Here is a 55,771-nt window from a genome sequence, read left to right as displayed (position 1 = left end):
TGGACCGGCCGGTTCTTCGCCGAGGTGCAGTCCCGGCCGGGCCGGGTGTACGCCGACGTGCGCAAGGCGCTCGCCCTCCAGCAGACCCGGCTGCGCCTGCTGCCGCTGGTGCGGGCGTACGCCCGGCGCAAGGAGGACTTCGAGGCGATGGACTTCGCCGACCAGCTCGCCCGGGCGGCCCGGGTGGCCCGGGACCACCCGGGGGTCGGCCAGATCGAGCGGGACCGTTTCCGGGTGGTGCTGCTCGACGAGTACCAGGACACCAGCCACGCCCAGGTGGTGCTGCTCAACGCGTTGTTCGGTGGCGGGCACCCGGTGACGGCGGTGGGTGACCCGTGCCAGTCCATCTACGGCTGGCGGGGGGCCAGCGCGGGCACACTGGACCGGTTCCCCACCGAGTTCGCCCGTGCCGACGGTCAGCCCGCCCAGGCGCTCGGGCTCACCACGAGCTGGCGCAATCGCCCCGAGATCCTCTGGGTGGCGAACGCGCTGTCCACACCACTGCGTGCGGCGGGTGCCCAGGTGCCGGAGCTGCGCTCCGCGCTGACCGTCCGGGACCCGATCCCACACCGCAGCCCCGGCGGCGCGGCCGGCGGCACTGTGCACTGCGCGATGCTGCCCACGTACGCCGACGAGGCCGACTGGATCGCCGACAGCGTGCTCGCGGCCTGGCGTGGGGCGGCCCGGATGCCGGGCGCGGCCCCCGAGCACATCCCGGTGGCGCAACGCCCGACGACGGCAGTGCTGGTGCGCGTCCGCAGCCAGATCCCGGCGATCGAGTCGGCACTGCGCGAGCGCGGTCTCCCGGTCGAGGTGGTCGGGCTGGGTGGCCTGCTGGACACCCCTGAGGTACGCGACGTGGTCTGCACGCTGCGGGTGCTGGCCGACCCGACCGACGGTGCCGCGTTGCTGCGGTTGCTCACCGGCGCCCGTTGGCGGATCGGGCCGCGTGACCTGGTGGCGTTGCACAAGCGGGCCCGGGCCATCGCCAACGCCCGGCGACAGGTTGCCGCCGACGACACCTCGGAGATCAGCCCCGACCTGCTGGACGAGGCGACCCTGGTGGAGGCGCTGGCCGATCTCGGCCCGGCGCAGGCGTACTCGGCGGAGGGCTTCGCGCGGTTGCGCGCGTACGGGCTGGAGTTGGCGCTGCTGCGCTACCGGCTGGACCAGGCACTGCCGGACCTGATCGCGGACATCGAGCGGACCATCGGCCTGGACGTTGAGGTCGCGGTCCGGGCCGGCCGGGACGGCACCGGCGACGCGGGCCTGGCCCGGGGTCACCTGGACGCCCTGGGGGACGTGGCGGCCCGCTTCAGCGGGGAGACCCCGGGGGCGACGCTGTCCGGCTTCCTGTCCTACCTGGCCGCGGCCGAGGACGAGGAGCGCGGTCTGGCGCCGGGCGAGGTCGAGGTGGTGGAGGGCGCGGTGCAGGTGGTCACTGCGCACGCCGCCAAGGGCCTGGAGTGGGACGTGGTGGCCGTGGCCGGGCTGAGCCGTGGGCTGTGGCCGGGTCCGGTCCGCAACTCCGACCACTGGTTGGGTGGGCTCGGGGTGCTGCCGTTCCCACTGCGCGGTGACGCCGACGGGTTGCCCGAGCTGGCGCTCGACGAGGCGGCCGACCAGCGGGCGGTAGCCCGGGCGGTGACCGACTTCACCGACGCCTGGCGGGCCCACGACGAGCGGGAGGAACGCCGGCTGACGTACGTGGCGGTCACCCGGCCGCGCCGGCTGCTGCTCTGCTCCGGCTACTGGTGGGGGGAGGGCACGAAGCGGCCACGAGGTCCGTCGGTCTTCCTGCGTGAGGTGTACGACGCCTGCCTCGACGGCGGGCCGGGGCACCTGATCGACGTGTGGGCGCCCGAGCCGACCCCGGATGCGACGAACCCGACAGCGGAGGTGGTGCTCCGCGCGGAGTGGCCGGCCGACCCGTTGGGTGGTCGCCGGCCGGCACTGGCCGAGGCGGCCGGGTTGGTGCGTCGCCTGATGACCGACGGGCCGGCCTCGGTGGTCGCCGGGCCGGTCGGCTCGGTGGTGGACGGGCCGCTGGTGACCGTCGAGCCGGAGGTGGACCCGGAGGTGGCGCGCTGGCAGCGCGAGGCGGATCTGCTGCTGGCCGAACGGGCCGAGCTGACCAGGCTCTCCGGTGCGGTCGAGGTGGCTCTGCCCGGGCAGTTGAGCGTCACCCAGCTGGTGGCGTTGCGGCGTGACCCGGCCGGGCTGGCCCGTACGCTGCGCCGTCCGGTGCCGACCGAGCCCAACCCGTACGCCCGTCGCGGCACCGCGTTCCATGCCTGGTTGGAGCAGCGCTTCGGCGCCGACCGCCTGCTGGACCTGGACGAGTTGCCCGGTGCGGCCGACGCGGATGCCGCGCCCGACGAGGCGCTGGTCGAGTTGCAGGAGCGGTTCCTGGCCAGCGAGTGGGCCGACCGGTCACCGGTGGAGGTGGAGGTGCCGTTCGCCACAGTGATCGCCGGAGTGGTGGTGCGGGGGCGGATGGACGCTGTCTTCGCCCGGCCGGGTGGGCGGTTCGACGTGGTCGACTGGAAGACCGGCGCGCAGCCGACCGGGCCGGCGGCTGATGTGGCCGCCGTGCAGTTGGCGGTGTACCGGTTGGCCTGGGCGGAGCTGGCTGGTGTGCCGGTCGACCGGGTGGGCGCGGCCTTCCACTACGTCCGGCACGGCGTGACGGTTCGGCCCGCCGATCTGCTGGATGTGACGGGGCTCACGGCCATGATCACCCAGTTGCCCGAAGATTCCGCCCAAGCTTGACCGCTGGCGGGAAAACCATGATACGTTGACCGGGTTGCAGTTTTGGTTACCAGAGACTCTGTGTGCGCCTGGCGGGATTGTGGCCCCAGGCGCTCTTTGTTGTGTCCGGAGTTCTCCGGGCGGGGCGACCAGAAGCGACAGGCGATTCGCGCATCCCCGCGCGGAGCGCTCCTCTTCGGGCACGCAACAAGTGCGAGTCCGACGTTCCGTCAAGGAGACGAAACACATGGCTATTGGCACCGTGAAGTGGTTCAACGCTGACAAGGGCTTCGGCTTCATCACCCCCGACGGCGGCGGCGCTGACGTCTTCGCCCACTTCTCGGCGATCCAGTCCTCCGGCTACCGGAGCCTGGACGAGAACCAGCGGGTCGAGTTCGAGGTGACCCAGGGCCAGAAGGGCCCGCAGGCGGAGAACATCCGCCCGCTCTGATCTTCGGATCGGTCAGCATTACCTGTCGCGCCCTCCGGGTGTGACGGTGACGGGACCGGCCCGCCTCGCCGTCGCCTGCCTCCGCAGGTGACGGCCCGGTGGCGGGCCGGCCCGTACTCCAATCGGTTCGTGCTTGTGAGTCCTGGCTGCCTTTTGCCGCCGGTGACAGCGCCGACTTCGGCGCCCTCCCTCGACACGTGCCGCGTCGAGGAAGGCTCCCGCATGACCACAGTTATTCCTTCTTTCGCTCATACCGGGCTGGCACCGGCGCTGCTCACCGCGTTGACCGCGCAGGGCATCAACGAGCCGTTCCCGATCCAGTCGGCGACGCTGCCCGACTCTCTCGCCGGCCGCGACGTGCTTGGCCGGGGTCGTACAGGCTCCGGCAAGACCCTCGCCTTCGGGCTTGCGCTGCTGTCCCGCACCGCCGGCCGTAAGGCCCGGCCGGGTCGCCCGCTCGCCCTGGTGCTGGTGCCGACCCGTGAGCTGGCCCAGCAGGTCACCACCGCGCTCGCCCCGTACGCCCGCGCTGTCGGGCTGCGCTGCACCACCGTCGTCGGCGGGCTGTCGTTGCAGCGGCAGGCCGACGCTCTGCGCGCCGGCGCCGAGGTGGTTGTCGCCACCCCCGGCCGGCTGCACGACCTGATCAACCGCGGCGACGCCCGGCTCGACCAGGTCGAGATCACCGTGCTGGACGAGGCCGACCAGATGGCCGACATGGGCTTCCTGCCGCAGGTCACCAAGCTGCTGGAGCAGGTCGCACCGCAGGGCCAGCGGATGCTCTTCTCCGCCACTCTGGACGGTGGTGTGGACCGGCTGGTCCGCCGCTTCCTGAGCAACCCGGTCACCCACTCGGTCGACCCGGGCACCGCCACCGTGACGGCGATGACCCACCACGTGCTGCACGTCGACGCCCTGGACAAGCCCGACGCGTTGACCCGGATCGCCGCCCGTGAGGGCCGCACCATCCTGTTCATGGGCACCAAGCACCGCGCCGACCGCCTTGCCCGTCAGTTGCTGTCCAAGGGCGTACGCGCGGCCGCACTGCACGGCGGCAAGTCCCAGCCGCAGCGCACCCGGATCCTGGAGCAGTTCCGCAACGGCCAGGTGACCGCTCTGGTCGCCACCGACGTCGCGGCTCGGGGCATTCACGTGGACGGCCTGGACATGGTCGTCAACGTGGACCCGCCGACCGAGGCGAAGGACTACCTGCACCGGGGCGGCCGTACCGCCCGGGCCGGCGAGTCCGGCTCTGTGGTCACCCTGGTCCTGCCCGAGCAGCGTCGGGACATGTCCCGACTGATGGCCACCGCCGGCATCCGGCCCGAGTCGGTCCAGGTGCGCTCCGATGGCGAGGCGTTGGCCCGGGTCACCGGTGCGCGTGAGCCGTCCGGTGTGCCGGTGACCATCGTCGCGCCTCCGGCTCCCGCCGCTCGTGGGGGACGCGGTGCCGGTGGCACTGCCACCGATGGCGGCGCCCGCCCGACGCACCGGGCGTCGGGTCGGTCCCGCCGTCCGCGCCGCCCCCGTACCGTCTGATCTTCCGCGCCTCAACCGACCCGCCCCGCTTCGGCGAGGCGGGTCGGTCTGTCTTCGGCCCTGGCCGGCCAGACTTCTGAGTCGGTAATCAGCCTCTGCTCGGTCGGCTGGCCGACTGCGTCATGGCTGACCGTGGTCAAGGCTGACCACCGGGGGAAAGCCGGGCGGGGGGCCCGGCACGGGAGGGGTGACCATGGCGGGCGAAGCCGGCTCGGGTGCACTACGCGAACTGATCCTGGTGGTCGCGGTCGCGCTCGCCGGGCTGTTGCTCGCCATGGTTGCGGCCTTCGCACCCTGGCACGCCACCCCGGCGGGTAACGCTCCCGCCGGTCTGGTGGAGCTGCACGGCCCTGGCGACCAGGGCTCCGGCCCGGCGGTCGCCCACGTGGGTTGAGCAGCGACCGGCCGACCGGTGCCGGCGGAGGGGCAGGCCCGGTCAGGATCGGTACGAGATGTGGTCGGGTCGGCGGGGCACCGACCCGACCACGTCACCGCCGTCGTTTCACGAGGTGGTGGGGGCGTGGTCGGTCGAGTTGCGGGTGAGCAGGTCGGCCAGGGTGGTGCTGTCGACCACCGTGGCGATCGCCCCGTGCACCGCCAGCCAGACGTCGGTCAGCCCGGCGGCCACACCGTGGTAGCCGGCGCGCTCGGCCGGCAGGCCGCGCACCGTGGTGAGCGAACCGCCGACAGCCCGTAACACGTCCCCGACGGTGATCCCGTCGGCTGGGCGGGTCAGCGCGTACCCGCCGTCGGCGCCCCGATGGCTGTGCAGCAGACCGGCTCGGCGCAGGTCGAGCAGGATGCCCTGCAGGAAGCTGAGCGGGATGTCCTGCACCTCGGCCAGGCTGGCCGCCTTCACCAACTCACCGCCTCCGCTCCCGCCGCCGCCGCGACTGGCGGCGGCGACGGCGAGCATCGCCCGGAGCGCGTAGTCGCTGCGCGCGGAGACGTACACGGGTCAGTTGCCCGCCTGGTCGAGCACGCCCCAGCGCCGCCGGATCGCCTTGTCCGCCGCGCCGAAGGCGGCATCCACGCCGAGGCCGAGCACCAGGATGACGATCATGGTGGAGAGCAGCCAGGGTGCGTCGGACAGTTCGCGGGAGTAGGTCAGCTGCGCGCCGAGCGACGTCTGCGAGATGCCGACCACGATCAGCTCACCGGCCATCAGGCTGCGCCAGGAGAACGCCCAGCCCTGCTTGAGCCCGGCGACGATCGCCGGAAGGGCGGCCGGCGCGATGACGTACCGGTAGAGATTGAGCCCCCGAGCGCCCAGGTTGCGACCGGCGCGCAGCAGCAGCGGTGGCACGTAGTCCACACCGGAGATCACGCCGTTGGCGATGGACGGCGCCGCGCCGAGCACCACCACGAAGAAGATCGCCTTCTCGCTCAGCTCGAACAGCAGGATGGCCAACGGGAACCAGGCGATCGACGGCATGGTCTGCAACGCCGTGATCATCGAGCCGATGGCGGCTCGGAGCACCTTGGACCGGGCCACCGCCAGGCCCAGCAGCAGGCCGACCGCGACCGAGAAGACATAGCCGACGGCGGCCCGCCGCAACGTCGTGACCAGGCCCTCCCAGAGCTGCGGGCCCTGAGCCTGGTTGACCAGCTCGCGGCCGACCTCCAGCGGCCCCGGCAGCGAATACGGCGGCTTCCAACCTGACCAGACCACCAGCTGCCAGGCCAGGATGGCGATGGCCAGCGCGGCGAGCTTGGGCCAGGTGGCGGCCCAGAACCGGGAACCCCGGGAAACCTCCGGGTCCCGGCCGGCGATCTCCAGCGCGTCCAGGCCGGAGATCTGCGCGTCGGTACGCGCCGTGTTGGTCAGGGTGTCACTGGCCATGGCGGCCCACCTCCGTACGGAGCCGCTCGGTGACCTCGGCGGCGATGGCGGCGACCTCGGGGGAGTCGATCCGTCGGGGGCGCGGGATGTCCACCTCGGTGGAGTAGATGATCCGGCCGGGACGGCTGGAGAGCAGGATGATCCGGTCGGCCAGTCGGGCGGCCTCGCGGACGTTGTGCGTCACGAAGAGCACCGAGAGGTTCCGCTCGGACCAGATGCGTTCCAGCTCGTCGTGCAGGATGTCCCGGGTCATCGCGTCCAGTGCGCCGAACGGCTCGTCCATCAGCAGCACCGGCGTGTCCAGGGCCAGCGTGCGGGCCAACGCGACCCGTTGCCGCATGCCCCCGGAGAGCTCGTGGGGGCGCTTGCGGCCGAAGTCGGCCAGGTGCACCGTACGCAGCAACTCGGCGACCCGCTCGCGCCGCTCGGCCCGGGGCAGCCGACGCAGCTTCAGCGGCACCTCGACGTTGCCGTCGACGGTCAGCCAGGGAAACAGCGCCGGTTCCTGGAACATCAGCCCCGGGTTGGCGTCGCCGGCCAGCGTGATCTGACCGCCGCTGGGCCGGTCCAGCCCCGCGACCAGGTTCAGCAGGGTGCTCTTGCCGCAGCCGGAGGCACCGACCAGGCAGACGAACTCGCCGGGTGCGACGTCCAGCGACACACCGTCGAGGGCCAGGACGGCGTTCGGCCCGCGCCCGTACACCTTGGTCACGCCGGAGAGCGCGACCGCGGTGGTCGCGCTCTGCGGCGTCGTCGTGGTCGACGTCATGGCTGGACGACCTCGGGCTTGCCCTGCGACTTGAGGGCGTTGTTGAGGTACTTGAGGTCGTACAGGCCCTTGAGGTCGACCGGTTCGGTCAGCTTGACCTCGACGGCGTGGTCGAGGCCGGCCTTGAGCGAGGTCGCGATCGGGTCGTTGGTGAATTCCAACGTCGGCCACGCCTGCTTGATGAGCTTCAGGTCCAGCGGCTTTCCGGTGATCTTGCCGATCGCCTCGGAGATGGCCTGCTGAGCTTCCTCGGGCTTGGTGTTGACGAACTCGTTCGCGGCAACCTGGCCGTCGACCAGCTTCTGCACCACGTCCGGGTGTGCCTTGAGGAACTTCGTGCTGACCAGCAGGTTGGTGATGACGAACTTCTTGTCCGGCCACAGGTCGCGCTCGTCGACGAGCACCTTGCCGCCGGCGTTGACCAGGCGGGAGACGAACGGCTCGGGCACCCAGGCACCGTCGATCGCGCCGCTGTTGAACGTCTCGACCGTCTGGGCGTTCTCCTGCGGGACGATCTTGACGTCGCCGCCGCCCTCCTTGGTGGTGGTCAGACCCTGCTGCTTGAGCCAGTAGCGGATCGCCACGTCCTGGGTGTTGCCCAGCTGCGGGGTGGCGATCTTCTTGCCCTTCAGGTCCTGCGCGCCGGCGATGCCGGGCTTGACCACCAGCGCCACGCCGCCGGAGGCCGCGCCGGAGATGACCCGGACGGCCTCACCCTTGGACTTGGAGAAGGCGTTCACTGTCGGGTTCGGACCGATGTACGTGGCGTCCAGCGCACCGGAGAAGACGGCCTCGATGGCGGCCGGGCCGGCGTTGAAGGTCTTCGGGTCCAGCTTGACGTCGGCGCCGAGCTTCTCGGCGAAGATGCCCTTCTCCACGCCGACGACGGCCGGCGCGTGCGTGATATTGGGGAAGTAGCCGAGGCGCAGCGTCACCGGGCCGGAGCTGCCGCCCGTGCCCTCGCTGTCGTCGCCGCACGCGGCGGTGCTGCCCAGGGTCGCCGCACCGAGGGCGGCGAGAGTGGCCAGGGTGACCAACCGGCGCATGGGAAGCCGTCTCATCGTCCATCCAATCCGCAGTATTCCTACTTAGTTGGTAGGAAGACTGGGCCAGGCCGCGGTCAGCGTCAAGACCCATCCACATGGCGGGATGACGCGTCTCAGTTATGTCGGTATTTCCTACCAGCTTGCTAGGTTAAACCGGACTCGGTGATCGGCAGAGGGGCGAATTCGCGATGAGCTTCCACTGGTTCCTGCCCACCTCCGGCGACGGCGACGAGGTCGGTGCCGCCACCGTCACCGCGGGCGCCGCCCGGCACGACCGGGCCGCCACCGTGGCCTACCTGGCCGAGGTCGGCCGGGCCGCCGAGACGCACGGCTTTACCGCCGTCCTCACGCCCGTTGGCGCCGGCTGCCCCGACCCGTGGATCGTCTGCGCGGCGGTGGCACAGCACACCGAGCGGCTCGGCATGCTGGTCGCCGTTCGGGCCGGCTTCGCGCTGCCCACCCTGATCGCCCAACAGGCCGAGGCGTTCCAGGCCATCTCCGGTGGCCGGCTGTCGCTCAACATCGTCACCGGCGGCGACCCGGCCGAGCAGCGGGCGTACGGCGACTTCCTCGGGCACGACGACCGCTACGCGCGCACCGGCGAGTTCATCGAGGTGCTCCGCCGCGCCTGGGCCGGCCGGCCCTTCGACTACGCCGGGAGGCACTACCGGGTCGACCAGGGCGGCCTGGCCACCCCGCTCGCCGAGCCACCGCCGGTCTACTTCGGCGGCGCGTCCCCGGCCGCCGAGACGGTGGCCGCCCGACAGGCCGACGTGTACCTGATGTGGGGCGAACCGCCGACGTCGATCGCCGCCCGGGTCGCCCGGGTCCGGGCGCTCGCCGCCGAGCAGGGCCGCACCCTGCGCACCGGTCTGCGGCTGCACGTCATCGCCCGACCCACCGGCGCCGAGGCGTGGGCGGAGGCCGACCGGCTGCTGGCAGGGATGAGCCCCGAGCGGATCGCCGCCGCACAGGCCAGGTTCCGCCGGATGGACTCGGTGGGTCAGGCCCGGATGGCCGCGCTCAACGCCGGTCGCACCGACGGGCTCACCGTCGCGCCGAACCTCTGGGCCGGCGTCGGCCTGGTCCGCGAGGGTGCCGGCACCGCGCTGGTCGGGAGCTACGCCGAGGTGGCGGCCCGCATCGACGAGTACGCGGCACTCGGCGTCGACGAGTTCGTCCTCTCCGGCTGGCCGCACCGGGAGGAGGCCGAGCGGGTCGGCGCCGAGGTGCTGCCCCGTGTCCGCCCGACACCCGAGCGGCATCACGCGGCGGGTGATGAACGGCGCGTGGGGGCGCGGTAAGCCTCCCTCGACGCGGTCCGCGCCGGCGCGGGTTATCCCTCGGCGGTGGGTCGGCTGTGCACCACCAGCTCGTCGATCTCCAACCGGCCGACGCGCAGCTCCCGCACGACCGCCCGGCGGATCGCCAGCCGCCCGATGACCAGCGCCCCGACGGCCACGGCCCCGACGGCCACCGCCCCCACGGCGAGGGCGCCGAACGACGCCGCTCCCACAGCCCGCGCGCCGGTCGCCGCCGCGCCGGTAGCCCGCGCGCCGGTCGCCGCCGCGCCCGTCGCCGCCGCGCCGCTCGCGCGCGCCCCGGTCAACCGCATCAGGCGTGTCTCTCGTTTCATCTCCTCATTGTCCCCGCACGGCCGGTCGCCCGCTTCCCACCGGTCCCGGATGTCACCCCAGCGCCCGACACACCCGCCGTCTCACCCTCGCGGTGGCGGCGGCTCCGGGAGGTCGCGGGTGGCGGGGGTGTCGACGCGCTAGGGTCGATCCCGTGGCGGCGCGGAGATCCAGAATTCCAGCGACGAAGTATCCGGTCGAGCGGTTCACCCTCGACAACGGCCTGCGGGTGGTGCTCACCCCTGATCGCAGTGCCCCGGTGATCGGGGTGGCGGTGGTCTACGACGTCGGCATCCGCTCGGAGCCGGAGGGGCGCACGGGCTTCGCCCATCTCTTCGAGCACCTCATGTTCCAGGGTTCGGAAAACCTGGAGAAGCTGGCCCACTTCCGGCACGTGCAGGGCGCTGGTGGCACCTTCAACGGCTCCACCCACCTGGACTACACCGACTACTTCGAGACGCTGCCGAGCAACGCGCTGGAACGCGCGCTGTTCCTGGAGGCGGACCGGATGCGTGGCCCCCGACTGACCGAGGAGAACCTGCGCAACCAGGTCGACGTGGTCAAGGAGGAGATCCGGGTCAACGTCCTCAACCGGCCGTACGGCGGCTTCCCCTGGCTGACCCTGCCGCCGGTCATGTTCGACACCTTCCCGAACGCGCACGACGGCTACGGCTCCTTCGACGACCTGGAGTCGGCGACCGTCGCCGACGCGGCGGACTTCTTCCGCCGCTACTACGCCAGCGGCAACGCGGTCCTCGCCGTCAGCGGCGACATCGACGTGGCCGAGGCGACCGAGCTGGTCACCCGGCACTTCGGTGACGTGCCAGCCCGACCGGCGCCGAAACGGCCCGACTTCACCGAGCCCGAGCTGACCGCCGAGCGGCGCACCTCGTACACCGATGCCCTGGCGCCGCTGCCGGCGGTGGCCGGCGCCTGGCGCGTGCCCGACCCGGTCACCGACTTCGCCGGCTACCTGCCGTACGTGGTGCTGGCCGAGGTGCTCACCGACGGCGACGCGTCGCGGCTGGTCGAGCGGCTGGTGCAGCGCGACCGCACGGTGACCAGCCTCGGCGGATACCTCGGTTTCATGGGTGACCCGTTCGACGTCCGCGACCCCACAGCGCTGCTGTTGCAGGCGCATCTGCCGCCCGGGGGCGACGTGGACAAGGTGCTGCGCACCATCGACGAGGAGTTGGACCGGCTGGCCACCGACGGGCTGACCGACGGTGAGCTGGCCCGCACCCAGGCCCGGATGGCGACCCATCTGCTGCGGGACACCGACGCGGTGCTCGGCCGGGCGCTGCGGATGGCCGTGCTGGAGCAGCAACGCGGCGAACCGGGCCTGCTCAACGAGTTGCCCCGGCTGGTCGGCGACGTCACCGAGGACCAGGTCCGGGCCGCCGCGGCCACGCTGCGGCCGGAGCGCCGGGCCGCCATCGAGGTCATTGCCGGAGGCGCCCGGTGAGCGCGAGGAGTGAGCCGGTTTTGCGAGCCCCGCAGTCGCGAACGAAGGTGGCACAGTGACTACGACCACTGCTCCCGTCGGGCCGCGTACGCTGCCGCCGCTGGGGCCGACCCGCAAGCTCAAGGTGCCCAAGCAGGCCGAACGTACGCTGCGCAATGGTCTCACCGTGATCGCCGTACGCCGGCCCGCCGTGCCGCTGGTCGAGTTGCGGCTCTGGGTTCCGTTCGGTCGGGTGCACCTGGCTCGCGGCGCCATGCTCTCGCAGACGATGCTCTCCGGCACCGAGTCGATGACGAGCGTGCAGCTCGCCGCCGAGTTGCAGAAGGTGGGTGGCGGGCTCTCCGCGGGCGTCGACCCGGACCGGCTGATGCTCTCGGGCGCCGGGCTGGTCACCGGCCTGGACCGGATGCTGGAGCTGCTGGCCGAGGTGCTGACCAGCGCCAGCTACCCGAGCGACGAGGTGGCCACCGAACGGGACCGACTGGTCGACCGGATCCAGGTGGCGCAGAGTCAGCCGGCGCACCTTGCCCGGGAGGCGCTGCTGAAGCGGATCTACGGCCGGCACCCGTACGCGACGCAGACCCCGGAGCCGGGTCAGATCCGCGCCGTCCGACCGGCGGCGTTGCGCACCCTGCACGCGGAGCGGGTCCACCCGGCCGGCGCGCAGTTGGTGCTGGTCGGTGACGTGCAGCCGGAGAAGGCGCTGGACGCCGCCGAGCGGGCGCTCGGCGGTTGGGCCGGCGCCGGGCGTGTGGCCGAGCTGCCGGCGACGCCGCCGCTGGAGCCGGGCCCACTGCTGCTGGTCGACCGGCCGGGCTCGGTGCAGTCCTCGCTGCGGATCGCGCTTCCGGCCGTGTCCCGCACCGACCCCGACCACGCCCCGCTGCAACTGGCCAATCTGATCTTCGGCGGTTACTTCTCCTCCCGTTGGGTGGAGAACATCCGCGAGGACAAGGGCTACACGTACGGCCCGCACTCGGGGATCGAGCACTCCGTGGCCGGGTCGGTCCTGGTGGCGTCCGCCGAGGTGGCCACCGAGGTCACCGGACCGGCGCTGCTGGAGACGACTTATGAGTTGGGCCGGTTGGCGTCGCTGCCGCCGAAGCCCGAGGAGTTGGAGCAGGCCCGTCAGTACGCCCTGGGCACTCTCCAACTCGGCATGTCCACCCAGGCCGGGTTGGCGGCGTTGACCAGCGCGTACGCGGGCAACGGGCTGCGCCTCGACTTCCTCGCCGAGTATGCGGCGAGGTTGGCGAAGGCGAGCATCGACGATGTCGCGCGTGCCGGCGCCCGGTACCTGGCACCGGCTCGGGCGGCGATCGTGGTGCTCGGTGACGCCGAGCGGGTCACCCCGGGCCTCGCCGCGCTGACTCCGGTCCAGACCGAGCCGAAGCAGTGAACGAGCGCAGCGAGCGAGCCATGGGGCTCAGCAGTGGGCCGTCTCACGGCGGCGTGGAGCGAAGCGGAGCGCTGGCGTGAGCGGGGAGGCGGCGCCGCCGTTGGCGCGGTCCACGCTGGATCGGGCCGCGCACCGGCGGGGCGACTCGCAGTGGCTGACCGAGGCGTGGCTGCGTGGCCGCGTGCTGCTGCTCGATTCGACCGACGAGGGTCGCACGTTGGCCCGCACCGACACGTCGCCACCGGCGTTGGTGCTGTTCGGTGCGGCCGACGTGCCGGCCGGGTCCGAGTCGACGGCGATGTTCCTCGGTGTCGAACCGGACGGGGTGCCCGTCTTCGCGGTCGACGCGCCGCTGCCGGCGTTGCCGGGGACCCGCGCGGTCAACCTGCGCGAGGTGGGCCACCTGCTGGCCGACCGGGAGGCCGGCATCTTCACCACGGCGTTGGCGCTGCTCAACTGGCACACCCGGCACGGCTACTCGACGAGCACCGGGGCGCCGACCGCGATGGACGAGGCGGGTTGGTCCCGGGTGGACCGTAACGGTGGGCGGATCTGGCCGCGTACCGACCCGGCGATGATCGTGCTGGTGCACGACGGTGTGGATGGCCCGGACGGTCGCTGCCTGCTCGGCAACAACGCCGGTTGGCCGGGCACCCCGGGCGGCCGGCGCTATTCCTGCCTGGCCGGCTACGTCGAGCCCGGCGAGTCGGCGGAGGCCGCCGTGCTGCGCGAGGTCCGCGAGGAGGTGGGCATCGGGGTCGAGCGCATCGGGTACGTGGGCAGCCAGGCGTGGCCGTTCCCCGGCTCGCTGATGCTGGGTTTCCTGGCCACCGCGAACCCGGACGATCCGGTGCGGGTCGACCCGTCCGAGATCGCGTACGCCCGGTGGTTCTCGCGCCGGGAGATCGGGGCGGCGCTGGCCGGGCGGACGGTGGACGTGGGTGACGGTGCCCAGCTGATCCTGCCGCCGCCGTCGTCGATCGCGCTGTTCCTCATCCACCGGTGGCTGGACGGCTGGGTGGACGCCGACCGGTGAAGCACGGTCCCGACCCGTGGCCGCCGTTGCCGCGGCGGTCACGGGTCGGGAACACGGGCCGTCGTGGTCGGTGGGTGCGATAAACGCGGCGGGGGAGCCGATCCGACCACGACGGACGTCTTGTCGAGTCAGGTGCCGTTGCGGCCCGGTCTGTGTCGGAAGGCCGCGCGAGGCTCGATCAGCGGTACGACCTTGACCCGTTGCTTGCCGGCGCGGACCGCGCCGACAGTGGCCAGAGCGCGGGCCAGCAGCAGTGCGGCGTCCCGGTCCTCGGCGTGCACGGTCTGCCGTCGTGGCTCGGGGGTGGTCGTCTCGTCGCGGAGTCGGTGGCCGTCTGCCCAGGCAGCGGCGATGTCCCCGTCGGCGACGGCGCGGATGTCGGTGCGAACGATCAGGAACCGCATGAGGGTCTCCGGATGAGCCGCGGTGGATAAGCCAGTGTGGAAGTTCCACGTATCCGAGGGCCATGTTACGCCCCGTGTTCGTCCCAGCAACTGAAACGCGCCTATCAGTTCGGAGCGTCGTCCGATCGGCCGATGCAGCTCAGTGGGGTGGAGGGGCGCGTACAGCGACGGGGCCGCCGGCAGTGCGCCGACGGCCCCGTACCTGTCACCGGATCAGTTCAGATCGAACTGGCCCTTCTTGGCTCCGGTGATGAAACCGAGCCACCCTGCGCGGTTGAACAGCAGCACCGGACCGCCTCGGTCCTTGCTGTCGCGCAGGGCGACCGCCGACGGGCCGGCGTTGAGTGGGGCGACCTCCACGCAGTTGGAGGTCTGGCTGCGTGTGCTGGTACGCCACGGGGCATCCGCCAGCGAGTGAGCGGAGACGGACGGCGTGTTACGGATGTCGTTCATGGTTCTGCTCCTGATGTGAAGCGATCCGATGGGACGAGTGGTGCCGCACGCCCCGACGGAGGGTCGGTCCCCCGTGGATCACCGATCGGTCAGCCGCCCCGAGGCCCGGCGGCGCTGGGTCGGCGCCGTTGCCGGCCCGAACGCCACTGTGGATGGGGGCGCCGCCTCGGTCAGCCGTCCCGTTGACTCGATCAGCCAGGAGAGGGTGTCCTCGGCGTTCAGTGCCGACGTGCATAGCCACTCGAACACCACTTTATAGCGATTTAGCGCGATTGCCTCGGTCGACATGACGTCGGTGAAGCCACCTTCGATGGCCAATGTCTCCGGATCGAGGGGATCGGCGAACCGGTAGACCGAGAACGCGGTCGGCGGGAGGTACCAATTGCCGATCTGGGTGTCGCGAAGCAGCACGTGCAGCGTCACGTTCGGCAGCAGGGCCAGCTCACAGAGCTGGAGCAGTTGTTCGTGCAGCACCTCGGGCGGCCCGGCGCGGCGGCCGAGAGCGGCCTCCTCCAGCACGGCGGTGTAGCGGGGCGCGTGCGGCTCACGGGTCAGCAACGACTGACGGGCCATCCGCGCCTGCACCTCGGTTTCCGGCTCGTCGTCGGGCTCGGGCTCGCCCGCGCCCGCGCCCACCTGCCGGGCGGAGACGATCCGGACCTGGGCGTAGCCCGGGGTCTGCAACAGGCCGGGCACCAGCACCGGGTTGTATTCGGAGATCTCGGCGCAGCCCGCCTCCAGCTCGGCCCAACTGCGCTGCTGCTGCGTCATCACCGGGAAGTTCTTCAGCCAGCCGCGCATGTCGCCGGCCTCGCCGGTGATGCCGAGCAACTCGTCGTGCACCGCCTGGTCGACGCCGTAGAGATCCAACAGGTCGCCGACGTCCTGCGGGTCCGGTCGGCTGCGGCCGTTCTCCAGGCGGGACAGTTTGGACGCGGAGGCCCAACCGATACGCTCGATCACCTGGTCGCCGGTGAGGCCCGCGGCCTCACGCAGGCGGCGCAGCTCGACGCCCAATCGGCGACGACGCAGGATCGGGCTGGGTGCGGCAGGAGGCACAGTGTCCTCTTTCCCGTCGACCGCCGCTGGCGCGACGGTAACTGTATGAAATTCGCCCCCCACGGTCAGTATGGACGGCGCGACCGGTGTCGGAGGTTCCGGCGGGGGCGTGTCCTGCAAAAATCGGACCACGGGAATGCCGGACGATGACGGACCCGCGGTCGCGGCCCACGTCGACCTCGCCCAGCCGGGCAGGCCATCCCGCCGGAGGGACCCATGCGCACGATCCTGCGCCGACCCGACTTCCGCCTGCTCTTCGGCGGTCTGCTGGCCAGCATGACCGCCGAGTCGATCCTGCTGCTCGCGCTCGCCATCTGGGTCAAGGATCTGACCGGCTCGAACGGGCTGGCTGGTGCCACGATCTTCGCCGTCATCGCGCCGATGATGCTGGCACCGCTGGTCGGCTGGTTCGTCGACCGGTACCCGCGTCGGCCGTTCTTCCTGGCCGCGAACGTGCTCACCGCCGCCCTGCTCACCCCGTTGTTCGCCGTCCGGCACGCGGGCGACGTCTGGATCGTCTACCTGGTGGCCGCCCTCTACGGGCTGTCGTCCATCACGCTCGGCGCGGCGCTCAGCGGGCTGATCCGGGAGATGGTGCCGGTCGAGCTGCTGGCCGAGGCGAACGGCCTGCTCCAGACCGTACGGCAGGGGATGCGGCTGATCGGTCCGCTGGCCGGCGCAGCGCTCTACGCGGCGCTCGGTGGGTGGGCGCTGGCCGGGATCGGGATCGTCGGATTTCTGACCGCCGCGGCGGTGGTCACCGCCCTACCCACTCCGCAGCAGGCGCCACCGCCCGTGCGGCTGCGCTGGCCAGCCGAGCTGGGCGCGGGCCTGCGGCACCTGGCCGGCGAGCCGGCCCTGCGCCGGGCACTGCTCGGCTACGGCCTGGGATCACTGGTGATGGGCTTCAGCGAGTCGCTCATCTTCGCGTACGTCGACCAGGGGTTGAACCGGGACGCCGCGTTCGTGGGCGTGCTGGTCACCGTGCAGGGCGTGGGTGGGCTGCTCGGCGGGCTCTGCTCACCGGCGCTGGTCCGCAGGCTCGGTGAGGTCGGCACACTGGCCGCCGGTGTCGCATTCTTCTCCCCGGCCGCGCTCGCGCTCGCGTACCCCGACATCCGGCTCGGGTTTGCGGCGGTGCTGCTGGCCGGCGTGTCGCTCCCGCTGACGATGGTCGGGCTGCACACGCTGATCCAGCGTCGGACCCCGCCCACGCTGGTCGGCCGGGTCGCCGCGGCCACGCAGGCGGTGGTCAGCGGCCCGCAGGCGTTCTCCATCGGTGCGGGCGCCCTGCTGGTCGGGTTCCTGGACTACCGGCTGCTCTTCGCGCTGGTCGGGGTGGCCACCCTGATCGCCGGTGGCTACCTCTGGCGGGGCCGGCACCTGAGCGCGCCACCCGGCACCCGCCCGCCCACGCCGGCCCTCCCGGTGCTCCCGGCACCCCGGCGACCGGCAGAGGACGCCGACCGGCCGCTGGCGACCGGCACCCACCTTCCGCCGCCACGATGACCGACCTCCGAACACGACGAGCGGCCGCCCCGAGTGGGGCGGCCGCTCGTCGACGGTCATCTGGCCGGTCAGGCGGTGAGGGTCTCCAGGTGCTGCTTGACCTGGGTGATCGAGGGATTCGTCAGGGCGCTGCCGTCGTCGAAGCGCAGGGTCGGCACCGTCTGGTTGCCACCGTTGACGCTCATCACGAACTCCGCGGCCTTCGGGTCCTGCTCGATGTCGACCACCTCGTAACCGATGCCCTCCCGGTCGAGCTGCGACTTCAGCCGGTGGCAGTAGCCGCACCAGGGGGTGGAATACATCGTCAACATGGTCGGATCCTCCAACTCCTCCGGCCGCGGCTTGCGGATCAAGCCGAGGCTGTTCGCTGCAACGCTGAGGGGAGCTGAGATGATTCCTGGTTGTGGCGGTTCACTCAGCGTCGGAACACGTGCTCGCCGGGCTGGACCCGGAGCAGCGCTCCGCCGTGACCGCGCCCGCCGGCCCGGTCTGCATCCTTGCCGGCGCCGGCACCGGCAAGACCAGGGCGATCACCTCCCGGATCGCCCACCGGGCACTCTCCGGTGAGATATCCCCCCGGCACGTGCTCGCGGTCACCTTCACCGCCCGTGCCGCCGCCGAGATGCGACACCGTCTCACTCTGCTCGGGGCGCACGGTGTCCAGGCGCGGACCTTCCACGCCGCTGCGTTGCGGCAGGTGCGGTACTTCGCGCCCCGCCTGCTGTCCGGCCGGGCCATGCCCGAGCTGCTGGACAGCAAGGTGCGGCTGGTCACCCTCGCCGCGGCCCGGGTCGGCCTGCGCACCGACCGGGCCGCCGCGCGCGACCTGGCCGGCGAGATCGAGTGGGCCAAGTCGTCGCTGGTCGAGCCGACGGACTACGTGGTGGCCGCCGCCCGGGCGCTGCGCGACACACCGCACGAGCCGGCGAAGGTGGCCGAGGTGTTCACCGCGTATGAGCAGCTCAAACGCTCGAACGGCGTGATCGACTTCGAGGACATGCTGCGTGCCGCGGTGTGGGGCATCGAGGAGCACCCGGACGTCGGCGAGCAGATCCGCACCCAGTACCGGCATTTCGTGGTCGACGAGTACCAGGACGTCAACCCACTCCAGCAGCGGTTGCTGGACGCCTGGCTGGCCGGCCGCAACGACCTGACCGTGGTCGGCGACGCCAGCCAGACGATCTACTCGTTCACCGGTGCCACCTCGGCGTACCTGGTCGACTTCCCCCGCCGGCACCGCAACGCCACGGTGGTCCGGCTGGTCCGCGACTACCGCTCCACCCCGCAGGTGGTCGGGCTGGCCAACGCGGTGATCTCCCAGGCCCGGGGCACCGAGGCGCGGTTGCGGCTGGAGCTGAGCGGGCAGCGCCCACCCGGCCCCGAGCCGGACCTGCGGATCTTCACCGACGAGCCGGCCGAGGCGAACGCGGTCGCCGCGCGCTGCCGCGCCCTGATCGACGCGGGCACGCCGGCGAAGGAGATCGCCGTGCTGTTCCGGGTCAACGCGCAGTCCGAGGCGTACGAGAAGGCGCTCACCGAGGCCGCGGTGCCGTACGTCGTGCAGGGCGCCGAGCGGTTCTTCGAGCGGACCGAGGTACGCCAGGCGATGGTCGCGCTTCGCGCCGCCACCCGCTCGATCCCCGGGGAGACGCCGCTGCCGGCCGCCGTCGTCGAGGCGCTCACCGCGGTCGGCTGGGCCCCGGACGCACCCCCGGCCGGTGGCGCCGCCCGCGAGCGGTGGGAGGCGCTGTCCGCTCTGGTCCAGCTCTCCGAGGAGTACGCGGCCAGCCCCGAGGTGGTGCCGATCGGCGAGGCCGCGTCGGTGGAACGTCCCGTCACGCTCACCGACTTCACCGAGGAGCTCGCCCGCCGGGCCGCCCAGCAGCACGTACCGACTGTGGACGGGGTGACCCTCGCCTCGCTGCACTCCGCCAAGGGGCTGGAGTGGGACGCGGTCTTCCTGGTCGGCCTCGCCGAGGGCACCATGCCCACCACGTACGCCAAGACCGTCGAGCAGGTCGAGGAGGAGCGTCGGCTGCTCTACGTCGGGATCACCCGAGCGCGGCAGTGGCTCTGGCTGTCGTACGCCGCAGCACGCTCGCCGGGCGGACGGGCCCGGCGGCCGTCGCGGTTCCTGCCCCAGCTGGACCGCTCCGGCGGCACCGAACGGGCGTCCGGCGGCGGCACCGGTCCGGCGGCCAAACGCACCGAGCGGCGTCGAACCCAGATCGTCTCCTGCCGGATCTGCGGCGCCACCCTGCTCGCCGGCCCGGACCGCAAGCTGGGTCGGTGCCCCACCTGCCCGTCCGACATCGACGATGAGCTGCACGAACGGCTGCGCGAGTGGCGGCAGCGGGTGGCCGGGGCGCAGAAGGTCCCCGCCTACGTGGTGTTCACCGACGCGACGCTGATCGCGCTGGCCGAGCGGCGGCCCGAGCGGTCGGAGGAACTGATCGCCATCGCCGGTATCGGCCCCCGCAAGCTGGGCCTCTACGGGGAGTCGGTGCTGGCGCTGGTGGGGGGCGCGGGGGTGGACGATGTCTGCCCTGAGAAAACTTTCGAAATCTCGTCGTAAATTCGTTTGCCCTCGCCCCGGCGCGAGGAATAGCCTCAGAACACACCACGCGAGCGGCGCCATTCCGGCTGCTCACGGGGTTGGTCCAGTCGATCCGAGGAACGTGAGGGAGGTGGGTCCCGTGAAGATTTTCACCTATGAGCGTCTGGCGGTGATGCCGTCTGTCCACGCTCCGCTGTCGGCTGTCCGGGTGGCCCTCACGGCTGCACGACCGTCGGTTCCGCAGGTGCACCAGGTTCAGACCGAGCTGAGCCTGACCCTCGCACCAGTCGGAGTCGAGGGGACCAGTGGCTTCACGGGCAATGGCATCCAGGTCGCCAAGAAGCGCATGGATGTCCGCGGCGTTCCACCTCGAGGTAAACCGGTCTGATCATCAGACACCGGCTCACCTCGAGGCCGCGGAACCCGCTTACCGGGATCCGCGGCCTCAGTTTTTTGCCCGCCGTAAGTACGTCGGAATGCGATCCACGAGATCGAATGTGAGAGAGAGGTGACCGGGAGATGAGTCTGGCGTTGGCCCCACTCGACATGAGCATCGAGATGGAGGCGAACCTGCCCTGCCGGAAGTTCGACCCTGACCTGTGGTTCTCCGACTCGCCCACCGAGCTCGAGCTGGCCAAGTCGCTCTGCGGGGACTGCCCGCTGCGTGTCGAATGCCTGGCCGGAGCCGTTGAGCGAGCGGAGCCCTGGGGCGTCTGGGGCGGCGAGATCTTCGAGCGTGGCGCGGTCGTCCCGCGTAAGCGGCCCCGTGGCCGTCCGCGTAAGGAGGACGTCGCTCGTGACGCCGAGCTTCGGGTCGAGGCCGAGGCGCGCCTGGCGGCCAGTGGGCTGTCCGAGGTGCGTGGCGCGGTCCGGCTGGCAGCCTGACGTGTTCCCGATCCGTACCAACTACGCCGGTGTCACACCGGCAGTGAGTGAGAAGACGATGTTCAACGTCCCGAGTGGAGCCTTCGAGATGCAACTACTCCACGAAGCGTTGTCCCGGGCTCGAATGCGCCGGCCTCAGGCCGGTCGTACCACCACGAGCACTGAGGCAACCCGATCCGCCCGTACCGTCGCCATGAACAGCCGCAACCAGACGGCACGCGACCTGGGCGTTCTCTAGTACCACCGCACACAGAAGGGCGGGTGCCGACCGGCACCCGCCCTTCTGGACGTCCTCAGGCGACCGGGGCGAAGCCGGGCAGCCAACGCTCCAGGATGCTGCGGTACGGAGCCTTCGCCTCCAACTGGCAGAGAATTCCGATCGAGCCGAGCGTCACCCGGTGGATCAGCAGGTACGACGGCGGCAGGTTGAGCTGCCTGCTCAGCTGGTACGTGGGGGAGCGCGGGCTGGCGAGTCGACCCGCCTCGGCCCGCAGCCAGGCCCGGGTGAACCGGAACCCGTCCGCCGCGATGGGCTCCAGCATCGGACGGATGAAGTCGAGCACCCCCTCGGCGTCGATCTGCTCGGTGGCGCCGATGAAGCCCTCCGAGCGCAGCCCCGCTACCACCTCGTCGGCGTCGCCGCGCAGCGCCATCGCGGCGATGCGACCGATCGGCTCCGGCGTTCCCTCCGGCATCCGGGCCACCGCGCCGAAGTCGATCACCCCGAGTCGGCCGTCGGGCAGCAGCCGGAAGTTTCCCGGGTGCGGGTCGGCGTGCAGCAACCCGGCCCTCTGCGGAGCGGAGAGGTGCAGGGTGGCCATCAGTCGGCCCGCCTCGTCCCGCTCCTCCTCGGTGCCCTCGCGGATGATGTCGGCCAACGGGGTGCCCGTCACCCACTCGGTGACCAGCACCCGGGGTGCCGCGTTGATCACCTGCGGGATGTAGATCTCCGGGTCGTCGGCATACGCGGCCGCGAAGGCGCGCTGCGACTCGGCCTCCAGCTCGTAGTCCAGTTCCTCGGTGATCCGCTCGCGCAGCTCGACCAGGAGCGGCTTGACATCCAGACCGGGTTGGATGGCCCGGAACATCCCACCCAGCCGGGAGAGCTGCTTGAGGTCGGAGAGCAGCGCTTCACCGGCGCCCGGATATTGGATCTTGACCGCCACGTCGCGGCTGTTCGGTGCGCCCGACTCGTCGAACCCCGGCTCCCGCCACCGAGCCCGGTGCACCTGGCCGATGCTGGCGGCGGCGGCCGGGGTGTCGTTGAACTCGACGAACAGGTCCCGCCAGTCGGGGCCGAGCTGCTCGGCCAGCACCTTGTGCACGCTGGCGACCGGCAGCGGCGGCGCCGCCTCCTGGAGCTTCGTGAGCGCCTGGCGGTAGGGCGCGGCGATCTCCTCCGGCAGTGCCGCCTCGAAGACCGACAGCGCCTGGCCGAACTTCATCGCCCCACCCTTGAGCTGGCCCAACACGCTGAACAGCTGCTCGGCGGTGCGCTGCTGGATCTCCGCGGAGATCACATCGGAGGCGAGCCCGGTGACGCGCTTTCCCATGCCGAGAACGGTCCGGCCGGCGAAGCCGAGCGGCAGGGCGGCGAGCTTGGCGGTGCGGGACACGGCGCGGCGCGGTATGTCGGTCACACGGTCATTGTTACCGACCGGAGGGCTCCGCTGCTGCTCTGCGGCCGGGCTGGTGCGGACACTCGACCTCGCGAGCACCCGCACGCCGGGTGTGGCGGCCAGCCCCGACGGCGGAAGCGGCCCGCGCCGGTGATCTCCATGGCCCCACCGAGGGTCTCCGGCTGACCGCCGTCGAGCTGCGTCAGCGCCTCGGCCAACGCGTACCCGATGGCTGCCAGCAGGGTGCTGGTCGCGCCAGCGGCGACCGGGTCGGTGGCGGCGAGCTGGGCGGCGAGCCGCGGCCAGTCCGGGTCGCGGTCGGCCCGGTGCAGCTCGACGCAGTGCAGGCAGGGCCCGGCCGGTGGGCGGACCAGCGGCCCGACGACCGGTACGCCCTCGCGCAGCGTGACCAGCAGGTGTGGCTGCCGGCGTTGGGCCAGACCGGCGGCCACCAGCGCGGGTGGCCGGTCCGTGCCGAGCTGGATCACCAGGTCCACCCGGGTCGCCCGGCCCCGCTGGGTGCCGGTGCCCGGTGCGACGCGGTTGACCGCCGCCCGCACGGCCGGTGCCAGCGGGTGACCCAGCTCGGTGGCGGGGATGCCCGTGCCGACCAGGTCGACGGGGCGGACCGGGCCGGTGAGGTGGGGGATCACCTGCCCTACGCCGGCCTGGGCCAACGCCACCGTCAGCGGCCCGCCGAGCGCCCCGGCGCCGGTGAGCACGACCCGGGTGGTCCGCCGACGGCGCAGGACCTGTGCGGGGGTGCCGGGCAGTCGAGCGGCGGCCAGGGCCAACGCGCCGGCCTCCGCCGCCAGCCGGGCGCGGACCGGGCCGGCCAGGTCACGGGGGAGCAGGCTGTGCGCGGGCACCAGCAGGCCGGCCGTACGCAGGGCGTCGAGCAGCGTACGTGCCTCGTCGGCGGTGACCCGGACGGTGGCCGCCTGCGTCAGGACGGAGCGTTCGCTGCGGGTGCCGTCGAGCAGGTCGAGCAGATGGGCGGCTCGGGGATTGGCCAGCTCCAGCAGCACGGCGGGCCCCGGGCCGACGCCGAGCTGGAGGGTGTGCCGGTCCCGCCAGAGCCGGTTGAGGCCGGGCAGCAGCGTGGGACGGGGCAGTACGGTGCGACTCATGGTCACCAATCGTGACCGTGACTTCGCGTTCGGTCGATCGTTGTCCACAGGCGCCCAGGCCGCTGTCCAGCGTTGTCCACAGGCTTTGCCGGGTTTTCCACAGGCTGCCGACGAGGCTGTCGGTCACCCGACAGGCGGTCGACGACCCGCCGACCGCCCAGGACGGCAACGGGGCGGGGTGACCACCGGCCACCCCGCCCCCGTCACCCGTACGGTCAGACCTTGGCCTTGCCCAGGATGCGGTTCACTGTTGTCCCGCAAACCGGACACTTGCCCTTGGCCATGTTCATTCCGGTCTTCGAGACCTCGACGTGCCCCTCGAAGTCCCGCTTCTCCTTGCACTTGACGCAGTAACCGTTGTAGGTCGTCTGGGCCTGGTCGGCCACGGTGCCCTCCTCGTCTCGTCCGCCGGTCAATGCCGTCCCGGCGGGGTGCCCGGCGGCGGGCCACACGGGGCGCCGGCGCTGGGTCTCACTCCGCGGCCACCTTCGTGACCGCTGGTTCGCGGACCCTACCCAGGTCTGGGCAGTTCCATGTCAGCTGTGCATCGACACTGTGAGCAAGTCGACGTCGAGAGTGTGCATGGCGAAATAGGTCGGATAAGTCAGTTTGGCGGGGACACGCCGACCAAACCCTCACAGCCACCCGTGCGAGTGCCCCCGGCGCGGCTTCCGGCCGGTGATCACCTACGGTGGAGAGGCGTCGTGCGACACCGCCATCAGCGTTCACGAAGGGTGACGAGATGGCGTGGCGGGGACGTCGTCAAGAAATTTTCCGGACGCCTGGCGACCAATCACCATTTTCTGGGCGCGTGTCGGGTGGTTGACCCTTGCGGACCCCTGGTCAGTACGCATTAGCTTTCCTTCGTGACACGTAGCCGAGGCTGCGCGGGCCAGTGATGGCGGGGACGCGCAAGCCGGTCGTCGAGGTGCGGCGCAGCCAGCGCCGACGACGCACGGTGTCTGCGTACCGTGACGGTGAGCGGGTCGTCGTCCTCATCCCGGACCAGTTCTCCCGAGCCGAGGAGAGCGAGTGGGTCGACCGCATGCTCGCCCGGCTCGCCGCCCGGGAGGGGCGTCTGGCCCGCTCCGACGCCGAGCTGCTGGCCCGGGCGCGCCGGCTCATCGAGCTCTACCTGGCCGAATACCCCACGAAGGCCGTGCCGGCCAGCGTCCGGTGGGTCACCAACCAGAACGGCCGGTGGGGCTCCTGCACCCCTGCCGACCGCAGCATCCGGATCTCGCACCGCGTTCAGGAAATGCCCGACTGGGTGATCGACTACGTGCTGCTGCACGAGTTGGCGCACCTCATCGTGCCCAGCCACAACGCCCGGTTCTGGGCGTTGGTCGGCCGCTACCCGAAGGCGGAACGCGCCCGCGGCTACCTCGAAGGCGTGGCCGCTGCCTCCTGCGCGCCGCTCCCCACCTGATCCAGAGACCCCGAGTCTCCGGGCTGCCGCGCGCCGAGCCCCTCGGAAAGCCCCGCGCCTCGTTAGGAGAGCGCGGTTGGCCTAGATCCACTCGCCTTCCTGAAAACCGCGCTATCGATGCCCTGCGGACACCGCGACTTCCATGAACCCGAGTCGATCATGCCCGCGCGCGCCGTGCGAGACGGCCGTTCGGCGTGCTGGGGCCTGCGGGGTGGTCGGGCGTGCGGGGTCGCTGTTCGGCGCGGCACGGCCGTGCGAGTGAGCGGGTGGTCGGGGCGGCCAGGGTGGGCGCTAGGGTCGGGGGGTGGCACGACGGGTGGTAGTGGCGTTGCTCGGACCGGTTCCCTGGTCGCCGCCGGGCGTCGACCGGACCGAATGGCGAGCGGCGCTCGCGGAAGACGTCATCGACCTGCTCGCCACGCTTAACGAGGTGGAGATCGCCGTCGCGGTCACCCCGGCCGACCGAGCACTCGCCGACGCGTTGGTCTGGCCCGGCACCGCGGTCTACGAGGTCGCCGAGCCGACGCCGAACGCCGTGTTCGCCGCGCTGGAGGGCTACGACCAGGCGGCGGTGCTGGTCGGGGACGTGCCTGACCTGCCCGCACTGACTGTCGGCAAGCTGCTGCGACCGCTCACCACCCGACCCGTCGCGGTGGCTCCGGTCGACGGCGGCGGTCCGGGCCTGCTCGGGGTGGCTGTGCGGCTGCCCGTGCCGGGTTGGCTACCCCCGCTGAACCTGGACACGGCAACGCCGACGGACGTTCGTTCCGGTGCCCCTCGACCGGGGGACGTGGCGGTCACCGCCGGCTGGCGGCGACTGCGCGGCCCGGCCGACCTGGCCACGCTGGACCCGGCCTTCGAGGGTTGGGAGGCGACCCGCGCCCTGCTCTCCGGCTCGGGCCGCCCCGCCTGACCCGCACGCTTCCCGACCGGGGGCCGTCACCTGCTGCCCATCCAGGGCCACCTGCACGCTGGGCGCCCGCCGTCGAGCAGGCGGGCACCCGGCTTCAAGCATCACGGCCCCAGGGCATCGCGACCCCAGGCGTCACGACCCCAGGCGTCACGACCCCAGGCGTCACGACCCAGGTTTCAGGACTTGGTGTCGTCCTCGCCGTCGGTCTTGTCGGGCTGGCCCGGGGACTTCTCCTCCACCCCACCGGGAGCGGTGAAGTCGAAGCTGTCCAGCTCGCTGAGGTCCATGTCGTTCATCGCGAAGGCGACCGGGTCGGCGAAGTCGTCGTCCGACGGGAGCAGGTCCGGGTGGCCCCACACGGCGTCGCGGCCCTCGATGCCACGGTGCTGGGTGAGCGCCGCCCAGAGTGCCGCGGCCTCGCGAAGGCGCCGTGGGCGCAGCTCCAGGCCGACGAGTGCGGCGAAGGTCTGCTCGGCGGGGCCACCGGCGGCACGGCGACGGCGGAACGCCTCACCGAGCCGGACGACGTTGGGCAGCCGGTCGCTGGCGGCGCTGTCCACGACGTGGCAGACCCAGCCCTCGACCAGGGCGAGTGCGGTCTCCAGCCGGGCCAGTGATGCCTTCTGCGCCGGAGTGTCCTCCGGTGTGAAGATGCCCTCCAGGGCGATCGCCTGCATCGACTCCGGGTCGGTCGGGTCGACCCGGCCCATCGCCTCCTCGATCGCTTCCCGGTTGACCCGGATGCCCGAGGCGTACATCTCGACTGCGCTGAGCACGTGACCGCGCAGCCACGGGACGTGCTGGAACAGCCGCTGGTGGGCGGCCTCACGCAGCGCCACGTAGAGGCGGACCTCGTCCTCGGGAAGCTCCAGGCCCTCGCCGTACGCCCGAATGTTGGCCGGGATCAGCGCGGCCGTGCCGGCCGGGCCGAGCGGCAGCCCGATGTCGCCGGCGGAGAGCACCTCCGCGGCGAGCGAACCGAGGGCCTGGCCCAGCTGACCGCCGAAGAGCGCGCCGCCGAGGGAGGCCACCATCGACTGCATCGGGCCGAGTTGGGCGCGGGCCTCCGGTGGCACCAGGTCGCCCATCGCGCCGACCATGCGGCTGGCCACCGGGTCGCAGAGCTTGCGCCACACGTCCAGCGTCTTGAAGATCCACTCATTGCGGTTCCAGGCGACCGGGGACTGGATGCCGGACGGCCACGCCGAGGCCGGCTCCAACCACAGGTCGGCCAGGCGCAGCGCCTCCTCGACGGCGTTGCGCTCATACGGTGACACCGCCGGGTCGCCGGCGGCCGCGAGCTGGCTGGCTGCTACCTGCCGGGCCAGGTCCCAGTTGACCGGCCCGCTGCCCGGCGCGGAGAGCAGGTGCTGCAACTGCGACATGAACTGCTGCATCTGCGCGGGATCGTTGGGGTCTGGTGGTTGACCACCCGGGAGCGCGAAACCGAACGGAATATCAGGCACGACGTCTACGGTACGCGGGCCGCGCCCCAGGTCGCCGCCGCTGGCGTTGCGCTGAGGGCGAAGTCGCGTGCGCATCCGGCAGGAGGCGTCCGGTCGGTCGGTACGCTCTGCGGCATGAGACGTCGTGGCCTGACGGTCCTGCTCGGTGCCCTGTTCACCGCCCTGCTGAGCATCGGGGTGCTCCGGGTTCCGATCCCGTACGTGGTGCTGGGCCCCGGCCCGACGGTCAACACCCTGGGTACGGCCGACGGCAAGGAGGTCATCCAGGTCACCGGGCGGGAGACCTCGACCTCCGCCGGTCAGTTGCGGTTGACCACGGTGGGTGTGCAGCCCACGGTGCGGTTGCGCGGGGCGATCGCGGGCTGGTTCTCCGACGACGAGGCGGTGGTGCCACGCGAGTTGGTCTACCCGCCGGGGGAGTCGACGGAGCAGGTCGAGCAGCGCAACGCCGAGGACTTCAAGGCGTCCCAGACCAGCGCGGAGACCGCCGCGCTGCGGGAGCTGGGCTTTCCGGTGCAGGTGGTGATCAAGACGGTGTCTGGTGACGGGCCGGCCGCCGGCGAGTTGAAGGCCGGCGACGTGATCACCTCCGTCGACGGTCAGCCGGTGCCGGTGGCCGCGAAGGTCACCGAACTGGTCCGGGCCAAGCCGGCCGGGACGGCGTTGACCATCGGCTACACCCGGGACGGCGTGCCCGCCACGGTGAAAGTGACCAGCCAGGAGCAGGACGGTCGGCCGCGGATCGGCGTCGAGATCGACCAGCAGCAGCCGCACCCGTTCACCCTCGGCATCGACCTGGAGGACATCGGTGGGCCGAGCGCCGGTCTGATGTTCGCCCTGGGGATCGTGGACAAGCTGACCCCGGCCGATCTCACCGGCGGTCAGATCATCGCCGGCACCGGCACCATCGACGACGAGGGCACCGTCGGCCCGATCGGCGGGATCGCCCAGAAGCTGGTCGGCGCCAAGCGCGCTGGGGCCAAGGTGTTCCTCGTGCCGGCGGACAACTGCGCCGAGGCGGTCCGCAATCCGCAGCCGGGTCTGCCCCTGCTGCGGGTGGGTTCGTTGGACGAGGCGATGACCGCTCTGGAGGCGTTGCGCGCGGGTGGTCAGCCGACGCGTTGCTGACCGGTGTGACCGTGCCCCGACACGCTCAGGAACACCCCGTACTCTGGGTGCCTGGTCGGAGCCGATCACATCGAGCGTGCGGAGCCAACAGTGGTAATGCGTAGCAGCAGCCCCCTTCCGAGGATGAGCCGGCGCGGGCGCGTCACCATCGCTGTCCTGGTTGGGGTGTTCGTGCTCTTCACCCTGCTCGGGTGGGGTGTCCAGGCGTGGACCGACTGGCTCTGGTTCGACGAGGTGCGCTACACCGAGGTCTTCACCGGTGTCCTGCTCACCCGGCTGGTGCTCTTCCTGGCCGCCGGTCTCGGCATGGCGGTGATCGTCGGTGGCAACCTGTGGCTGGCCTACCGGTTGCGTCCGCGGCTGCGTCCGCACTCGGTGGAGCAGGCGACGCTGGAGCGCTACCGGATGGTGCTCAGCCCGCGGTTGGGCACCTGGATCGCGTTGACCGCCGCTGTGGTCGGGCTCTTCGCCGGCCTCTCCGCGCAGAACCGGTGGAACCAGTGGCTGCTCTTCCGCAACGGCGGTGACTTCGGGATCAAGGACCCGGAGTTCGGGGTGGACATCGGCTTCTACGTCTTCCAGCTGCCGTTCTGGCGTTACCTGCTCGGCGTCGCCTTCACCGCTGTGGTGCTGGCGGTGATCGGCGCGCTGGCGGTGCACTACCTCTTCGGCGGGGTCCGCCTGCAGGGCGTCGGTGACCGGATGAGCAACGCCGCCCGCGCGCACCTGAGCAGCCTGGTCGCGGTCTTCGTGCTGTTGAAGGCCGTCGCGTACGTGCTGGACCGGCGGGCGATGCTGCTGGAGTACAACGAGGGCGCCAAGTTGTACGGCGCCGGCTACGCCGACGTCAACGCGCTGCTGCCGGCGAAGGAGATCCTGGCCTACATCTCGATCGTGGTGGCGATCGCGATCATCGTGTTCTCCAACGCCTGGATGCGGAACCTGGTCTGGCCGGGGATCTCGCTGGCGCTGCTCGGCGTGTCCGCGGTGGCCATCGGCGGCATCTACCCCTGGGCCGTGCAGACCTTCGAGGTCAAGCCGAGCGCCAAGGACAAGGAAGCGCCGTACATCCAGCGCAGCATCGACGCGACACGAGCGGCGTTCGGGTTGGGGGCCACCGAGACGACCCCGTACGCGGCGAACAACCTCACCCCACCGGCGAACCTGGCCACCGACACCTCGGTGGTGTCGAACGTGCGTCTGCTCGACCCGCAGCTGGTCAGCGAGACGTACACCCAGCTCCAGCAGGTGCGTGGCTTCTACGACTTCGGCCCCAAGCTGGACATCGACCGGTACGGGGTGAACGGGAACGTCTCCGACTACGTGGTCGGCGTCCGGGAGATCAACTACGGCGAGCTGACCGACCAGCAGAACACCTGGATCAACCGGCACACCGTCTACACCCACGGGTACGGGCTGGTGGCCGCCCCGGCGAACCAGGTGGTCTGCGGCGGGCAGCCGTTCTTCGTCTCCGGCTTCCTGGGCGAGAAGACCCAGGAGGCGTGCTCCTCGCAGACCGAGCAGATCACGGCCAAGCAGCCGCGGATCTACTACGGCGAGCGGATGGCGGCCGACGACTACGCGATCGTCGGGCAGTCCGACCCGAACAAGAAGGCCGAGTTCGACCGGCCGGTCGGTGAGGGTGGCGGCGAGTCCTACACCTACACCGGTGAGGGCGGCGTGGAGATCGGCTCCTTCGCCCGGCGGCTGCTGTACGCCATCAAGGAGCAGGAGTCGAACTTCCTGCTGTCCGAGGCGGTCAACAAGGACTCCAAGCTGCTCTACGTGCGTAACCCGCGCGACCGGGTGGAGAAGGTCGCGCCGTTCCTCACGCTGGACGGCGACCCGTACCCGGCGGTTGTCGACGGCCGGGTGCAGTGGATCGTCGACGGCTACACCACGGCGGCCACCTACCCGTACGCCGAGAAGGTCAACCTCCAGACCGAGACCACCGACGAGTTGACCAACCGGGGCACCTTCCAGCTGGCCCGGGAGGACGTCAACTACATGCGCAACTCGGTGAAGGCCACTGTCGACGCGTACGACGGCACCGTGAAGCTCTACGAGTACGACGACACCGACCCGGTGCTCAAGGCGTGGAACAAGGCGTTCGGTGGTGACCTGGTGCTGCCGAAGGCGGATATCCCGGTCGAGCTGACCGAGCACCTGCGCTACCCGGCGGACATGTTCAAGGTGCAGCGCAACCTGCTCACCAAGTTCCACGTGACCAACCCGGGTGACTTCTACTCGGCTCAGGACTTCTGGCAGGTGCCCAACGTGCCGGACGCCCCGGACAGCGGCCAGAAGCAGCCTCCGTACTACCTGTTCACGCAGTTCCCTGGGCAGGAGAGCCCGCGGTTCCAGCTCACCTCGGCGGTCACCCCGAACGGCCGGCAGAACCTCGCCGCGCTGATCTCCGGGTCGTACGTCGAGGGGAAGCCCCGCCTGGAGGTGCTGGAGTTGCCGGACCAGACCCGGATCTCGGGCCCGGTGCAGGTGCACCAGCAGATGACCAACAACGCGAACATCCGTCAGCAGCTCAACCTGCTCTCCAGCAACCAGGCCCAGGTGCAGTACGGCAACCTGCTGTCGTTGCCCTTCGCCGACGGCATGCTCTACGTCGAGCCGGTCTACGTGAAGAGCAACCAGCAGGACGCGTACCCGCTGTTGCAGAAGGTGCTGCTCTCCTACGGTGACGGTGGCTCCTTCGTGGCGCTGGCCGACAACATCAACGACGGCATCAAGCAACTGGTCGAGCAGGGTAAGAAGGCCGGGCAGGGCACGTCGCCGCCTCCGACCACCGGGGGTAACCCCACGACCCCGACGCCGACGCCGACGCCCAGCGGGACCGCCACGCCGGCGCCGACGCCGAGCGCCAGCATCCCGCCGCCGACCGGTGATCTGGCCGTCGCCGCGGACCGGGTGCAGACCGCGATCACCGAGGTCCGGTCGGCGCAGACGTCCGGTGACTTCGAGCGGTACGGGCGTGCGCTGAAGGCCTTGGACGAGGCGCTCACCGCGTTCCAGCAGGCGCAGCAGGCCGCCGGCACTGCCAGTGGTGGCCCGTCGCCGAGCCCCGGCGGCTGATCCACCACAGCCGGGAGCACGTCTCGGAGCCCTCGTCGTCGGACCCACCGGTCCGGACGGCGGGGGCTCCGTCGTGTCCGGTGGTGTCACCGTCTGTCACCTCACCGACAGGTGCGGTCGGGCCGCAACCTGCGGCACCGGTTCGCCGTCCTCATTTGCAACGGGGTGGGATGAGGGGGAGCAGTCGTGAGGGACGCGCAGAGCTTCGATGACTTCTACCGCGGCACGGCGCGGCGGATGGTGCGGTACGGCTACGCGGTCACCGGCGACCACAACGAGGCACAGGACCTGGTGCAGGAGGCGTACGCCCGGGCCTGGCGGCAGTGGGGGAGGTTGTCGGCTCATCCGGCGCCGGAGGCGTGGCTGCGGCTGGTGGTGTCCCGCCTGGCGACCGACCGCTGGCGGCGGCTGGGCGGCCTGCGTGGCGCGCTGCGGCTGGCCGGGCCTCCACCGCCGGTCCCTCCGCCCAACGAGGACAGCGTGCTGCTGGTCCAGGCCCTGCGTCAGGTGCCGGCAACCCACCGGCGGGTGTTGGCGCTGCACTACCTGTTCGACATGCCCGTCGAGGAGATCGCCCGAGAGGTCGACGTGCCGGTTGGCACTGTGAAGTCGTGGCTTTCCCGCGGCCGGGCCCGACTCGCCGCGTTGCTGCCCGATCTGGCCATCGTGGAACTGGAGGCCACCGATGTCGCGTGAACTGTCTGAGCTGTACCGGTCCCTCGCCGCCGACGCCGACGCTCGCGATCTGGGCGTCCCCGAGGTGCTACGGCACCAGACGGACCGTCGGGCCAGGCTGCGTGTCGCCGGGAGCACCCTTGCCGTGGCCCTGGTGGTGGTGGGCGTGGCTGTCGGGACCCAGGTGGTCGCTCCGCAGGCGGCGACCGTACCCTCGCCGGCCGGCACGCCCACGGCGCCGGCGCCGCCATCCGCGTCGCCGTCGCCGAGCGTGACCGGCGGTTCGGTATCACCGCCCGTCTCGCCGACCCCGCCCGGACGCTCCCCGGGTACGACGGCGACGTCTCCCGGTGTCACAGGTGCGGCGCAGCCCAGGACGCCGACCGGCATCCCGGATCGGGCGTTCTTCCGGCTCGCGGCGGCCAACCAGATCGGCATCGCGCCCGAATTCCGGGACCTTGAGGTGCTGCCGGACCTGTGCGGCGCCCGCTACTCGAGTGAGGGGGCGATCGTGCAGCGTCGGACCCGGAACGTGGTCTACAAGCTGCCGCAGAATCCCGGTGCGGGGCACGTCCCGGACGGCACGTACACGCACTCCATCACCATCTACCGGGCCGGGCGCGCCGACGACCTGCTGGACGAGTTGCGGCGGGCGGTGCGCGACTGCCCGCAGCAGGAACGGCCAGGTGACAGCGCGCCGGTGCTGAGCAGGCAGCGGCTGCTCACCGACACCCGCTATGGCGACGAGTCGGTGCTGTTCGAGATGCGCCGCCCGGAACTGGACGTCAACGGCGACCCGACCGGCGTGGAGGACGTACGGCTGATCCGGGCGATCCGGGTCGGCGACGTGGTGACGACCCTCTGGGAGCAGGGCTGGGAGAACACCTCAAGCCAACGGGCGCAGGTCGACGCGGACAGCGCCCGGGCGGTCGCCGCCGTGAAGGTCTGGCTCGGCTGACCGTGGTGGCCGGGTCGCTATTCGGCGGATTCGGATGTCGTTTTGCGGGGCCCGGGGGTGGTGCGCTACGGTTAGCGAGCCGACGCGGGGTGGAGCAGCTCGGTAGCTCGCTGGGCTCATAACCCAGAGGTCGCAGGTTCAAATCCTGTCCCCGCTACGACAGAAAGCCCGTCTCCGGTTCGCCGGAGGCGGGCTTTCGACATTCTGCGGTGTCGGCCGCAGCGGTTGGTGACCCCCGCTGATCATCGCCGGGACGCATGGGTTAGTCTTAACCAGTCGACGCGGGGTGGAGCAGCTCGGTAGCTCGCTGGGCTCATAACCCAGAGGTCGCAGGTTCAAATCCTGTCCCCGCTACAAATGAAATGACATGAGTCCGGCCCCCACATTGTGGGGGCCGGACTTGTTTGATGCCTGGGCGACCGTTGCCGGAACATGTCGCACTCCAGGGCGCTCCGGAAAGATCTCAGTTCCGTGATTCGGCGTGGACCGACGTGCCGGTGTTGCGTCCTTCGGCGAGGATGGGCGCATGTCTTCATTCGGTAAGTGGTGGGGCCGACTCAGCGCGGTCCTCGGTGGGGCCGTTCTGGCGGTCTTCGTGCCCGTCGCGGCCTGGGCGTCCACGGGCACCGGCGAGCTGGTGGTGGAAGCCGCCCGGCGTCGGGGTCGCAGCGGCTTCGGGATCCTTCCGCTGCTCTGCTGCCTGGTGGTGGTCGCGATCGTCGTGTTCCTCGTGCTGCGTCTGATGCGCAACCGTCGCGGCGGCCCGCCGCGCTGACCCGGCAGCCGGTCAGGTCGGTCCACGGCTGCGGGCTGTGGACCGACCTCCGGTGGTCACGCCGCCAGGGCGGCGTTGGCCTGCGCGATGAAACGTGAGGCGGCCGCCCGGGTGCCGGTCCGCTTGACGCGGATGCTCTCTGCGGTGGCGACCAGCAGGGTCCGCACCTTCGCGTGCCCCTTCGGGGGTGGCGCCGGGGCCGGCCCGAGCTGGTCGGCGATGGCCGCGCCGAACGCGGCGGCCCGCTGCTGGGCCGGATCGGTGATGCTGCCCTCGGCGTAGCGGCGGACGGCGAGACTGGCGTTCAGGCCGCGTTCGTGGCCGAGGACGGTGCCGGCCTCGCCATTCGTGGTCAGGAAATTGATCACGTCGGTGACGGTGTCCGGGTGGCGGGTGCCCCGGAACGCGGCCCAGAACATCGAGGCGCGCGCCCACTGCGCACCGGTCGGCCCCGGCAAGCCGACAATGCCCAGCTCGGCCCCGGTGAGCCGCTGCAACTCCGGCAGTTGGTGGGACCACGCGAACGACGCGGCGGTCAACCCGGTCACCACCAGTTGCCGGGACGGCTCGCCGCTGTCGGCCTGATCGACCAGCGCCGCACCCGGCGTGGCCCGCGCCCTGCGGGCCCGCTGCCACAGCTCGAACCAGGCGATCAGCTGTTCCACGCCGAAACCGAGCTGCTTACCCCGGTAGAGCTCGCCGCCCTGTGACCGCAACCAGAGCCAGAGCGCCCGGTAGTCACCGGAGCCGTCCATGGTGCCGGCCACCTGGCCGTCACTGGCCTCGGTGACCTCTTCCGCCCAGGAGATGTAGTCGGCCCAGCTCATCCCGGCGCGTGGTTCCGGCACCTGCAGCTCCCGCAACAACTCCCGGTTGAAGACCACACCCGCGTGGGTCTGCCCGCCGGGCACCGCCATCGTCCGCCCCTCCACCGTGCCGTAGCGGATCAGCCCCTCCGGCAGGCCCCGCAGATCCAGACTGTGGTCGGCGACCCGGTCGGTGAGGTCGAGGATGATCTGGCGTTGGGCGTACTCGGTCAGCATGGCGTCGTCGATCTGGACCAGGTCCGGTACGTTGCCGCCGGCCGCCTGGGTGGCCAGGCGCTCGTAGTAGCCGTCGGCGCCCTGCCAGGTGACCCGGAAGGTGACCTGGGGGTTGCGCTCCGAGTAGAGCCGCAGGACCTTCTCGGTGAGCGCCGCCCGCCTTGGACCGCCCCACCAGAAGACCGACAGCTCGACCGGCCCGTCCTGGGTCGAGGTGGCGGCGTCGTCGCTGCACCCGGCCAGCCCGCCGGAGGCGAGCAGAGGTGCGCCGAGCACCGCGGTCAGCAGTCGGCGCCGGCCCGGGTCAGCGCCGAGGCGGTCGAACGGGGGTCGAACAACGGGCACGGGGGTCTCCTGGACCTGCGAGGGCGGCGGTCGGACCATTCACGCAGGCAGCGCACGAAGGTGTCAACGTCCGTCCGGTCACCCCCGGCGTGGGTGGTCGAATCAGGCCTTCCGATGTCGCATGGTGTACTAGGGCGCGTGGAACTTCTGCACTCGGGCAAGGTTCGGGACGTCTACGCCGACGGCGATGACCTGATCCTGGTCGCCTCGGACCGCATCTCGATCTACGACGTGGCGCTGCCGACGCCGATCCCGGACAAGGGTCGCCTGCTCACCGCGCTCTCGCTCTGGTGGTTCGAGCAGCTCGCCGACCTGGTGCCGAACCACGTCATCTCGGCAACCGACGTGCCCGCCGAGTTCGCCGGGCGGGCGATCCGCTGCCAGCGGCTGGACATGGTCCCGGTCGAGTGCGTGGCCCGGGGTTACCTCACCGGCGGCGGCCTGCGGGAGTACGAGCAGACCGGCGCGGTGTCCGGCATAACCCTGCCCCGAGGGCTCGGCGAGGCGTCGATCCTGCCCGAGCCGATCTTCACACCGTCGAGCAAGGCGCCGATGGGTGAGCACGACGAGCCGATCACGTACGACGACGTGGTGGACAAGGTGGGTGAGGCCACCGCCGAGCGGCTGCGGCAGATCACCATCGAGGTCTACCGGCGCGGCGCCGAGCTGGCCGCCGACCGGGGCATCCTGATCGCCGACACCAAGCTCGAGCTGGGTTGGGCACCGGACGGCACCCTGGTCCTCGCCGACGAACTGCTCACCTCCGACTCGTCGCGGTTCTGGCCCGCCGAGTCGTACCAGCCGGGCCGTGTGCAGTTCTCCTACGACAAGCAGTACGTGCGGGACTGGGCCACCGGCAGCGGCTGGAACAAGCAGGCCCCCGCGCCGGACGTGCCCGACGAGGTCGTCGAGGCGACCCGCGCCCGCTACATCGAGGTGTACGAGAAGCTCACCGGCAACCGCTGGGAGTGACAGCCGCGTCGGCGGTCACTCCACCCAGTCGAGGGTGCGCTGCACGGCCTTGCGCCAGTTGTGCAGCTCCCGGTCGCGCAGCTCCGGGGCCATGGTGGACTCCCACTGGGCATCGGAGCGCCACTTCGCCCGCAGGGTGGCCAGATCCGGCCAGAAGCCGACCGCCAGGCCGGCCGCGTACGCGGCACCCAGACAGGTGGTCTCGGTGATCCGGGACCGGACCACCGGCACGTCGAGCACATCGGCGAGGAACTGCATGAGCAGACCGTTGGCGGTCATCCCGCCGTCCACCCGGAGCCGGCGCAGTGCCACGTCGGAGTCGGCATCCATCGCGTCGACCACCTCGCGGGTCTGCCAGGCCGACGCCTCCAGCGCGGCCCGCGCCAGGTGCCCCTTGGTGATGTAACCGGTCAGACCGGCGATCACCCCACGGGCGTCGGTGCGCCAGTGCGGGGCGAACAGTCCGGAGAACGCGGGCACCACGTAGCAGCCGCCGTTGTCGTCCACGGTGCGGGCCAAATCCTCCACCTCCGCGGCCGTGGAGATCAGCCCGAGGTTGTCGCGCAGCCACTGCACCAACGAGCCGGTGACCGCGATCGCGCCCTCCAGGGCGTACGCCGGCGGTTGCCCCTTGATCTGGTAGGCGACCGTGGTGAGCAGGCCGTGCGTCGACGGGACTGGGGTGGCGCCGGTGTTGAGCAGCAGGAAGCTCCCGGTGCCGTAGGTGCACTTCGCCTCGCCCGGCTGAAAGCAGGTCTGCCCGAACAGGGCGGCCTGCTGGTCTCCGAGAGCGCTGGCCACCGGCACCCCGGCGAGCACGCCGGTGGCGGTGCCGTACACCTCGGCGGAGCAGCGGATCTCCGGCAGCATCGCCGCCGGGACGCCCATCGCGTCCAGCAGGTCCGGAGCCCAGTCGAGGGTGGTGAGGTCCATGAGCATGGTCCGGCTGGCGTTGGTCACGTCGGTGACGTGCTCGCCGGTCAGCTTCCAGATCAGCCAGCTGTCCATGGTGCCGAAGAGCACCTCGCCGCGCTCCGCGCGCTCGCGCAGGCCGTCGACCTCGTCCAGCAGCCAGCGCAGCTTCGGGCCGGCGAAGTAGGTGGCCAGCGGCAGGCCGGTGCGGGCCCGGAACCGCTCCTCGCCGTACGCCGAGGCCAGCTCGCGCAGCAGCGGCCCGGTCCGGGTGTCCTGCCAGACGATGGCATTGGCCACCGGGCGGCCGGTGGCCCGGTCCCAGACGAGGGTGGTCTCCCGCTGGTTGGTGATGCCCACGGCGGCCAGGCCGGCCGGGTCGGTGCCGGCGGACCGCAGCGCCTCGGAGACCACCTGCTGGACGTTGTCCCAGATCTCCTCGGCGTCGTGTTCCACCCAGCCTGGTTGAGGGAAGATCTGCCGGTGTTCGCGCTGGGCAACGGCGACGATGTCCCCGGCGGAGTCGAAGACGAGGCACCGCGAGGAGGTGGTGCCCTGGTCGATGGCGGCGACGTACTGGGGGGTCACCGCAGCACCGTACCCGGACCGGCGTTCGGTGCGACAGGCGTCACGGCCGGTTGCGGCCCGCCGCCGAAGGCCGCCGCCCGGGTCGCCTACGATGTGCGAACGTGCGCGACATCGCCGTTTTCAGTGGAACTGCCCATCCCGACCTGGCCGCCGAGATCTGTGCCCACCTCGGGGTGCCGCTGCATCCGGTGCGGGTCTCCCGATTCGCGAACGACTGTCTGGAAGTGCAGTTGCAGGCCAACTGCCGGGAGCGGGACGTCTTCCTGATCCAGCCGCTGGTGCCGCCCGTGCAGGAGAATCTGGTGGAGCTGCTGCTGATGATCGACGCGGCGCGGGGCGCCTCGGCCGGCCGGATCACTGTGGTGCTGCCGCACTACGCGTACGCCCGCTCCGACAAGAAGGACGCCCCGCGGATCTCGATCGGCGCCCGGCTCGTCGCCGATCTGCTCGTGTCGGCCGGCGCGGACCGGGTGCTCGCGATGACCCTGCACTCGCCGCAGGTGCACGGCTTCTTCAGCGTCCCGGTGGATCACCTGCACGCGCTGCGGGAGCTGGCCACCCACTTCCAGCGCTACGACCTGAGCAACACCGTGGTGGTCTCACCCGACCTCGGCAACGCCAAGGAGGCGGCGGCCTTCGCCCGGTTGCTCGGCACACCGGTCGCGGCCGGCGCGAAGCAGCGGTTCAGTGACGACCTGGTCAAGATCAGCGCGGTGATCGGCGAGGTAGCCGACCGGGACGTCATCGTGCTGGACGACGAGATCGCCAAGGGCAGCACTGTTGTCGAGTTGATGGAGCATCTGCGGGGCCTGAAGGTCCGGTCGATCCGGCTGGCCTGCACGCACGGGCTGTTCTCCGGCGACGCCCTCCAGCGGCTCAGCGACCAGGAGGGCGTCCTGGAGATCGTCTGCACCAACACGGTGCCCATCGCGGACGCCAAGCGGGTGCCGAAGTTGCAGGTCCTGTCGGTGGCGCCCGCCCTGTCCGAGGCGATGCGCCGGATCCACAACGGGGAGTCCGTTTCGGCGCTGTTCGCCTGAGCCGCAGCCGCAAGCCGTCCCCCGCAGCCGCAAGCCGTTCCCGCAGCCGCTCCCCGCAGTCGCAGATTGCAGCCGCGGGGAGCGGCTGCGGCGGCTCAGCGCGTGGTGCGCTTGTGGCTGACGAGGCCGGCGGTGATCCGGACGGTGGTGCCGGCGGAGCTGGAGACGACCTCCATGGCGTCGGTCAGCTCGCGGGCCAGCCAGAGGCCCCACCCACCGGCGGTGTCCGGGGCCGGCCGACTGCGGTCGCCCAGCCGCTGCGGGCTGATCCCGTGCCCGTGGTCGGCCACCTCGCAGACCAGCAGGCTGGACTCGTGCCAGAGGCGCAACCATCCACGCCCGCCGCCGTGCCGGACCGCATTGGTGATCAACTCGTTGATCGCGAGCACGAAGTCGTCCAGCCGTTGGCCGGTGAGTCCGCAGGCATGCGCGCATGAGGTGACCGAGTGTCGAATCTCGGTCACCTGGGCCTGGTCGAAGGCCTCGGCGATCAGGAGGGCAGGTTCGATGGGCACAACCGTACGCGGTGCGTGCGGATCTGCGTTCGTCATGGGCCCGTCCCGGCGGCGGATCTCGGAGTATTTCGCGGCTTTTCCACGGTACGTCAGGGTTTCCCGAACCGCACTCGCTGCTCGCCGTGCGGTGGACGGGTTATGGCATCCTGACCGCCATGCCGTCGCCGCCGGGTGGATTCGAGGTGCCGCTGTGGCGTGCGCTGGCGGTGTTCCGGCTGGCGTCCCTGGCGTACGTCTGCGTGCTCGCGGTGCGCGACGCCGACCGGTACGACCACCCGTACGCCGTCGGCGCCCTGATCCTGGTGATGGCGGCCTGGACCGCGGCGACCGCGGTCGGGTACGCCCGGCCGGCCTGGCGGCGCTGGCCGCTGCTGCTGGCCGACCTCGGGGTGGTGCTCGCCATCGTGCTGGCCACCCCGTGGGTGGTCGGTCGGGCGGCGCTCGCCACCGGCGTACCCACCATGGGGGTCGCCTGGATGGCCGGCCCGGTGCTGGCCTGGGCCGTCTCCGGTGGTCGGCGGCGGGGCACGGTCGCCGCGCTGCTGGTTGCCGGCGCGGACCTGACCACCCGGGAGCGGATCGGCCAGTCCTCGTTCACCGGGGTCATCCTGATGCTGCTCGCCGGGGTGGTGGTCGGGCACGTGGCCCGGCTCGCGGCGAGCGCCGAGGAACGGCTGCAACGCGCTGTGGAGTTGGAGGCCGCCACCCGGGAGCGGGAGCGGCTGGCCCGGGGCATCCACGACTCGGTGCTCCAGGTGCTGGCGATGGTGCAGCGGCGGGGTGCCGACCTGCCCGGTGAGGCGGGCGAGCTGGCCCGGTTGGCCGGCGAGCAGGAGGCCGCGTTGCGGGCACTGATCGCCGGCACCAGCCTGGCGAGCGCTGCCGTGCTCCCCGACGGCACCGAGGCGGCGGCGGTGGACCTGCGGACCCTGCTCGGCCGGTACGCCTCGGCGGCGGTGGTGCTCTCCGCCCCGGCCACCCCGGTGCCGCTGCCTCGGCGGGTGGCGGGGGAGTTGGCCGCCGCGACCGGCGCGGCCCTGGACAACGTGGGGCGGCACGCCAGCGGGCGGGCCTGGGTGTTGATCGAGGATGAGGGGGCGACGGTGACCGTGTCGATCCGCGACGAGGGGCCGGGCATCCCGGAAGGCCGGTTGACCGAGGCGGCCGCACAGGGTCGGCTCGGCGTGAGCCAGTCGATCCGGGGTCGGGTGGCCGACGTGGGCGGGACGGTTCGGATCGTGTCCGCCCCCGACGCCGGCACCGAGATCGAGCTGACAGTGCCGAGGGCACAGCGGTGACCCCGACCCGGGTGATGGTGGTCGACGACCACCCCATGTGGCGGGAGGGGGTGGCCCGCGACCTCACGGAGGCGGGCTTCCTGGTGGCGGCGACCAGCGGCGAGGGCCGGCAGGCCGTCCGGGTGGCCGCCGCCGCCCGGCCCGACGTGGTCGTCCTCGACCTGCAACTACCGGACATCTCCGGCGTCGAGGTGATCCTGGGTCTGCGTGCGGCACTGCCCGACGTGCGGGTGCTGATGCTCAGCGCCAGCGGCGAACAGCAGAGCGTGCTGGACGCGGTCAAGGCAGGGGCCACCGGTTACCTGGTGAAGTCCACAGCGCCCGCCGAGTTCCTCGACGCGGTCCGCCGCACCGCGGCCGGCGAGGCGGTCTTCACCCCCGGCCTGGCCGGGCTCGTCCTCGGCGAGTACCGCCGGCTGGCCGCCCGGCCGGGGCAGCCGACCGACCCTGCCGGCGGTGCGCAGTCCGCAGCGCCCCGGCTCACCGAGCGGGAGACGGAGGTGCTGCGGCAGGTGGCGAGAGGGCTGTCGTACAAGCAGATCGCGCAGCGGCTCGGGCTGTCGCACCGCACGGTGCAGAACCACGTGCAGAACACCCTGGGCAAACTGCAACTGCACAACCGGGTCGAGCTGACCCGGTACGCCATCGAACGTGGCCTGGACGACTGACCCTCCTCAGACCGAGCGCGGCGGCTCCGTCTCGTGGATGGCCAGCTCCTCGGCGGTCGCCCCGCCGCCAGCCGAACCCGCGTCGTACGCCACCGAGTCGGTCTCCTGGTCGGTGTGCGCCCCCTCGTCCGGCTCCACCAGCCGGCCGACGGTGGCGTCGGCCACCGTGCCGAGCTGACCGTGGTCGTACAGGGAGACCGGTGAGTTCGGGTCCGAGGTGGGCCCCGGATCCATCACGTCGGCGTCCAGCTGGGCCTCCGCCGCGGCTTCCAGATTGTCCGCCTCGAAGGCGATCTTCGGGTCGATCGTCCCGGCCAGCGGGTCGTCGGCCGGGCGCTCGTAGACCTCCCGGTCGAGCTTGTAGTCCAACGACTCACCGTCGAGCTGCTCCTCGGCGGTCGTCCCGAACCGGTCCACCGCCACCGGCGTACGGTCGCCGGGCAGTTGGGCCGGGTCCGGGCCGTCCGCCTCGCGCCCGGTGAGGACGTCGTCGTTGGCGGTCGAGTCGTCATCGGCGGTGTCGGGCAGGCCTTGCGCCTCGGTGTCGGACACGGGGGTCGGGTACTCGTTGTCGCGCATGTCTGATCACTACCCGCTGCCCTCCCGCCATAACCGGAGCACCGCAGGCTGTGCGGTGGCGAAACCGGCACCGGCGGCGAAACGCCCCGTCAGCCGAGGTGGGCGACCTCGTCGTCCGGGTGCAGGATGCACCAGACGACCTTGCCGTCCGGTATCGCGCTGCTGCCCCAGCGGCGAGCCACCGTGTCGATCAGCAGCAGGCCGCGGCCGCCGGCCCGGTTCGGCGGGGACAGCCCGGCGAACGTCGGCAGACGCGAGGAGTGATCGCGGACCGCCAGGTGCAGGGTGCTGTCCTGCGGAGCGAGCCGAACGGTCATCGGGGTCCGGGCGTGCGCCACCACGTTGTTCACCATCTCGGTGAGCGCGATGCAGGCCGGGTCGACCAGCATCGGCATGCCCCAGCGTTGGCAGCCGGTGGTGACCAGCTCGCGGGCCTGCCGGGCGGCTCCCACCGTCGGGGCCAGGTCGGCGGTGAGCACCGCCGCCAGCGGCGTCGCCGCGACCGCGGCCAGCGCGCCGTCGAGCGTCGGAAAGGCGGGCACGCCAGCGAGCGCGGGGTCCGGGTGGGCGGGTCCGTCGACCGTCGGATCACACAGCAGCAGGTCCGCGGCGGGCCAGTCGGCCACCTCCCGGCGAACCTCGGCGAAGACGCCTCGCCCGACCTCATCGGCGATGCACAGCCCGGTCACGTCGGCCACCACCGGGCCCGGCCGGTCCGCGAGTCTGGCGAGCAGCGCGCCGCGTACCGCCTCGGCTCCGGCGGCGTCGAGCACACCGGTCAGCCGGACCACCGCCGACGACTCGTCGATCTCCACGAGACAGTTCGACATGATCGCCTCATTGTGCGCGCCGGTCACCGTTCGCGCATTCGGGCGGTCGAGGCCGGTCATCAGCGGACCGACCGGGATCGGCGGTTGATCGCGGCCATGGTGCCGACGGCGGTGCCGGCGGCGGCGAGACCGAACGCGGCGGTCATCCGCACCAACTGACGCCGTCGACCGTTCCAGCCGCCGTCCCGGCGAGCCTGGGCGTCGGCGTGGAACACGTTGCCGCTGCTGTCCACCCGAGCGCCCGGACCGAACTGGGTCCGCTGGAGGTACCAGCCGAGGGTGCGTTCCACCAACGCGGGCGCCAGCCGCCACTGCAGGCCGATCAGCCGGGCCGCGCCACCGGCGTACGCCTCCCGGCGAGGCCGGCGCAGCAGCCGGACGATGGTCTCGGCGACCACCTCCGGCGGGTAGATCGGCGGCGGTGGCACCAGTTCCCGGCCGGTGTGGTTGGCCGTGTGCCGGAAGAACGGGGTGTCGATGGTGGCCGGCAGCACGGTGCAGACCGAGATCTGACCACGGCCGGTGACCCGCAGCTCCTGCCGGACCGTGTCGGCGAGCCCTCGGATGCCGTGCTTGCTGGCGTTGTACGCCGACTGGTACGGCATGGCCACCTCGGCCAGCACCGAGGCGTTGTTGACCAGGACACCGCCACCGGCCGCCCCCAGGTGGGGCAGGGCAGCCTTGATGCCGTGCACCGCGCCGAGCAGGTTGACCTCCAGCACCCGCCGGAACTCGGCGACCGGGATCTCGTCGAACAGGCCCACCGCGCTCACCGCGGCGTTGTTCACCCAGGCGTCGATCCGGCCGAACTCGGCCGCCGCCCGCTCGGCCAGTCGTTGCACCGACTCCAGATCGGTCACATCGGTCGGTACGACCAGCGCCTGGCCGCCCAACTCGCGGCAGCGCTGCGCGACCTGTCGTAGGGCCGGCTCGCTGCGGGCGGCCAGCACGACGGCGGCACCCCGGCGGGCCAGGGCGTACGCGGTCGCCGTGCCGATCCCGCTGGAAGCGCCGGTGATCACCACGGTCGAATCGTCGAGGGTGCGGGTCAGCGGCATTCTTGAGCGGTACCCCCGCCCGGGCCAGGTCATACCACTCAGAGCTTGTCGATCATCGTCGAACTTGGCTGCCTGTGCCGCTTGTGATTGCTGTGCCGCAAGTGTCGGTGGCACTCGGGGGGACTCTTCCTGATCTGCCAGGTTTCGACTCCGGGTCGCGGGGTTAATGGGACGCTCTGACCGGGAGGACCACTGCCGAGGAAAGATCGCAGGGAGGTGACCCATGCGCGTCGGCCTCGTCTGCGCGCACGCCAGTTCGTACCGCCACGCCGACGGCCCACCGGTCGGCACCCGACAGCACATTGCGCGGGTTGCCGCCGAGTTGGCCGAACGAGGCCACGACGTACGGCTCTACGAGCGCCGGGACGATCCCGGCCTGCCGGCGACGGTCACCGTCGACGGCTACCAGGTGCACCAGGTGCCCGCTGGCCCGCCCACCCCACTGCCCACCGCCGAGCTGATCCGGTACGTGACGGAGTTCGGCCGCTGGTTGACCGACGAGTGGGCCGGCGCCTGGCGGCCCGAGGTGGTGCACGGGCACTACTGGGTCGGGGGCCTGGCCGCCGCGCACGCCGTTCGCGAGACCGACATCCCGGTGGTGCAGACGTTCCACTCACTCGGCATCGAGCAGTTGCGCCACCTGGGCGGCCGCTACGACGGGCCGGGGGAGCGGATCACGCTGGAACGCGCACTGACCCGCGCTGTGGACATCGCTGTGGCGCAGTCGAACGACGAGGTCGACGAGCTGACCCGGATGGGTCTGCAACGCAGCTCGGTGGCCCTGGTGCCCCCGGGGGTGGACATCGAGCAGTTCCACCCCGACGGCGAGGCGGCACCACGCGAGCAGCGGTCCCGCATCCTCTCGGTCGGCTCGCTGTCCGCGGGGCACGGCCAGGAGGACCTGATCCGGGCGATGCGGCTGGTCGGCGACGCCGAGCTGGTGATCGCCGGTGGGCCACCGGCCGACCAACTGGCCAACCACGCCGAGGCGCGGCGGCTGCGCGAGCTGGCCGAGCAGGCCGGCGTCGTCGACCAGGTACGGCTCGTCGGCGCGGTGCCGCACGACCAGATGGCCACCTGGTACCGGTCGGCGGACGTGGTCGCCTGCACCCCGCACTACTCCTCGGCCGGGCGGGTCTCGCTGGAGGCGATGGCCTGCGGCGTGCCGGTGATCGGCTACGCGATGGGTGGTCTGGCCGACGCCGTCGTCGACGAGGTCACCGGCAAGCTCGTGCCCCCCGGCGACGTGCGGGCACTCGCGGTCTCGATTCGTCGGCTGCTCGCCGACAACGCCGGTCGTTTCGCGTACGGGCACGCCGCGGTGGACCGGGTCCGCAGCAGCTACACCTGGGAGCGGACCGCCGGTGCGCTGGAGCGCCTCTACGAGCGGGTGGTGAGCCGCCGCAAGCCGGTCGAGGCCTGAGCGGCAGGTCGGGCGGCCCGGTCGGTCAGCCGGGACGGGTCGCCGCGACCATGGCCCGGTCACGACGGCGCGTCGCCGGGCGCTGCTGCTGCGGCTGCGCGTACCGGGTCAGCCCGATCACCGAGGCCAGGGTGACCAGGAAACCGACTGCCGCCAGCCACTCCCGGCCCGGCCAGATCTTGTCGTTGAGCAACAGCAGGCCGACGATCGCGGCCGGCACCGCACCGGCGGCGTCCATCGCGGCGACCGCGGCGGTCGTCGAGCCGCGCTGCATGGCCAGGCCGAGCAGCAGCTGACCGACGATCGAGTGGGCGATGAGCAGGTAGAACAGCGGGTGGGCGAGGAACGCCTCGGCGGACGACGCGGATGCCAGTGGCCTGGCCGCGACGGCGGCCGAGCTGAACGCCAACCCGGCCAGCGACCCGAGGGCCACCGAACCTTGCGCCCCGTGCAGCCGGACGGCGAAGACCCCGAGCACCGCGATGACGCCGAGTGCCACCAGCAGGGCGATCGAGCCGGCGGTGCCGAGCTGCTTCGACGGCGCCGGGCGGGCGGACAGCACCAGGGCGGTGATCCCGGCGAAGAGCAGCGCCAGCAGCACCACCTCCGCCGCCGGTAGTCGCCACTTCAGCACCAGCACACCGAGGATGGCTGTCACCCCGAGCCCGGCCGCGACGCTGGCCTGCACGAGGAACAGCGGAAGGTCCCGTCGGGCCAGGAAGGCGAACACGAAACCGCCGATCTGGCAGCCCAGACCGATCAGGTACGTCCGGTGCCCGGCGAGGCGCAGCAGCAGGCCCGGATCGAAGGTGTGGTGAACCGTGGTGCGGGCCGCCGCCACCGACTGGAGAAGGTTGGCGAAGCCGTACGCGACGATCATCGTCGCGAGAAAACACCAGCCGGAGGAGACCACCTGGCGAGGATAGAGGTTGCCGGGGGTCAGCGCTCGGCTGGGCGATCGAGCCTGGTGAGGATGTCGCGGTGCAGCACACCGTTGGTGGCCACCACACTGCTGTCGGTGCCCGGCGCGCCGGCCGGGGCCGGTCGACCGAACAGATCCGTGACCGTGCCACCCGCCTCGGTGATGATCGGGACCAGCGCCGCCACGTCCCACAGGGACAGTTCCGGCTCGACCATCACGTCCAGTGCGCCCTCGGCCAGCAGCATGTAGCCGTAGAAGTCGCCGTACGCCCGACTGCGCCAGGTGGCCCGCATCAGGTCCAGCATCGCGTCGAGCCGACCGGCGCGCTCCCAGCCGTCGAGTGACGAGTAGCAGAAGCTGGCGTCCGCGATCTCCCGGACCGCGGAAACCCCGATCCGCTCGCCGGCGGCCGGGCCGTGACCGGCGTACGCGCCCGCGCCCGCGCTGGCCCACCAGCGCCGCCCCAGCGCCGGGGCGGACACCACGCCGACCGCTGGCCGGTCGCCGTCGTAGAGCGCGATCAGGGTGGCCCAGACCGGCACGCCCCGGACGAAGTTCTTGGTGCCGTCGATCGGGTCGATGATCCACCGGCGGCCGTCCGGGTCGGTGGACGGCCCGGCGCCGTACTCCTCACCGAGCAGCCCGTCCGCCGGCCGGTGCTCGGCCAGCAGGGCACGGATCTCCCGCTCCACTGCGGTGTCCGCGTCGGAGACCGGGGTCAGGTCGGGCTTCGCCTCGACCCGCAGGTCGAGCGCGCGGAACCGGGCTGTGGAGATGGCGTCGGCCCGGTCGGCGAGCAGGTGGGCGAGGGCGAGGTCGTCGGCGTACCCGGTCATCCCGGCAACCTAGCCGACGCCCGCCGACTCACTCGTCGGGGCCGCGCCGGTCACCCTCGCCGGGCCCGCGCTGGTCGCTCTCGCCGCGCGAGTCACCCTCGCCGGCGCGGGAGGCGAGCAACCGGCGGTACGACGCCAACCGGCGCGGGTCGGCCTTGCCGGCGGCCACCCAGGCGTCCAGCCCACAGGCGGCCTCGTCGGTCGTGTGCTGACAGTTGGGCGGGCAGTCGACGGTGCCCTCGACCAGATCCGGGAAGCCGTGCAGCAGGCTGTCGGCCGAGACGTGGGCCAGACCGAAGCTGCGGATGCCGGGGGTGTCGATGATCCAGCCGGGGTCGGTGTCGACGCCGGGCACCGGTGGCAGCCGCAGCGCCACCGCGCTGGTGGAGGTGTGCCGCCCACGGCCGATCGCGCTGACCACACCGACCGCGCGCAGCGCGTCCGGGACGAGGCGATTGACCAGCGTCGACTTGCCCACCCCGGAGTGCCCGACCAGCACCGACACCTTGCCGCTCAGCAGCGCGCGCAGCGCGGCCAGGTCGGAGTCGGGGCGGTTGAGCACGTACGGCAGCTCCAGCTCGGTGTAGTAGCCCAGCACCTCCTCCGGCCCGGCCAGGTCGGCCTTGGTGAGGCAAAGCAGCGGCTCGACGTCCGCGTCGTACGCGGCCACCAGGCAGCGGTCGATGAACCCGGTGCGCGGCGGTGGGTCGGCCAGCGCGCTGACGATCACCAACTGGTCGGCGTTGGCCACCACCACCCGTTCCAGTCGGCCCTCGGCGGTGGTCTCGTCGTCGTCGGCGGTGCGGCGCAGCACCGAGCGTCGCTCGGCGATCCGGACGATGCGGGCCAGGGCGCCCTCCGCGCCGGACGTGTCCCCGACCAGGCTGACCCGGTCACCGACCACCACCGACTTGCGGCCCAGCTCGCGGGCCCGCATCGCGGTGATCGTGGGCAGCTCGGCCCCGACCACGCCGCGCTCGGCTCCGGACAGCACGCAGGTGTAGCGCCCACGGTCGACGGCGATGACGAAGCCGTCCACGGCGTCGGAGTGCTGGGGTCGGGTGCGCGTACGCGGGCGCGACGACTTTCCGGGCCGTACCCGTACGTCGTCCTCGTCGTACTCGCGCCGTCTGGTCGCCAGGACCTGTCCTCTTCTCGCGTCAGCTCTTGCCGGTCACCATCGCTGACCATAGTGCCGGGAACTCGGGCATGGTCTTGGAGGTACACCCCACGTCGTCGACCTCGATGCCGGGCACGGCGAGACCGGTCACCGCTGCGGCGTGCGCCATCCGGTGGTCGTGGTAGGTGCGGAACACCCCGCCGCGCAGTGGCCTGGGCCGGATCTCCAGCCCGTCCGGCGACTCGGTCACATCCGCCCCGAGTGCGGTGAACTCGCGCGCGAGCGCGGTCAGCCGGTCGGTCTCGTGGCCACGGATGTGCCCGACGCCGGTGAACACCGACGGCGAGTCGGCCAGCATGGCGAGCGCGGTCAGCGCCGGGGTCAGCTCGCTGACGTCGGAGAGGTCGGCGGTCAGGCCGTGCACCACGCCGGTGCCCCGGACGGTCAGCCCGCTGGTGGAGAGGGTGACCTCGCCGCCCATCCGCTGGAGCAGCGAGCGGAGCTGCTCGACCGGCTGTGAGCTGCTGCGCGGCCAGCCCTGCAGGGTCACCTCGCCGCCGGTGACCAGGGCCGCGGCGAAGAACGGCACCGCTCCGGAGAGGTCTGGCTCGATCTCCCAGCCGCGCCCGGTGAGGGGGCCGGGCTCGACGGTCCAGACGTCGGGCGTGCTGTCGTCGACGGCCGCGCCGGCGGCCCGCAGCATCTGCACCGTCATCCGGAGATGCGGCGCGGACGGCACCGGCGGGCCGACGTGGCGCACCACGACGCCCCGGTCGAAGCGCGGGGCGGCCAGCAGCAACCCGGAGACGAGCTGGCTGGAGGCGGACGCGTCGATCACCACCTCACCGCCGGTGACCCGGCCGGTGCCGAGCACTGTCAGCGGGAGGCTGCCCGAGCCGGTGACGTCGATGCGGACACCCAGCGACCGCAGCGCCTCGATCAGCGGACCGAGCGGTCGGGTGCGGACGTAGGGGTCGCCGTCGAAGGTGACCTGCCCGTCGGCCAGCCCGGCCACCGGCGGCACGAACCGCATCACGGTGCCGGCCAGGCCCACGTCCACGTGCGCGGGGCCGACCAGCGGGTGCGGTCGGACCAGCCACTGCTCGTCGTCGCTGATCGACACGTGCGCGCCCATCGCGCGCAGACCGGCGGCCATCAACTCGGTGTCGCGGGCGCGGAGCGGCCCGGCCAGCGTCGACGGGCCGGCGGCCAGTGCGCTGAGCACCAGGGCGCGTGCGGTCATCGACTTGGAACCGGGCAGGCGCAGCGTCGCCGCCACCGGGTCGGACGCGGTCGGTGCGGTCCACGGCTGCGGCGGCCGGGTCGCTGTCAGGTTCCCCACGGTTACATTCTGCCGTGCCGGCTGGTGGACAGTGTGGCCCGGCGGGTCGTACTCCCGGTTGGCGGGACAGCCGACGGGGCCTCCGACGCGTTAGCGTGTGGCCCATGTGCGGCAGGTACGCGACGACCCGGAGCTCCGGCGAGCTCGGCGCGCTGTTCGAGTCGTCCGACGACACCGAGGGCGTGGTCCGTCCGGACCACAACGTCGCGCCGACCGACCGGGTGCCCCTGGTCCGGATGAGCCCGGAGGGACATCGCAGTCTCTGTGTCGGTCGCTGGGGTCTGTTGCCGCACTGGTCCCGTTCCGCCGCCGGGGCCGCCCGCATGATCAACGCGCGGGCGGAGACGGTGGCCACCAGCCGGGCGTACGCCGGGTCGTTCGCCCGCCGCCGCTGCCTGGTCCCGGCCGATGGCTGGTACGAGTGGGTCCGTCAGCCCGACGGCCGGCGACAGGCCTACTACATGACTCCCACCGACGGCTCGGTTCTGGCCCTGGCCGGCATCTGGTCGGTCTGGGAGTCCGGTGCCGACTCCCGGCTCACCTTCAGCGTGTTGACCACCGCGGCGCTCGGCGATCTGGCCGAGGTGCACGACCGGATGCCGGTGCTGTTGCCGCCCGAGCGTTGGTCGTCGTGGCTGGCGCCGACCGACGAGCCGGAGCGGTTGCTCGTTCCGGCGTCGGCGGAGCGGCTGGCGGGGTTGGAGATCCGACCTGTGGGGGCGGCGGTGGGCGACGTTCGCAACGACGGGCCACAGCTGATCGCCCGCGTGTCGGTGCCGCCGACGGTGACACCGCAGGAGCTGACCCTGTTCTGACGCCGCCGCGCATTGTCAGGCACCGATTTGACAGGGTTGCGCGCGATTCGTCTCCTGGCTGTTCAGTCATGTTCCCGGCAGACCCTTGTCCCGATGTTGCGAAGTGCGATAGAACACAGCGCCGGTAGTGGCTGTCGATTCGCACGGGGCGGACGACGTCCACCGTTTTTGCCGGTCCCACGGGGGAGGTGGGTGGATTGACACGAGCGCGTATGCCCCGCCCGCACGAGGTGGCTGCGGCGCGGCGAGATCCGCGACTGCTGCGAGCGGTGCGGGAACGGCAACAGGACGATGCATGGCGCACCAGAGGCACCTGTCAGAGCGTCGATCCGGAGACATTCTTTCCGGCACCGAACGAGCCGGCGGACGCCGCTGTCGCGCTGTGCCGCGGCTGCGACGTGCAGGGGTCCTGTCTGGCCTGGGCCCTCGACGTCGGTGACTGCCACGGTGTGTGGGGTGCGACCACGCCCCGCGAGCGGCGGGCGATGCTGGTCGCCTGGCGTGGCGAGGTCGAGCCGGACCCGGACGCCGTCGACGATCCCGGCCCGCCGGTACGGGACCGGCTGCTCACCCTGGTTCCGCTGAGCTGACCAACGGCCCGGTCCGTCACGCGTCGTCTGCCAGGCGGCGCAGAATGGGTCGGTGCCAACCAGCGACGAGATCGACACTCCGCGCGGTCCGGCGGGGATCACCACGGACCTGCCGGACCGCCCTGCCACCGCTCTGCTCGTGCTCGGGCACGGAGCGGGCGGCAGCATCGACGCGCCCGACCTGCTCGCGGTACGCGACGCGTCGGTCGCGGCCGGCCTGGCGGTGGTCCGGGTGACCCAGCCCTACCGGGTCGCGGGTCGACGTGCCCCGGCACCGGCGGGTCATCTCGACGAGGCGTGGACGGCGGTGCTCGCCGTGCTGCGCGACCGGCACGCCGACGTGCCGTCGGTGCTGGTCGGCGGTCGTTCCAGCGGCGCGCGGGTCGCCTGCCGGACGGCGGGCGCGGTGGGGGCGGTCGGTGTGGTCGCGTTGGCCTTTCCGCTGCACCCGCCCGGGCGGCCGGAGCGTTCGCGTGCCGCCGAACTGGCCACCGGCCTGCCGACGCTGGTCGTCAACGGCGACCGGGACCCGTTCGGGACGCCGGAGCCGTCGCCGGCCGTGCAGGTGGTGAGCCGTCCCGGGGAGACGCACGACCTCCGGCGGGACCCGGCCGGCACCGCGGGCGTCGTCCGGGACTGGCTGCGGGCCCGGGGCTGGACGGCCGACTGACCCGGCTCGCCCGCCCGACCGTTTCCGGTGCCGGGCGAGGGTCGTTGCATCCGGTGGTGGCACCGGCCCGATCCGGACCGACGGCACCAGTCCTCCCAGGCCCTTCCTGGTCCCAGCGCCGGCCGCCGTCGGGGCCGGGACCAGGAACGGGAGGGCCGGGTGGAATGCCCCAGTGGTCATCTCGCGTTACCAACCCTGGACGACTTTTCTGCGAGGGGGGTGACCGGTGCCGACCGAGACACGGAGCCTGGAACGGGACGAACGGGACGCCCGGCAGCTGAAGCAGCTGCTGGATGGGCCGGAGTGGCCGGCGACGGCGGGACCGGGCGGGGCGGGTGTGGTGAGCACGGGCACACCGGCCGGAAGTGAATCTGCGGGCAGGTCCGTGCGCGTATCCTCGGCGGGAAAGCATCCGACGCGAGGGGATGTGCGGTTGACCACCGAGAAGACGGACGAGCGCAGGGCCCGGTTCGAACGGGACGCGATGCCATTCGTCGATCAGCTCTACGCTGCTGGGCTGCGGATGACGCGCAACCCGGCGGATGCCGAGGACCTGGTTCAGGAGACCTACCTGAAGGCGTACGCCGCCTTCCACCAGTTCGAGCAGGGCACGAACCTGAAGGCCTGGCTCTACCGGATCCTGACCAACACCTACATCAACTCCTACCGCAAGCGGCAGCGCCAGCCGATCCAGGCGCCCACCGAGGAGATCACCGACTGGCAGCTCGCCGAGGCCGAGTCGCACACCTCCAGTGGGCTGCGCTCCGCCGAGACGGAGGCACTGGACCGGCTGCCGGACAGCGACGTGAAGGAGGCCCTCCAGCAGTTGCCGGAGGAGTTCCGCCTGGCCGTCTACCTGACCGATGTCGAGGGCTTCTCCTACAAGGAGGTCGCGGACATCATGGGCACGCCGATCGGCACCGTGATGTCGCGTCTGCACCGGGGCCGTCGTAATCTGCGCAAGCTGCTCGAGCGCTACGCCGGGGAGCGGGGCTTCAGTGCGGCCCGCTCGGCGAAGGGCTCGAACGCCGCTGCCGGCCGGGAGGTGTGACGTGAGCTGTGGGGAGCCGCACGAGACGGATTGCCGCGAGGTGCTCGCGGAGGTCTACCTCTACCTGGATCTGGAGTGCGCCGACGAGCGGCGCTCGCTGATCCGGCACCACCTGGACGAGTGCGGGCCCTGCCTGCGCGAGTACGGGCTGGAGCAGGAGGTGCGGGCGTTGGTGGCTCGTTGCTGCGGCAACGAGACAGCGCCGGACGAGCTGCGCGAGCGGCTGCGGGTCAAGCTCACCGAGCTGGTGGTCTTCGAGACCACTGAATCCCGAGAGTTGGCCGACTGAGCGTCGGCGCGGCACAGCTTCAAGACCGGTGGCCCGGGTCGATGTCGACCCGGGCCACCGGTGTACCCGGCGTCGACCGGGTCGGGCTGAGCGGTGACGGGCCGTGGGCCCGTCGACGCGTTCAGGAGTTGGGACGCTTGCCGTGGTTGGCGGCGTTCTTCTTACGAGCCTTCTTCTTCCGGGACTTCTTCGCCATGCTGACCTCCTCGTGATGGGTCGGATCCGTCCTGCGCACGACCTCGGCGCCAGTGCACCCACCGGCGGTCCGGCGTCGGGTCCGACCCGCTGATGGTAGTGCGGTCGACAGCCGCCGCCTTCCCCAGGGCGGGCGTGCCATCCCGGCCTTGCCGCTGCGCGCCCACCACCGGGCGACGCATGATTGGATACGACGGCAGACACATCGCGATGAGGGAGGGCCCGGACATGGCCGAGGAGATCCGCGCCGAGATGGTGGCGAACGTCTGGAAGGTCGTCGCCACGGCAGGTGACACGGTGGCCGAGGGCGACACCCTGGTGATCCTCGAGTCGATGAAGATGGAGATCCCGGTCATCGCCGAGTCCGATGGTGTGATCCAGCAGCTCGCCGTGAACGAGGGCGACGTCGTGCAGGACGGTGACCTCATCGCGGTGATCGCTTGACCGGCTTGCGGGTTCGTCCTGCCGAGCCGGCCGATTTCCCGGCGGTGGCCCGGCTGACCGTGGCCGCGTACGAGGCGGACGGGCAGCTCAAGGGCGAACACGGGTACGGCGAGGTGCTGGCCGACGTGTCGAGCCGGGCTGCCAGCGGTGAGGTGCTGGTCGCGGTCGACGAGGTGACCGATGCGGTGCTGGGCTCGGTGACCTTCGTGCTGCCGGGCACGCCGTTCGCCGAGCTGTCCGGGCCGGGTGAGGCGGAGTTCCGGATGCTCGCGGTCGACCCGGGTGCCCAGGGTCGGGGCGTCGGTGCGGCATTGGCGCAGGCATGCGTGGCGCGTGCTGTGGAGCTGGGTTGCACCGCGCTGGTGATCTGCGTCCGGGCCGGGATGGCCGATTCGGCGCACCGGCTCTACTCACGGCTCGGCTTCGTCCGCGCGCCGGAGAAGGACTGGGCGCCGGCGGCGGGCGTGGACCTGCTCGGCCTGCGACTGGCCCTCACTCGCGGCTGAGCCGCCGACCGATCAGCCGCGCGGGCTGCCTGAGGTGGCCTCAGCCGCACTCTCGTCGGGCTCCGCTGAGGCACCCGCGCCGATCGCGCCGAGCAGCTCGTCGGCCACCTCCAACGCGAGCCGGCGACGCTCCTCGTTGGTGATGCCCGGTGCCCGTACGGCGAACCAACTCGTGTGCACGGCGAACAGTGACAGTGCGGCGCGCAGCTGGGCGGCGGGGGAGTCGTCGCCCCGGCAGAGGGCGCTGGCGAGCTGCATCATCCGGCCGCGCATCTGCTGGCCGGAGGCGAGGCTCTTGAGCACTGTCTGGTTCTGCTCGAAGAAGCGCATCACGGACGGCTGATCGCCGCCGAACATCGTGTCGGCGTAGCGGGTGATCAGCTCGCGCCGGGTGGCCAGGGTGGCCGGCTGCGTCGCCGCCCAGGCGTTGAGGGCGTCCATCTGCTCCAGCCGGTCCTCGACGAAGCTGGCGACGATGTCGTCCTTGCTCTTGAAGTGGTAATAGAGCGCCGCCTTGGTGACGTTGAGACGCTCGGCGATCTCCCGGAGCGAGGTCTTCTCGTACCCCTGCTCGGTGAAGAGCTCGAGCGCGACGGCCTTGATCCGGTCCCGCGTCCCGCCTGTGCTCTCCCTCACGCGTGCCCTCCAATTGGCTTGACCGTTGCTTGTACCGAACTTACCGTGCGGCTAGTAAGGTGACTAGCCGGGCGGCAAGTAAGTGTGGCAATCTTCGGGGGGAGCTTACCCATGACTCAGGCAACCCAGGCCGGCGTGCGACCCAACAACATCAGGGTCGTGCTGTTCGGGCTGATGATCGCGATGATGCTCGCGATGCTCGACAACATGATCGTCAGCACCGCGTTACCGCGGATCGTCGGCGAGTTCGGCGGGCTCAACCACTTCACCTGGGTGGTTACCGCGTACGTCCTGGGCACCACCGTCTCCACCCCGATCTGGGGCAAGCTCGGTGACCTCTACGGCCGCAAGTCGGTCTTCCTGACCTCGGTGGTCGTCTTCCTCGTCGGCTCCGCACTCTGCGGCATGGCCGGCTCTGGCATGCTCGGCGGCCCACAGGACGGCATGGTCCAGCTGATCGCCTTCCGGGCCGTGCAGGGCCTCGGCGCCGGTGGCCTCATGGTCGGCGTCATGGCGATCATCGGTGACCTGGTCCCGCCCCGCGAGCGTGGGCGCTACCAGGGCATGATCGCCGGCATCATGGCCATCGCCATGGTCGCCGGTCCGCTTGCCGGTGGCTTCATCACCGACCACCTGTCCTGGCGCTGGGCGTTCTACGTGAACCTGCCGCTGGGCGGGATCGCGCTGCTCGTGCTGATGACCACCATGCACCTGCCGAAGTACCGCACCGAGCACCGGATCGACTGGCTCGGCGCTGGTCTGCTCTCGGTCGGCATCACCGCGATCGTGCTCATCACCACCTGGGGCGGCAACGAGTACGACTGGACGTCGCCGCAGATCTTCGGCCTGGCCGTCCTGGCCGTGCTCGCGCTGGTGGCGTTCGGCCTGGTGGAACGCCGCGTCCAGGAGCCGATCCTGCCGTTGGCGCTCTTCGCCAACCGCAACTTCGCGTTGATCTCGGTGATCGGCTTCCTGCTCGGCTTCGCGATGTTCGGCGCGATGAACTTCCTGCCGCTCTATCAGCAGACCGTGCAGGGGGCGTCGGCGACCAACAGCGGTCTGCTGCTGCTGCCCCTGATGTTCGGCATGCTGGTGGTCTCGCTG

57 protein-coding genes and 2 tRNA genes (2 of these 59 running past the window's edge) are annotated in these 55,771 nt (G+C 71.7%); 34 read left to right on the top strand and 25 right to left on the bottom strand.

The annotated features are described in order from the left end of the window. The 4 genes from KBX34_RS12705 to KBX34_RS12690 all read left to right on the top strand — a co-directional run. Positions 1 to 2,772, top strand: the 3' portion of a protein-coding gene (locus KBX34_RS12705; RefSeq protein WP_210925081.1) for an ATP-dependent helicase. Its footprint begins 633 nt before the window's first position; the window shows 2,772 of its 3,405 coding nt (coding positions 634-3,405); its start codon lies off the left edge, out of view; its stop codon occupies positions 2,770 to 2,772. Positions 2,773 to 2,998: 226 nt separating this feature from the next. Then, on the top strand, positions 2,999 to 3,202 hold the full coding sequence (locus tag KBX34_RS12700) for a cold-shock protein (RefSeq protein WP_007464836.1): 204 nt from the start codon (positions 2,999 to 3,001) through the stop codon (positions 3,200 to 3,202). 222 nt (positions 3,203 to 3,424) lie between these two features. Continuing rightward, a complete protein-coding gene (locus KBX34_RS12695; RefSeq protein ID WP_141911044.1) occupies positions 3,425 to 4,741 on the top strand; it encodes a DEAD/DEAH box helicase in 1,317 nt (438 codons plus the stop codon). Between the two features lie 193 nt (positions 4,742 to 4,934). After that, entirely contained in the window at positions 4,935 to 5,135 is a 201-nt protein-coding gene (locus tag KBX34_RS12690; RefSeq protein WP_088950064.1) for a hypothetical protein, read from the top strand. A gap of 108 nt (positions 5,136 to 5,243) precedes the next feature. Here the strand turns inward: KBX34_RS12690 and KBX34_RS12685 are convergent, their stop codons facing one another. Genes KBX34_RS12685 through KBX34_RS12670 form a run of 4 tightly spaced genes read right to left on the bottom strand, consistent with a single transcriptional unit; the run spans position 5,244 to position 8,414 of the window. After that, the gene (locus KBX34_RS12685; RefSeq protein WP_088950063.1) at positions 5,244 to 5,696 is read right to left on the bottom strand and encodes an Rrf2 family transcriptional regulator; all 453 of its coding nucleotides are present in this window, start codon (positions 5,694 to 5,696) and stop codon (positions 5,244 to 5,246) included. 3 nt (positions 5,697 to 5,699) lie between these two features. Then, entirely contained in the window at positions 5,700 to 6,584 is an 885-nt protein-coding gene (locus tag KBX34_RS12680) for an ABC transporter permease (RefSeq protein ID WP_088950062.1), read from the bottom strand. Then, positions 6,574 to 7,353, bottom strand: coding sequence for an ABC transporter ATP-binding protein (locus KBX34_RS12675; protein WP_088950061.1), 780 nt, complete (start codon positions 7,351 to 7,353; stop codon positions 6,574 to 6,576). Before KBX34_RS12675 ends, KBX34_RS12680 begins: the two co-directional genes overlap by 11 nt. After that, on the bottom strand, positions 7,350 to 8,414 hold the full coding sequence (locus KBX34_RS12670) for an ABC transporter substrate-binding protein (protein WP_099848428.1): 1,065 nt from the start codon (positions 8,412 to 8,414) through the stop codon (positions 7,350 to 7,352). Before KBX34_RS12670 ends, KBX34_RS12675 begins: the two co-directional genes overlap by 4 nt. A 173-nt stretch (positions 8,415 to 8,587) precedes the next feature. On the opposite strand from KBX34_RS12670, the gene KBX34_RS12665 reads away from it, so the two are divergent. Next, a complete protein-coding gene (locus KBX34_RS12665; protein ID WP_210925079.1) occupies positions 8,588 to 9,703 on the top strand; it encodes an LLM class flavin-dependent oxidoreductase in 1,116 nt (371 codons plus the stop codon). Between the two features lie 32 nt (positions 9,704 to 9,735). Here the strand turns inward: KBX34_RS12665 and KBX34_RS12660 are convergent, their stop codons facing one another. After that, complete coding sequence (locus KBX34_RS12660) at positions 9,736 to 10,035, bottom strand: hypothetical protein (RefSeq protein WP_185755418.1); 300 nt, start codon at positions 10,033 to 10,035, stop codon at positions 9,736 to 9,738. Positions 10,036 to 10,187: 152 nt separating this feature from the next. Between KBX34_RS12660 and KBX34_RS12655 the strand changes: the two genes are divergently transcribed. The 3 genes from KBX34_RS12655 to nudC all read left to right on the top strand — a co-directional run bounded on the left by KBX34_RS12655 (position 10,188) and on the right by nudC (position 13,933). Continuing rightward, complete coding sequence (locus tag KBX34_RS12655) at positions 10,188 to 11,498, top strand: pitrilysin family protein (RefSeq protein ID WP_210794505.1); 1,311 nt, start codon at positions 10,188 to 10,190, stop codon at positions 11,496 to 11,498. Between the two features lie 55 nt (positions 11,499 to 11,553). Then, the gene (locus KBX34_RS12650; protein ID WP_210925078.1) at positions 11,554 to 12,897 is read left to right on the top strand and encodes a pitrilysin family protein; all 1,344 of its coding nucleotides are present in this window, start codon (positions 11,554 to 11,556) and stop codon (positions 12,895 to 12,897) included. 76 nt (positions 12,898 to 12,973) lie between these two features. Beyond that, positions 12,974 to 13,933: an NAD(+) diphosphatase gene (nudC, locus tag KBX34_RS12645; RefSeq protein ID WP_210925077.1), complete on the top strand. Its 960-nt coding sequence runs from the start codon at positions 12,974 to 12,976 to the stop codon at positions 13,931 to 13,933. 128 nt (positions 13,934 to 14,061) lie between these two features. Here the strand turns inward: nudC and KBX34_RS12640 are convergent, their stop codons facing one another. From KBX34_RS12640 to KBX34_RS12630, 3 genes are all read right to left on the bottom strand, one after another. Further along, positions 14,062 to 14,337, bottom strand: coding sequence for a hypothetical protein (locus KBX34_RS12640; RefSeq protein ID WP_088950054.1), 276 nt, complete (start codon positions 14,335 to 14,337; stop codon positions 14,062 to 14,064). A gap of 213 nt (positions 14,338 to 14,550) precedes the next feature. Beyond that, entirely contained in the window at positions 14,551 to 14,790 is a 240-nt protein-coding gene (locus KBX34_RS12635) for a DUF397 domain-containing protein (protein ID WP_088950053.1), read from the bottom strand. Positions 14,791 to 14,868: 78 nt separating this feature from the next. Beyond that, positions 14,869 to 15,849 (bottom strand): helix-turn-helix transcriptional regulator, encoded by a 981-nt coding sequence (locus KBX34_RS12630; RefSeq protein WP_210925076.1) that lies wholly within the window; start codon positions 15,847 to 15,849, stop codon positions 14,869 to 14,871. A 216-nt stretch (positions 15,850 to 16,065) separates the two neighbouring features. Between KBX34_RS12630 and KBX34_RS12625 the strand changes: the two genes are divergently transcribed. Beyond that, the gene (locus KBX34_RS12625; RefSeq protein WP_141911033.1) at positions 16,066 to 17,358 is read left to right on the top strand and encodes an MFS transporter; all 1,293 of its coding nucleotides are present in this window, start codon (positions 16,066 to 16,068) and stop codon (positions 17,356 to 17,358) included. A 68-nt stretch (positions 17,359 to 17,426) separates the two neighbouring features. Here KBX34_RS12625 and KBX34_RS12620 read toward each other — a convergent pair whose 3' ends face one another. Further along, complete coding sequence (locus tag KBX34_RS12620; RefSeq protein WP_088952000.1) at positions 17,427 to 17,669, bottom strand: mycoredoxin; 243 nt, start codon at positions 17,667 to 17,669, stop codon at positions 17,427 to 17,429. Between the two features lie 92 nt (positions 17,670 to 17,761). Here KBX34_RS12620 and KBX34_RS12615 point away from each other — a divergent pair, with 92 nt between their 5' ends. The 3 genes from KBX34_RS12615 to KBX34_RS12605 all read left to right on the top strand — a co-directional run bounded on the left by KBX34_RS12615 (position 17,762) and on the right by KBX34_RS12605 (position 20,800). Further along, positions 17,762 to 19,933, top strand: a complete 2,172-nt coding sequence (locus KBX34_RS12615) for an ATP-dependent DNA helicase UvrD2 (RefSeq protein WP_088950050.1) — start codon at positions 17,762 to 17,764, stop codon at positions 19,931 to 19,933. Between the two features lie 121 nt (positions 19,934 to 20,054). Continuing rightward, positions 20,055 to 20,303: a hypothetical protein gene (locus KBX34_RS12610; protein WP_088950049.1), complete on the top strand. Its 249-nt coding sequence runs from the start codon at positions 20,055 to 20,057 to the stop codon at positions 20,301 to 20,303. Between the two features lie 131 nt (positions 20,304 to 20,434). Then, on the top strand, positions 20,435 to 20,800 hold the full coding sequence (locus KBX34_RS12605) for a WhiB family transcriptional regulator (RefSeq protein ID WP_088950048.1): 366 nt from the start codon (positions 20,435 to 20,437) through the stop codon (positions 20,798 to 20,800). Positions 20,801 to 21,093: 293 nt separating this feature from the next. Here the strand turns inward: KBX34_RS12605 and KBX34_RS12600 are convergent, their stop codons facing one another. The 3 genes from KBX34_RS12600 to KBX34_RS12590 all read right to left on the bottom strand — a co-directional run bounded on the left by KBX34_RS12600 (position 21,094) and on the right by KBX34_RS12590 (position 23,935). After that, positions 21,094 to 22,440, bottom strand: coding sequence for an AarF/ABC1/UbiB kinase family protein (locus KBX34_RS12600; RefSeq protein WP_088950047.1), 1,347 nt, complete (start codon positions 22,438 to 22,440; stop codon positions 21,094 to 21,096). Next, positions 22,437 to 23,549 carry a TOMM precursor leader peptide-binding protein gene (locus KBX34_RS12595; protein WP_210925075.1) on the bottom strand — a complete coding sequence of 371 codons (1,113 nt, stop codon included), beginning with the start codon at positions 23,547 to 23,549 and terminating at the stop codon, positions 22,437 to 22,439. Before KBX34_RS12595 ends, KBX34_RS12600 begins: the two co-directional genes overlap by 4 nt. Before the next feature lie 215 nt (positions 23,550 to 23,764). Continuing rightward, entirely contained in the window at positions 23,765 to 23,935 is a 171-nt protein-coding gene (locus KBX34_RS12590; protein WP_167457767.1) for a DUF5679 domain-containing protein, read from the bottom strand. 512 nt (positions 23,936 to 24,447) lie between these two features. Between KBX34_RS12590 and KBX34_RS12585 the strand changes: the two genes are divergently transcribed. Together KBX34_RS12585 and KBX34_RS12580 are read left to right on the top strand one after the other, a co-directional pair. Next, positions 24,448 to 24,978 (top strand): M48 family metallopeptidase, encoded by a 531-nt coding sequence (locus KBX34_RS12585; RefSeq protein WP_210794495.1) that lies wholly within the window; start codon positions 24,448 to 24,450, stop codon positions 24,976 to 24,978. 304 nt (positions 24,979 to 25,282) lie between these two features. Then, positions 25,283 to 25,891 carry a hypothetical protein gene (locus KBX34_RS12580; protein WP_210794493.1) on the top strand — a complete coding sequence of 203 codons (609 nt, stop codon included), beginning with the start codon at positions 25,283 to 25,285 and terminating at the stop codon, positions 25,889 to 25,891. A gap of 176 nt (positions 25,892 to 26,067) precedes the next feature. Here KBX34_RS12580 and KBX34_RS12575 read toward each other — a convergent pair whose 3' ends face one another. After that, on the bottom strand, positions 26,068 to 27,357 hold the full coding sequence (locus KBX34_RS12575) for a zinc-dependent metalloprotease (protein WP_172862106.1): 1,290 nt from the start codon (positions 27,355 to 27,357) through the stop codon (positions 26,068 to 26,070). Positions 27,358 to 27,471: 114 nt separating this feature from the next. On the opposite strand from KBX34_RS12575, the gene KBX34_RS12570 reads away from it, so the two are divergent. The 7 genes from KBX34_RS12570 (at position 27,472) to KBX34_RS12540 (ending at position 33,980) form a co-directional block, all read left to right on the top strand. Continuing rightward, entirely contained in the window at positions 27,472 to 28,485 is a 1,014-nt protein-coding gene (locus KBX34_RS12570) for a PDZ domain-containing protein (RefSeq protein WP_172862105.1), read from the top strand. 96 nt (positions 28,486 to 28,581) lie between these two features. Beyond that, positions 28,582 to 31,572 (top strand): UPF0182 family protein, encoded by a 2,991-nt coding sequence (locus KBX34_RS12565; RefSeq protein WP_210925074.1) that lies wholly within the window; start codon positions 28,582 to 28,584, stop codon positions 31,570 to 31,572. A gap of 186 nt (positions 31,573 to 31,758) precedes the next feature. After that, positions 31,759 to 32,268 carry a SigE family RNA polymerase sigma factor gene (locus KBX34_RS12560; protein ID WP_210925073.1) on the top strand — a complete coding sequence of 170 codons (510 nt, stop codon included), beginning with the start codon at positions 31,759 to 31,761 and terminating at the stop codon, positions 32,266 to 32,268. After that, positions 32,258 to 33,205: a hypothetical protein gene (locus tag KBX34_RS12555; RefSeq protein WP_210925071.1), complete on the top strand. Its 948-nt coding sequence runs from the start codon at positions 32,258 to 32,260 to the stop codon at positions 33,203 to 33,205. Before KBX34_RS12560 ends, KBX34_RS12555 begins: the two co-directional genes overlap by 11 nt. Before the next feature lie 83 nt (positions 33,206 to 33,288). Continuing rightward, positions 33,289 to 33,362 (top strand) — tRNA-Met (locus tag KBX34_RS12550). A 123-nt stretch (positions 33,363 to 33,485) separates the two neighbouring features. Further along, positions 33,486 to 33,559: transfer RNA gene (locus KBX34_RS12545), tRNA-Met, on the top strand. A gap of 172 nt (positions 33,560 to 33,731) precedes the next feature. After that, entirely contained in the window at positions 33,732 to 33,980 is a 249-nt protein-coding gene (locus KBX34_RS12540; protein WP_088950039.1) for a hypothetical protein, read from the top strand. Between the two features lie 56 nt (positions 33,981 to 34,036). Here KBX34_RS12540 and KBX34_RS12535 read toward each other — a convergent pair whose 3' ends face one another. Then, positions 34,037 to 35,368: an extracellular solute-binding protein gene (locus tag KBX34_RS12535; RefSeq protein WP_307871382.1), complete on the bottom strand. Its 1,332-nt coding sequence runs from the start codon at positions 35,366 to 35,368 to the stop codon at positions 34,037 to 34,039. Positions 35,369 to 35,506: 138 nt separating this feature from the next. Here KBX34_RS12535 and KBX34_RS12530 point away from each other — a divergent pair, with 138 nt between their 5' ends. Beyond that, positions 35,507 to 36,340, top strand: coding sequence for a phosphoribosylaminoimidazolesuccinocarboxamide synthase (locus tag KBX34_RS12530; protein ID WP_210794484.1), 834 nt, complete (start codon positions 35,507 to 35,509; stop codon positions 36,338 to 36,340). A 15-nt stretch (positions 36,341 to 36,355) separates the two neighbouring features. On the opposite strand, the gene glpK is transcribed toward KBX34_RS12530, so the two are convergent. Then, positions 36,356 to 37,840, bottom strand: a complete 1,485-nt coding sequence (gene glpK / locus KBX34_RS12525) for a glycerol kinase GlpK (protein ID WP_210794482.1) — start codon at positions 37,838 to 37,840, stop codon at positions 36,356 to 36,358. A gap of 101 nt (positions 37,841 to 37,941) precedes the next feature. Between glpK and KBX34_RS12520 the strand changes: the two genes are divergently transcribed. Further along, positions 37,942 to 38,880: a ribose-phosphate pyrophosphokinase gene (locus tag KBX34_RS12520; RefSeq protein WP_141911023.1), complete on the top strand. Its 939-nt coding sequence runs from the start codon at positions 37,942 to 37,944 to the stop codon at positions 38,878 to 38,880. A 95-nt stretch (positions 38,881 to 38,975) separates the two neighbouring features. Here KBX34_RS12520 and KBX34_RS12515 read toward each other — a convergent pair whose 3' ends face one another. Further along, the gene (locus KBX34_RS12515) at positions 38,976 to 39,431 is read right to left on the bottom strand and encodes an ATP-binding protein (RefSeq protein WP_210925068.1); all 456 of its coding nucleotides are present in this window, start codon (positions 39,429 to 39,431) and stop codon (positions 38,976 to 38,978) included. A gap of 119 nt (positions 39,432 to 39,550) precedes the next feature. Here KBX34_RS12515 and macS point away from each other — a divergent pair, with 119 nt between their 5' ends. Both macS and KBX34_RS12505 read left to right on the top strand, forming a co-directional pair. Continuing rightward, positions 39,551 to 40,693, top strand: a complete 1,143-nt coding sequence (macS, locus tag KBX34_RS12510; protein WP_210794476.1) for a MacS family sensor histidine kinase — start codon at positions 39,551 to 39,553, stop codon at positions 40,691 to 40,693. Between the two features lie 14 nt (positions 40,694 to 40,707). Then, positions 40,708 to 41,361 (top strand): response regulator transcription factor, encoded by a 654-nt coding sequence (locus KBX34_RS12505; protein WP_210925086.1) that lies wholly within the window; start codon positions 40,708 to 40,710, stop codon positions 41,359 to 41,361. 6 nt (positions 41,362 to 41,367) lie between these two features. Here the strand turns inward: KBX34_RS12505 and KBX34_RS12500 are convergent, their stop codons facing one another. From KBX34_RS12500 to KBX34_RS12490, 3 genes are all read right to left on the bottom strand, one after another. Next, positions 41,368 to 41,940, bottom strand: coding sequence for a DUF5709 domain-containing protein (locus tag KBX34_RS12500; protein ID WP_099848385.1), 573 nt, complete (start codon positions 41,938 to 41,940; stop codon positions 41,368 to 41,370). 89 nt (positions 41,941 to 42,029) lie between these two features. After that, positions 42,030 to 42,770: an ATP-binding protein gene (locus tag KBX34_RS12495; RefSeq protein ID WP_247668194.1), complete on the bottom strand. Its 741-nt coding sequence runs from the start codon at positions 42,768 to 42,770 to the stop codon at positions 42,030 to 42,032. 59 nt (positions 42,771 to 42,829) lie between these two features. Then, positions 42,830 to 43,828 carry an SDR family oxidoreductase gene (locus KBX34_RS12490; protein WP_210794472.1) on the bottom strand — a complete coding sequence of 333 codons (999 nt, stop codon included), beginning with the start codon at positions 43,826 to 43,828 and terminating at the stop codon, positions 42,830 to 42,832. Between the two features lie 223 nt (positions 43,829 to 44,051). On the opposite strand from KBX34_RS12490, the gene KBX34_RS12485 reads away from it, so the two are divergent. Further along, positions 44,052 to 45,251: a glycosyltransferase gene (locus tag KBX34_RS12485; RefSeq protein WP_088950029.1), complete on the top strand. Its 1,200-nt coding sequence runs from the start codon at positions 44,052 to 44,054 to the stop codon at positions 45,249 to 45,251. A gap of 25 nt (positions 45,252 to 45,276) precedes the next feature. Here KBX34_RS12485 and KBX34_RS12480 read toward each other — a convergent pair whose 3' ends face one another. The 4 genes from KBX34_RS12480 to aroA all read right to left on the bottom strand — a co-directional run bounded on the left by KBX34_RS12480 (position 45,277) and on the right by aroA (position 49,471). Beyond that, on the bottom strand, positions 45,277 to 46,131 hold the full coding sequence (locus tag KBX34_RS12480; protein ID WP_374223678.1) for a hypothetical protein: 855 nt from the start codon (positions 46,129 to 46,131) through the stop codon (positions 45,277 to 45,279). 59 nt (positions 46,132 to 46,190) lie between these two features. Next, positions 46,191 to 47,009, bottom strand: a complete 819-nt coding sequence (gene hisN / locus KBX34_RS12475; RefSeq protein WP_210925064.1) for a histidinol-phosphatase — start codon at positions 47,007 to 47,009, stop codon at positions 46,191 to 46,193. A gap of 28 nt (positions 47,010 to 47,037) precedes the next feature. Next, positions 47,038 to 48,048, bottom strand: a complete 1,011-nt coding sequence (gene rsgA / locus KBX34_RS12470; protein WP_210925062.1) for a ribosome small subunit-dependent GTPase A — start codon at positions 48,046 to 48,048, stop codon at positions 47,038 to 47,040. A gap of 121 nt (positions 48,049 to 48,169) precedes the next feature. Next, positions 48,170 to 49,471 (bottom strand): 3-phosphoshikimate 1-carboxyvinyltransferase, encoded by a 1,302-nt coding sequence (aroA, locus tag KBX34_RS12465; RefSeq protein ID WP_179780842.1) that lies wholly within the window; start codon positions 49,469 to 49,471, stop codon positions 48,170 to 48,172. A 104-nt stretch (positions 49,472 to 49,575) separates the two neighbouring features. Here aroA and KBX34_RS12460 point away from each other — a divergent pair, with 104 nt between their 5' ends. From KBX34_RS12460 to rsrA, 5 genes are all read left to right on the top strand, one after another. Beyond that, entirely contained in the window at positions 49,576 to 50,286 is a 711-nt protein-coding gene (locus tag KBX34_RS12460) for an SOS response-associated peptidase (RefSeq protein ID WP_210794463.1), read from the top strand. A gap of 197 nt (positions 50,287 to 50,483) precedes the next feature. Further along, a complete protein-coding gene (locus KBX34_RS12455; protein ID WP_088951995.1) occupies positions 50,484 to 50,876 on the top strand; it encodes a WhiB family transcriptional regulator in 393 nt (130 codons plus the stop codon). 52 nt (positions 50,877 to 50,928) lie between these two features. Further along, a complete protein-coding gene (locus KBX34_RS12450; RefSeq protein ID WP_099848368.1) occupies positions 50,929 to 51,546 on the top strand; it encodes an alpha/beta family hydrolase in 618 nt (205 codons plus the stop codon). Between the two features lie 226 nt (positions 51,547 to 51,772). Further along, positions 51,773 to 52,597 carry a sigma-70 family RNA polymerase sigma factor gene (locus tag KBX34_RS12445; protein ID WP_141911012.1) on the top strand — a complete coding sequence of 275 codons (825 nt, stop codon included), beginning with the start codon at positions 51,773 to 51,775 and terminating at the stop codon, positions 52,595 to 52,597. Between the two features lies 1 nt (position 52,598). Next, the gene (rsrA, locus tag KBX34_RS12440; RefSeq protein WP_088950022.1) at positions 52,599 to 52,886 is read left to right on the top strand and encodes a mycothiol system anti-sigma-R factor; all 288 of its coding nucleotides are present in this window, start codon (positions 52,599 to 52,601) and stop codon (positions 52,884 to 52,886) included. A 121-nt stretch (positions 52,887 to 53,007) separates the two neighbouring features. On the opposite strand, the gene KBX34_RS34420 is transcribed toward rsrA, so the two are convergent. Further along, positions 53,008 to 53,082, bottom strand: coding sequence for a 50S ribosomal protein bL37 (locus tag KBX34_RS34420; RefSeq protein WP_372433306.1), 75 nt, complete (start codon positions 53,080 to 53,082; stop codon positions 53,008 to 53,010). Positions 53,083 to 53,309: 227 nt separating this feature from the next. Here KBX34_RS34420 and KBX34_RS12430 point away from each other — a divergent pair, with 227 nt between their 5' ends. Beyond that, positions 53,310 to 53,525 carry a biotin/lipoyl-binding carrier protein gene (locus tag KBX34_RS12430; RefSeq protein ID WP_088950021.1) on the top strand — a complete coding sequence of 72 codons (216 nt, stop codon included), beginning with the start codon at positions 53,310 to 53,312 and terminating at the stop codon, positions 53,523 to 53,525. After that, a complete protein-coding gene (locus KBX34_RS12425; protein ID WP_088950020.1) occupies positions 53,522 to 54,031 on the top strand; it encodes a GNAT family N-acetyltransferase in 510 nt (169 codons plus the stop codon). Before KBX34_RS12430 ends, KBX34_RS12425 begins: the two co-directional genes overlap by 4 nt. A gap of 12 nt (positions 54,032 to 54,043) precedes the next feature. Here KBX34_RS12425 and KBX34_RS12420 read toward each other — a convergent pair whose 3' ends face one another. Further along, positions 54,044 to 54,667, bottom strand: coding sequence for a TetR/AcrR family transcriptional regulator (locus KBX34_RS12420; protein ID WP_088950019.1), 624 nt, complete (start codon positions 54,665 to 54,667; stop codon positions 54,044 to 54,046). A 111-nt stretch (positions 54,668 to 54,778) separates the two neighbouring features. On the opposite strand from KBX34_RS12420, the gene KBX34_RS12415 reads away from it, so the two are divergent. Next, positions 54,779 to 55,771, top strand: the 5' portion of a protein-coding gene (locus KBX34_RS12415; protein WP_088950018.1) for an MDR family MFS transporter. The gene runs 597 nt beyond the window's last position; the window shows 993 of its 1,590 coding nt (coding positions 1-993); it begins with the start codon at positions 54,779 to 54,781; its stop codon lies beyond the right edge, outside the window.

Source organism: Micromonospora sp. M61 (genome assembly GCF_018070245.1).
Classification (GTDB): domain Bacteria; phylum Actinomycetota; class Actinomycetes; order Mycobacteriales; family Micromonosporaceae; genus Micromonospora; species Micromonospora zamorensis.
The sequence above is the reverse complement of the archived record's forward strand: the minus strand, read 5'-3'. Positions and strand labels throughout refer to the sequence as shown.

Coding starts and splice junctions, on each gene's coding strand:
- KBX34_RS12700 (WP_007464836.1), top strand. CDS start 2,999: ATGGCTATTGGCACCGTGAAGTGGTTCAACGCTGACAAGGGCTTCGGC.
- KBX34_RS12695 (WP_141911044.1), top strand. CDS start 3,425: ATGACCACAGTTATTCCTTCTTTCGCTCATACCGGGCTGGCACCGGCG.
- KBX34_RS12690 (WP_088950064.1), top strand. CDS start 4,935: ATGGCGGGCGAAGCCGGCTCGGGTGCACTACGCGAACTGATCCTGGTG.
- KBX34_RS12680 (WP_088950062.1), bottom strand. CDS start 6,584: ATGGCCAGTGACACCCTGACCAACACGGCGCGTACCGACGCGCAGATC.
- KBX34_RS12675 (WP_088950061.1), bottom strand. CDS start 7,353: ATGACGTCGACCACGACGACGCCGCAGAGCGCGACCACCGCGGTCGCG.
- KBX34_RS12670 (WP_099848428.1), bottom strand. CDS start 8,414: ATGAGACGGCTTCCCATGCGCCGGTTGGTCACCCTGGCCACTCTCGCC.
- KBX34_RS12665 (WP_210925079.1), top strand. CDS start 8,588: ATGAGCTTCCACTGGTTCCTGCCCACCTCCGGCGACGGCGACGAGGTC.
- KBX34_RS12660 (WP_185755418.1), bottom strand. CDS start 10,035: ATGAAACGAGAGACACGCCTGATGCGGTTGACCGGGGCGCGCGCGAGC.
- KBX34_RS12640 (WP_088950054.1), bottom strand. CDS start 14,337: ATGCGGTTCCTGATCGTTCGCACCGACATCCGCGCCGTCGCCGACGGG.
- KBX34_RS12635 (WP_088950053.1), bottom strand. CDS start 14,790: ATGAACGACATCCGTAACACGCCGTCCGTCTCCGCTCACTCGCTGGCG.
- KBX34_RS12625 (WP_141911033.1), top strand. CDS start 16,066: ATGCGCACGATCCTGCGCCGACCCGACTTCCGCCTGCTCTTCGGCGGT.
- KBX34_RS12620 (WP_088952000.1), bottom strand. CDS start 17,669: ATGTTGACGATGTATTCCACCCCCTGGTGCGGCTACTGCCACCGGCTG.
- KBX34_RS12605 (WP_088950048.1), top strand. CDS start 20,435: ATGAGTCTGGCGTTGGCCCCACTCGACATGAGCATCGAGATGGAGGCG.
- KBX34_RS12595 (WP_210925075.1), bottom strand. CDS start 23,549: ATGAGTCGCACCGTACTGCCCCGTCCCACGCTGCTGCCCGGCCTCAAC.
- KBX34_RS12585 (WP_210794495.1), top strand. CDS start 24,448: ATGGCGGGGACGCGCAAGCCGGTCGTCGAGGTGCGGCGCAGCCAGCGC.
- KBX34_RS12570 (WP_172862105.1), top strand. CDS start 27,472: ATGAGACGTCGTGGCCTGACGGTCCTGCTCGGTGCCCTGTTCACCGCC.
- KBX34_RS12565 (WP_210925074.1), top strand. CDS start 28,582: ATGCGTAGCAGCAGCCCCCTTCCGAGGATGAGCCGGCGCGGGCGCGTC.
- KBX34_RS12555 (WP_210925071.1), top strand. CDS start 32,258: ATGTCGCGTGAACTGTCTGAGCTGTACCGGTCCCTCGCCGCCGACGCC.
- KBX34_RS12540 (WP_088950039.1), top strand. CDS start 33,732: ATGTCTTCATTCGGTAAGTGGTGGGGCCGACTCAGCGCGGTCCTCGGT.
- KBX34_RS12515 (WP_210925068.1), bottom strand. CDS start 39,431: ATGACGAACGCAGATCCGCACGCACCGCGTACGGTTGTGCCCATCGAA.
- macS (WP_210794476.1), top strand. CDS start 39,551: ATGCCGTCGCCGCCGGGTGGATTCGAGGTGCCGCTGTGGCGTGCGCTG.
- KBX34_RS12505 (WP_210925086.1), top strand. CDS start 40,708: ATGGTGGTCGACGACCACCCCATGTGGCGGGAGGGGGTGGCCCGCGAC.
- KBX34_RS12500 (WP_099848385.1), bottom strand. CDS start 41,940: ATGCGCGACAACGAGTACCCGACCCCCGTGTCCGACACCGAGGCGCAA.
- KBX34_RS12495 (WP_247668194.1), bottom strand. CDS start 42,770: ATGTCGAACTGTCTCGTGGAGATCGACGAGTCGTCGGCGGTGGTCCGG.
- KBX34_RS12490 (WP_210794472.1), bottom strand. CDS start 43,828: ATGCCGCTGACCCGCACCCTCGACGATTCGACCGTGGTGATCACCGGC.
- KBX34_RS12485 (WP_088950029.1), top strand. CDS start 44,052: ATGCGCGTCGGCCTCGTCTGCGCGCACGCCAGTTCGTACCGCCACGCC.
- KBX34_RS12480 (WP_374223678.1), bottom strand. CDS start 46,131: ATGATCGTCGCGTACGGCTTCGCCAACCTTCTCCAGTCGGTGGCGGCG.
- hisN (WP_210925064.1), bottom strand. CDS start 47,009: ATGACCGGGTACGCCGACGACCTCGCCCTCGCCCACCTGCTCGCCGAC.
- KBX34_RS12460 (WP_210794463.1), top strand. CDS start 49,576: ATGTGCGGCAGGTACGCGACGACCCGGAGCTCCGGCGAGCTCGGCGCG.
- KBX34_RS12430 (WP_088950021.1), top strand. CDS start 53,310: ATGGCCGAGGAGATCCGCGCCGAGATGGTGGCGAACGTCTGGAAGGTC.